This window comes from Gordonibacter sp. An230, assembly GCF_002159915.1.
Classification (GTDB): Bacteria; Actinomycetota; Coriobacteriia; order Coriobacteriales; family Eggerthellaceae; genus Rubneribacter.
Genome location: NZ_NFJP01000019.1, coordinates 1 through 57,671, shown reverse-complemented (window position 1 = coordinate 57,671; position 57,671 = coordinate 1). Strand labels below are relative to the sequence as shown.

Genomic DNA, 57,671 nt, shown 5'->3' with positions numbered 1-57,671 from the left:
ATCGAAGAGCTCGCACAGGCGATGGAGCTCCCCGAAGACGTGGTGAAAGCCGAGATCGAACGTTACAACGAACAATGTCACAACGGTTTGGACGAGGACTACGGCAAGATTCCCACTCGGCTGTTCCCCGTGGAGAACCCTCCGTATTACGCCATCCGGTTCGACCTCGCCGGGATGCTCGTCGTCATGGGAGGCTTGGAGTGCAATTCGCGGCTTCAACCCCTCAACGACGAGGGTAACCCCATAGAGGGGCTGTTCGTGGCAGGCAACTGCATGGGCGGCAGATTCCTCGTGGAATATCCGGTAACCGTGGCGGGCATCAGCTTGGCGATGGCGCTCTCGTTCGGCAGAATGGCCGGCACCAATGCGGCAGGGCGCGAAATGATCGACGCAAAGAGCCGAGCCTGATCGTCGGACGTCTTCCCTTGCGGCGGCGAGGTCACCCTCCCCTTCCCGGGCGACCTCGCCGTCTCCGCCGCTTGAGCGCCTCTCGCCGTGCGCTTGTCGCAGACGCAAGAAACCTTCCGATCCATAGCCTTGCAACGCGAAGGGCCTCTCCCATCGGCAAGCAAAGGGCCTTCAACCACACGCAAGCCCTATGTCGACGATCTCTACACCGCGGCCAGACCGCCGTCCTCTTCGATGGGCGCGGCAGCAGCGCCCGCACCCGACGTTTCGGCACTGAGCCCATCTGCAGCCAACGAGCTTTCCTCAGCTGATACCTCACTCGCAGCAGCAGCCGCGCTTCCTGCGGCTGCCGTCGCGACAGCACCTGCGCCCAGTGCGGCAGCATCTGCGCCGTCCGTCGTCGACGTCCTGATCTCAGCGACGTCCGCAGCAGCTGACGTCCCGTCAGCAGCAGCGCCCTCATGCTCCGCAGCAGCCACATTCCCGGCACCGGCATCCTTCGGCAGCACGAGGTTCGCCACGATGGCCACGAGAAACACCACGGCCACGCAGTTTTGCGCGAACACGCTTTGCACCAGTTCCGGGAAGATGGCGAACAAATCGCCCACCTGCGTGAACCCGATGCCCACGGCCAAAGACAACGCCGCGATGGTGATGTTGCGCTGCGAGAACCCGGCACGTGCGATCATCTGGAAACCGCTCACGATGATGTTGCCGAACATCATGATGGTGCAGCCGCCCAGCACCGCCTCGGGCAGCGACGAGAACACCACGCTGATCACCGGCAGAAACGCCGCGAGGATCATGACGACGGCACCGGTGGCGATGGCCTTGCGGTTCACCACCTTCGTCATGACCACTAACCCGACGTTCTGCGAGAACGACGTGATGGGCAAGCACCCGAAACACGCCGACAGCGAGCTGACGAAACCGTCGCACGCGATGGAGCCCGACAGCTCCTTCTCGCGCACCTCGCGGTTGAGGCCCACCATGGTCAGCGCCGTCGTGTCGCCGATCGTCTCCGTGGCCGACACCAGGAAGATGAGCGCAACCGACACGATGGCCCCTAGGTTGAACTCCGGCGCGAACGGCATGATCTGCGGCAGGGCGAACAGCCCCACATCGGAGAAGCCGCTGAAATCCACCTTGCCCATGAGCACAGCCAGCACATAGCCGACGATGAGGCCGAACAGCACCGAAAGCTGCTTGGTTTTGCCCTTCGCCAGCACCTGGAACACCAAACACGCCGCCAACGACACGCACCCCAGCACGAGGTTTTGCGGCGATCCGAAGTCAGCCGCGCCCGAGCCGCCGCCGAACGACGTCGCGCCAACGCTGAGCAGCGAGAATCCGATGGACGTGACCACCACAGCCGCCACGATGGGCGAGATGATGCGCCGCCAGTACTTCGCGAACAGACCCAGCACGCCCTCGAAGACGCCTCCCACGATGATGGCCCCGATGGCGGCGTTGTAGCCGTACGTGGCCACCACGCCCGTGAGCACCGTGACGAACGTGAAGCTGATGCCCATGACGATAGGCAGCCCCGATCCTACGCGCCACAGGGGAAACAGCTGGATGAGCGTGCCGATGCCCGCGATGAGCATGGCGCTTTGCACGAGCGCGCCGGTTTGCACGTCGCCCAAGCCCGCCACGCCAGCGATGATGAGAATGGGTGCGAGGTTGGCCACGAACATGGCCAGGATATGCTGGATGCCGTAAGGCACCGCGCGCAGAAGCGGAACGTCGCCATCGAGCTTAAGCAGCTCCTCCTGGACGAGCGGCCTCATGCGCGAACCTCCGAGCCCCCGCTTGACGTTGAGGACGCACCAACGCTCGACGAAGCGACAGCCGGCGGGGAAGAGATAGCGAAATCAGGGAGATCGGTCGGAGAAGCCGAAGCCACGTGGCCGGACTCGGCGTTAGCGGGATCGTCAGACCCAACGGAGCCACCAAGCTCAGCAGAATCACCGAAAGAGCCGTGAACCTTTGGGTCCTCGTCGACGCGCGAATCCGCTGCCCGCGCTGTGGGTTCGCGCCGAAACGCGATCTCGCCCGTGCGGGGATCCATCGATTCCACGATGGCGAGCGATTCCAGCCGATAGCCACGCTTGCGCAGGTCGGCCCCTCCTGGCTGAAAGCCCTTTTCCACCGCGATGCCGATGCCCTCAACAGTGGCACCCGCCTCGCTCACCAGCTCGATGAGACCGTTGAGCGCGCAGCCGTTCGCCAGGAAGTCGTCGATGATAAGCACGTGGTCGTTTGGCCCGAGGAATTTCTTCGCCACGATGACATCGTATACGCGACCATGCGTGAACGACTGAATGCGAGTCGTGTACATCTCGCCGTCGAGGTTGATGGACTGGGCTTTCTTCGCGAACACCACCGGCACGCCGAAGTGCCGCGCCACCACGCACGCAATGCCGATGCCGGACGCTTCAATGGTGAGGATCTTCGTGACGGGCGCGTCCGAGAACAGCCTTTTGAACTCCTCGCCCATAGCGTCGAACAGATCAATGTCCAGCTGGTGGTTCAGAAAACTGTCCACCTTGAGGACGTCCTCCGACTTCACCACCCCATCGCGCCTGATGCGCTCTTCCAAAAGCTCCATGCCCGCCTCCATTGTCAGCCCGTCTCCGCATGCCGACGCGAGCGTGCGCGCCAGCATGATAAACCTCTGACCGACAGTGTAAAGGACGTTCGACCAAAGGAAAACGAGATAATGGCGCACCATCGATTTTCGCACCTATCGACCACGCGCCGCGAATCGCCGAACCGCAGAAGGCAATTGGAGAGCGGAAGTGCCAGGCGGTCATACAGCAGAAAGGGTTGGGCGGCCGGGGGAATCGGGCATCTGCCCGCGCAATGGCGCCAAACGGTTCGGGGCCCTGCGTCCTACCGCACCTTGCCCGCCGCCCGAACCGCATGGCGAACGCGCCTTCCCCATGCGGTCGTAGCATTTTCCATGCTGCACGGACGCGCATGCCGCATTCCGGCTACTGGAACGGAAACTGCCCGCCATTTCGCCTCCGGCCGCATGTCGGACCACGTCAATCGTCGCACATTCGCACGAGTCCTGCATCGCGCGCCCGTGCGCCAAGGCCGCATGGAGCCAAGGCCGAAAGCCGGTGCCGCAAAGCGCACCCCTTCTCGCATCGCGCAGCACGCGCCCCGAACGAGTCCGCTCGTCGCACCACGCACCAATCGCCGCGCTCGGCACGCTTCATGCCCGCATGATCACATTGGGCCCGACTTCCCAAATCCCTTCCGACGAGAGCAAGGACAGACACGCTACAGCAGCACGGCCGCACGACATCGTTCCCGTGCGGAACCATGCCCGAGCTAGAAGGCCACCTGGCCCGTCACGATCAACGCGATGGACACCGCAGCCGCAACCAAGATGATGGCCACCACCACCTTGTCGAGCGCGCTTTTGAGATACGGCTCGTTGCGCTCCTTCTTGCCCTTGACGTACACCAAGATGCCCGGTGCATACAGAAGCGACATGATGGTGAGCCCCACCGCGCCCGACGCCCACGCCAAAAAGAAGCTGTACACCACGCCCAACACGCCGAAAACGCGCCACAGCACCATGCTGCCGCCGATCTTCCCCGCGAACGCATCCGGCTTCGTGAACGCAAGCTTGGCGAAATACGCGGCAGACAGCAGGTACGGTAGCAAGATCATGCCCGCCGACAACGTGTAGAAGAACTGGTAGGTGCTGTCCGAGAACAGCATGATGATGAGGAACGCCTCCACGATGACGTTCGTCACCACCAGCGTGACGATGGGCGCGCCCTTCTCATTCGTCGTGGCGAACGACTTGATGAACACGCCCTGCTCTGCGGCCTCGTAGGGCGATTCGCTCGACAGCACCGTGTAACCCAGCATCGCTCCCACCAGCGACAGCACCACGCCGCCGTTGATGAGGACGGCGCCCCACTGCCCAACCGCATGCTCCATAACGCCGGCAAGCGCCGGGTTGGGCAGCTCGGCCAGATCAGACAACGGCATGACGCCCATGGACAGCACGCTCACCATAAGGTATATGGATAGCACGCACACAAACGCGATGATGGTGGCCTTGCCCACGTCGCGCTCTTTCTTCGCGCGACCCGAGATGGCCACTGCGCCTTCGATGCCCACGAACACCCAGATAGTCACCATCATGGTGCTGCTCACCTGGTCGAAGAACGGCATGCCCGGATCCGCCCCTTGTGCCAAATTGGCCATGAAGATGCTCGGATCGAACTTCTGAAGAAAGACTATGGCCACAATGGCGACAAAGATGGGTGCGAACTTCGAGATGGTGATGACGGCGTTCACGCCCGTGGCCTCTTTGATGCCACGCGACACAAGGAACACGTAAAACCAGATGAGAAGACTGGCCCCTATCACCGATGCCAGATTGGTGCCCTCGCCGAAAACGGGGAAGAAGTACGCAAGCGCACCGAACAGCAGCGCCGAGAAGCTCACCGTGCACAGAAGCGCGCTGATCCAGTAGCCCCATGCGCTGTTGAAACCGAGGAAGTCGCCGAAGCCGGCATTCGCATAACTGTAGATGCCGCCCTTGAGCTCGGGCCTGATGCGCGAGAGCGCGTAGAACGTCATGACAAGGCACAGCACGCCGATGCCGGATATGCTCCACGCCGTGAGGATGGCCGCGCCGCTCGCACCGCCCGCCGCCTGATCGCCCGACAGCGTGAACACGCCACCGCCCATGATGAGCGTGATGACGGTGGTAGCCAGACGGAAAATGCCCAGATTGCCCTTGCCGTGCGCCGCGTCGGATGCACCGCTGTCGAGAGTGGACGACGCGGTCGAACCAGCGGTCGCGGTGGGCGCCGAAGGATGCTGCGATGCGGATGAGCTCATGGGATCACCGTTCCTCGTTTGTCGATGGTGACTATCATACCCCACCGAACCGCGCGTCGTGCGATTGTCATGCACTATTTTTCGCCCCGAGCGCGCGGCGAAAAGAAAAACCGATTCGAGACACCTCCCCACGCCCGAAAAGCCAAACGGAGAAAGGACAGAGCGTTCGCCTTCTTAGCCCTTTCGCACGAGGCAAGGCACCAGAAACGCGATACGCGCCAGATTGCTACCGCCTGCGCCCTTCGACATGCCACCCTGATTCTACTGGCCACATATTTCTTTAAGAAGAGAGCCCGAGACTGCGAGATTGAGCCCAACGCTCGCCCGAAAAAGCGTGAATTCGGTGGCAATCTAGTGCATCTTGCGTTCCGAGGCATCATTGCACCGCCAAAACCAAGCTCGACAGGAGCCATGCGGGCCCGCCGAGCAAATCCCGCCGACATTTGGGCGAGCCCTTCGATCGTCGAACGAGAAGGCCCTCCGACTCGCTTGGTTGCAAGGGCCTCGATCCACAATCTGACGAATTCTCGCCCATCACGATCTTGGCTTGACGGCAAAACGAGCCTTCTTCCTCGCCCTCGCGCCCGCATCGCACCCACAGCGGCATCTCGCCCTCCAGCACCGTCAACGCCTCTACGACAGCAAGCGGAACGAATGCCCGGAAACCACGGCACGAAGGGGCGTCTGACCCGCCCACGCGCTTGATCACGGCGCAGTCGACCAAGATCCCGACACCGCATCACAAGGCGCGAGTACAGTCGGCCTATCGCTCGATCACGATGCGGTCGACCAGCACGCGCGCAAGCACCGCCCTGTTGAGATCGCATCCCAGCCCGTGCTCGTGCCCCATTCGGTTGAGCGTGACGAAGCCGCGTTCCGCAGTGTAGGGAGGATCAGTGACGTCTTGCGAGAAGTAGCGCGCGGTCGAGCCGATATCGCCAGGCGCCTTCACCTGGGGCAAAGTTCCCAATGCGGCATGCAGCCGCTTCGATACACCCGTGTCATACATGCCCCCCATCCACACGTCGATACCGCGCTCACGTGCCACGGCGAGGAAATCGAGAGTGGGCTGAACGCCGCCGAACTTAGCCGCCTTCACGGCATAGCAGCGCAGTTCGGGATGTGCGAGCGCGCGAGCGAGATCGCGCGCTCGCACAATGGACTCGTCCAGACACACTGGAGTGCGCAGCGCGCCCTGGAGCTTCGCCAAGCGCGAGAACAGGTCGCCCGAAACGCCTTGCGGCGCATGCCGAGGATCGAGGGGCTCCTCGATCCAAGCCGCACCGCACGCGTCGAGGGCGCGCAGTTCGTCCATATCGCGCTCGGTGAAGCTTTGGTTGGCATCAAGCGTAACGACCAGCTGAGGAAACGCCGCGCGCACAGCGCGCACGCACGCGACGGACGAACCCGGAACAACTTTAAGCTTCACACGGCGATATCCCGCCTCAACGCAGCGGCGCACCGCAGCCAACGTCTCGCTCGGAGATCCCAAGCCCACCACCGCGCCTGCCGGAACCGACACGCCCCCTTCCGCGATGCCGCCTTGGGCCTCGCCGCCCACCAACTGCCACAACGGCTTTCCCACGATCTTGCCGTACAGATCCCACAACGCCGGCTCGAGCGCGCCGCACGCCATAGGGAACGCAGCGACGCGAGGGTCGGAGGCGAACGCGGCGCTCGCCTCGCGGGGATGGAGAAACGTCTCAGCCAGCACCATCGGAGCCAAGACATCGCGCAGCACCCGGACATCCTGCTCGATGGTCTCGGGCAGATACCAATCGGTGGAAAAGGCCACGCATTCGCCCAATCCTGTGCGGCCAGCATGGTCGACCACCTCCACGATGACCGACTCGCGCTGCGTGAGCGTGCCCTTCGGCGTATGAAACGGCATCGAGAACGGCAGTCTCAAGCGATGCAGCACAACGCGTTCGACCTCTATGCGCTGGTCGTAGAGACGTTCGAGCGCGGCGCGATCAACCTTGCCGATGCCGGTGCGTGGAAACTCGTCGAGCACGCAGAGGTGCTTGGGACGATAGAGCTTCGAGAGCCGAGGGCCCAGATAGTCCCGAACGGCAATGGTTAGCTGCCGGTCCGCCATCCGCGCTGAGACAGCGGAATCGGCTGCGGATGGAGCGGGAGCTTGCGCGGACGCACGATTCGCGGTCACCGCTGAGCGCGACGAAGAAGCAAGCGGCGCAGGAGCAGACAAAGCGTATGCCGGATCGCGCTCCACGAGCGCCACGGGACGACGACCCCATACGCTATCGGGAACTCCGAACACGTGGGCGTCAGCCACGCCCGGCACGCGTAGGATCTGGCCTTTGATCTCGGCAGGATAGACGTTTTCGCCACCCGAGACGAACATGTCGTCAGTGCGCTCCTTCACATACAGCAGGCCATCGCGAATCATGGCCGTATCGCCCGTGAGAAAGAACCCGTCCACCGTGTAAGCCGCCCGGGCGTTCAAGTAGCCCTCGAACAAACCGGGGCCTTTGACAGCAAGGCGCCCGAAGCCGTCCTCGCCCGGGTCGACGATATGCGCGCGATAGGACGGCATGAGCCGCAACCCCCCGCGAAATGCATTAGTCACCAGGCAATTCGCTATTTGGCTTGACGTCTCGGTCATACCGTAGCTCGCATACACCCGCGCGCCCACCGCCAAGGCGCGTTCGAGCGTGCGCGGATTCACGGCCCCGCCACCCAGCAGGATGCACGAATAGCGGCGCATGACGTCCATCGACAGCTCTGCGCATGCCGCGAGCATGTCCTGAAGCATCTTGTCGACCACCGAGATGTGGGTTGCGCCGCGCCGAGAAGCGTCGGAGAGCACGCGGGCCGCATCGAAACGACGGTATAGGATGAAAGGTGTTCCGTTCAGCAGGCTGCGCACCACCACTTGGAATCCGCCTATGTGGCAAAGCGGCAGCGCCGCCTGCCACAGCCCCTCGCCGCGACGGTTGAGCGCCGCGTTGGAAGCTTCGGCAGCAGAGCAAACGTTCTCCCAAGTAAGCGATACCGCCTTCGAACGGCCCGTCGTTCCCGACGTGAACATGACGAGCGCACGAACCCCGCGATCAAAGACATGCGCCGCATGTTCGGCGAAGTGGATGACGCCTTCCACCGCATCCTGGCGGGTCATCTCGTCGCGGCGTCGCAGCGAGGCTCTGCCCGTCGATGCGCGACCGAGCCCACGCGCCGAACGCGGCTCGGCCACGAGCGCGCTCTCGCGCGCGGTGAAGCTGATGCGGCGGGGACGGGTTGGCGCGGAACGCGACCCAGCGCGAAGGCCGCGGGAGGATCCCTCCGTTCCGACCTCGCCCGTCAAAAGGGAAACGGCCTCGTCCATCAGCCGCTCAGCGGAGTCCTCGTCGATGCGGAGCGCCACGTTCACTCCCGGCTTGCGCTCGATCTCCATGAGGCGCCCGAGCTTCTCCCCCGCAGTCAGGCGATTGTTCAGCACCACAAGCGAGAAGCCCCCGTACGCAGCAGCGAGCACAAGGAACACGTAGGCGGCGCAATTCGGCAAATCCACCGACACGCTGTCGCCGGGGCTCACGCCACGATGCTGCAAACGCCGGGCAAGCGCCGCCGACAGCATGCGCGTCTCGCGATACGAGTACGCTCGCGCTTCGCCCGCTTCGTCCACGCACGTGAAGCACGTGCGTTGCGGATGCCGTCGCACCATGCTCTCAAACGCGCTGATCATCGTTGCTGGAGCCCGCTCCTCTCATGTCGTTCGCCGGATGCCAATCCTTCGGTTCCGCCGTTTTGCCGCACTCGGACATCGCAGTCCTCCCCGTCCATCGCGCGACGGACGTCGCGGCGAGGCCGAAAGGATCCGCCCGGCCCCTCTGCGGCCTTACGGAAACTTCGGGAACTGCGTGAAGTCGGGCGCGCGCTTCTCCTTGAACGCGTCGCGGCCCTCCTTCGCCTCGTCGGTGGTGTAGTACAGAAGCGTCGCGTCGCCGGCAAGCTGCTGGATGCCCGCGAGGCCGTCCGTGGCCGCGTTGAACGACGCCTTCATGAAGCGCAGCGCCGTGGGGCTGAACTGCAGCATCTCCTGCGCCCAGGCGACGCATTCCGCCTCCAGCTCGTCGAACGGCACCACCTTGTTCACGAGACCCATCTCAAGCGCCTCGGCCGCCGTGTACTGACGGCACAGGTACCAAATCTCGCGCGCCTTCTTCTGGCCCACGATGTTCGCCAGATAGCCCGCGCCGTACCCTGCGTCGAAGCTGCCCACCTTGGGGCCGGTCTGGCCGAACTTGGCCGTCTCGGCCGCAATGGACAAATCGCACAGGACGTGCAGCACGTGGCCGCCGCCGATGGCGTAGCCGTTCACCATCGCGATCACGGGCTTGGGCACCACGCGGATGAGCCGCTGCAGGTCGAGCACGTTGAGGCGCGGAATGCTGTCCTCGCCCACGTAGCCGCCGTTGCCGCGGATCTTCTGGTCGCCGCCGGAGCAGAACGCCTCGTCTTCGTGGCGGCCGCCGTGGTTGGCGCCCGTGAGGATGATAACGCCGATGGCCGCGTCGTCGCGCGCGGCGGTGAACGCGTCGTAGAGCTCGTTCACGGTGAGCGGCGTGAAGGCGTTGCGGCGCTCGGGCCGGTTGATGGTGATCTTGGCAATGCCGTCGCAGGTTTCGTAGATGATCTCGCGGTATGCCTTGCCCGCCTGCCACGCAATGTCGCCCATGGCCGTCCTTTCGTTGCGCGCATCGGCCATCCGAGCACGCAGGTAGGGAGGAATGTCCAATAGAAAAATGGAGTGAGCATATACTAGCGCGCCACGCAACCTTGAGCGGCCGAACGCAAAATAATTCCGAAAAAGAACGGCGGCCGTCGGAGAACGCGCGCTCTCCCACCTGCGGGATCCCGCCGCCATCGTCGCCGCCATCCCGCGTCTGCGCCATCCCGCGCTTGCGGGACGCTCATTGCGCCTCGAAAGCGGAACGGCGCGGCGCACGGAAATGCGCTGCGGCATCACGCTTCCATCGCCGCTCGCGCCTGCGCTCCTCCGCTGCGCGCGCGAACGTCGCCGAACCTCCATCGGGCGTTTTTCGATGCAGCTGCCGCCACCGGCCTCTTCGCCCTGCGCGCAGGCCAGCCCATAGCGGCGCGATGCTATCCGGGAAAGCCCTCGAGGGTGCGCAGGTAGGCCGCAGGCTCCTCGAGATGGACGTTGTGGCCCGCTCCGGCCACGACGCGCACCTCGCACAAGCCCTCGTCCTCCAAGCCCTCGGCAAGCGCGCGGTACTTCACGTCGCGCGCACCGGCGATATACCGCACCGGCACGCCGCTGTCGCGCAGCGAGGCGAGCGCGGCAAGGACGTCCCCACGGGAGGGCATGGCATGCTGGCCGGCGTGCTCGAACGTGCGGGCAAGGGCTTCGGCGTCGTTCGCCAGGCGGCCCGCGCGCACGCGCTCGCAGGTCGAGGCGGGCAGGTCTCGCTGGGTGGCGAACAGGGGCAGGCGCTCCCAGGCATCCATGAACGCGGAGAGCCCGTCGCGGCGCAGGGCGGCGGCGTTGCGCGCATCGCGCTCGGCAGCGTCCTTGCGCTCGCGCTCGTCAACCGGGCCCAACCCGGCGCTTTCCAGCACGAGGCCCCCCGCGCAACGGGCGAACGCCCCCGGTTGCCGGCAGACGGCAGCAAGCGCGACGCGCCCTCCCATCGAGTAGCCCACAACCACGGGTTTCCGAGAACCCTGCACCGGCGCGGCGAAGCGCTCGTCCGGGCCTCCTGGCGCGGCGGGGCCAGCTTCGCCAAGCGCGGATGCGAGGAACGCCAGCAGCATCTCGCCCTGCGCCTCGAGCGCGTAGGCGGCAGCGCCCTTTGGCCGGTCGCTGCCGCCGTGGCCAACGAGATCGAGCGCCACGACAGGGCGCGTGCAGCTCAAGGGCTCGGCCACGCCATCCCAGCTTGCGGCGCTCTGGGCAAAGCCGTGCAGCAGCACGACGGGCGCGGCCCCGGCAGCTCCGGCAGCCTCGCATCCCCAGACGGCGAAGCGGTAGCGCACGCCGTCGTGCTGGAAGCATTCCTCCCGTTTCGCCATGGTGCGGCCTTCCTCTCTGCAGTGTCGATGCGAACAGAAGATGGTGGACAGGATACGAGGCTACGGTCGAAAATCGAACGGCGCGGGCGGCGCTTTCGAAGCCGGAGTCTTTGTGGGCAAGCAACACGTCTGCTCAGCAGCCTGCTTGCTTCGGTCTCGTTTTCACCGGCCGAATGCTCCTTTTCATAGCCTCGGATTATGTCCATGACTGTTCTGACTATATATACGTCTGCCAAACAGGAGCCTGAACCCCTACCAGTACGGCGCGTAACGCTCCTTGAGGCCGACGAGCGGCACGCGCACCTCGATGAGCGAGATGCCAGGCGTTCCCAGCAGCTCGCGGTACGCCTCGTCGAAGGCCTCCACGGTGCCCGCTGCACGGTACGGCACGCCGAACGCCTGCGCGGCCGCCTGGAAATCCACGTCCTGCGGGGTGAGGAACAGCCGCTCGAAATACGGGTCCTCCGATTTCTGGGGCAGCATGTCGAAGATGCCGCCGCCGTTGTTGTTCAGCAGCACGATGACGATGCTCGGGCCCGTGCCGGGCGCAGCGTTGCCCGGCGCCGTATCGGTCGCAGCACCGGGCATGGCGGCGCCGGCCGCCTCACGGGATGCCGTATCGGACGAGGCGAAGGCGCATGCCGCCTCCCGCTGCACGCGCAGCTCGCGCTGGAGAGCGAGCGCGTTCAAGTCGTGCAGCAGCGTGAGGTCGCCCGTGACGAGCGTGGTCTGGGAGAAGTGCTGCGCCGCGCCGAGCGCCGTGGACACCGTGCCGTCGATGCCGTTGAGGCCGCGGTTGCAGAGCACGGCCAGGCGCTTCCCTCCTTTGACGTAAAACGTGTCGAGCGCCCGCACGCTCATGGAGTTGGCCGCGAACAGGCATGATCCCTCCGGCGCAAGCTCCACGACCCGCCGGACGAACGCGCCCTCGAAGCCGGCCTCCACGTCGTCCACCGCCACGATGCGCTCGCGCGCGGCATCGTTCGCGTCGATCCACGCCCGCGCGAAGGCTCGCTGCACGTCGTCAGGCTCATAGTCGATCGTCTGCACGTCGTACGCGAACCCGAGCGACCCCGCCAGCTCTGACGGCCTGCAGCGCACGAACACGTCGGTGGCCGCGTTGCAGTCCCGCGTCTCCAGCGGATCGACCACAATCTGCACCGGACGCGCGGCGGCAACCAGCTGCGTCGCCTTCTTCGACACCGGATAGCGCCCGAACCGCACGACCACCTCGGGCGCAAGGCCGTCGGGGGCCGCACCGCCCGGACCGAGCACAGAGTCGTAGTTGTCGATGACCAGGGGATCGTCCGAAGACCGCAGGCCGGACAACGGGTCCGCGAGCAATGGCAGGCGGAAAGCTCGCGCCCAATTGAGCACCTTGCCGGCTTCGAGCTCGCCTGTGCAGGTCCCCTCGCCCGCGTACACGAGCGCGCGCCGGTCCGCGAGCAGCGCGACCAGACGCCCGGCGTCGCTCGGCGCAAGCTGCTGCGAAATGGGAACGGATGTTTCACGTGAAACATCCAGGCGCCGCGCCGACTCGAACAGCCCTTCCGCGCTGAAGTCGGGCTTGAGCGGCTCGTCGAACGGGAAGTTGAGGTGCACGGGACCGCCGAAGCACTCCTCGCCCGCCGCGATGACCGCCTCGCGCGCAACCTGGCGTGCGAACGCGAGCGCGGCGCCGTCGCCCGAGGGCAGCGGCATCTGGCGGAACGCGCGCACATGGTTGCCGTAGGCGTTCAGCTGGTCGCACGTCTGCGGAGCGCCGAGTCCCTGCAGCCGCGGAGGTCGGTCGCCCGTGAGCACCACGAGCGGCACGCGCGACGACTCCGCCTCCATGACCGCCGGATAGTAGTTCGCCACCGCCGTGCCCGACGTGCAGACGACGGCGGCCGGACGGCCGCTCGCCTTCGCCAGCCCGAGCGCGAAGAAGGCCGCGCCGCGCTCGTCCACGTCCACGAACACGCGTAGCCGCTCCGGCTCGCGCCGTGACAGCTCGAACGCCGTCATCGTCAGCGGCGTGGAGCGCGAGCCGGGGCTCACCACCACGTCGTGCACGCCCCACCTCGCCAGCTCGTCGAAGAACGCGCCCAGGAACAGCGCCGTCGCGCGCGGATCGGCCGCTCCGCCCGCAGGCGCGCCCGCGCTTTTGCCCGCGCCTCCGCTCGCACCGCTCGCGAGCACACCCTCGCTCCCAGCCCTCGCGTTCATCGCACACCCCCTTCCGCGCTCGCGCCCGCACGGTCGCCCGCGCCGCCCGCAGCCGCGCCAGCGCGTTCGCCCATCGCACTCATCGCACGTTCCTTCCCAATTGCTCTCCCTATAAAAGCAGGCGCTTCACGTGAAGCACCTGCCGACGCGCCGGCATCCGCCATATCGTCGCACGCCAGCACCGTTAGCACTTCCGCCGCACGCCAGCGCTCCTGTTCGCACTGCCGCACATCGGCGCATCGTCGCCACTGCCCGTCGCGTCGCTCACAGACCGCATCGCGCCCGCAGCCATTCGCAGACCGGCTGCGAACGACAACGCGCTCGTCGGGCGCTCCTTTTCATAGATGCGCCCAATTCGCAGGGAAACGCCGGACGCATTGCACCTCCCTGCGAATCCTGAAAGGGCCTTTGCGCGCCCGCTGAGGAAACCATATCGCTTACCGCGCATTCTCCCTGTTTGCAAGCGCATGCTTCACGCAAAACATCACGTCGCAGCCCTTTGGGCCAATGTGCACGCCCTCATGCGCCTCGCCGCTTCCGCATGGCTTGCCGCGACCCTCGCCTGCAGCAGCGCGCTCGCCACACGCTCATCGCCTCCGCGCGGCTCGCATGCCGCCGCTCGCCTCACGCGCCGCCGCTCGCCGCCGCGTCATCGCCGCGCGTCTCGCCGTCGAACGCGCTCAGGATCGTCCGCAGCTTCAAATCGATCTCGTCGTACTCGTCGTCTGCCACGCTGCCGTCCACGATTCCGCAGCCGGCGTACACCCAGCCCACCTCGCCGTCGAACACCCCGGTGCGCAGCGCCACGGAGAACTCTCCGTCGCCAGCGCCGTCCACGTAGCCGCACGCGCCTGCGAAGAACCCGCGGTTGTACGCCTCGATGCGCCGCAGCAACATGCGCGCCTCGCCCACCGGCGCTCCGGCCACGGCGGGCGTGGGATGCAGGTCGCCCATCATCTCCCACAGGCCCATGCCCTCGAGCATGCGCGCGCGGGCGGGCGTGTGCAGGTGCTGCACGTGAGCAAGCGACAAGATGTCCGGACGAGCGGGCACGTCCACGTCGTAGCACGTGCGGTTGAACACCTCGCGCACGAAACGCGCCACGTAGTCGTGCTCGGCACGGTTCTTCGTGTCGGTCATGAGCGCGGCGGCCAGCCGCTCGCGTTCAGCCTCGGAACCGCCCGCCGGACACGTGCCCGCCAAGCACATGCTCTCCACCTCGCAGCCGCGCTTGCGCACGAGCAGCTCGGGCGTGCATCCGCAGAAGAACACGTCGGCGTAACGGTACAAGAGCACCGTTCCGCGCGCCGAGCCGTCGATGAGGTTCACCAGCACGTCCTTCGACGAGAACGGACGCGCCGCAACCAGCCGCTTCCGCCTCGAGAGCACCACCTTCTCCACGCGCCCCTCGCCGATGGCGTTCAGCGCCGCCGCCACGGACTCGCGCCACGCTTCGCGCGAGTCCGGCTCCAACCGATAGGAAACGGTCTCGCGCCGACGCGGCGGGGCGTCGGTCGCTTGGCGCACGAATCGCCCAATGCGTCCCGGATACACCGGCCCGAGCGAGTTCACCTGCAAAAACGCACCTTCTTGCGTCTCCATCAGCACGATTTCGGGGAGCATGAACTTGAGGCGCGGGAACGCCTCGAACAACTCGTCAGCAGGGGCAGGGTTGCCCGCATCGAAGCGGTTGAACGAGAAGAACACCGGCTGCTGCGCCTCGGGACCCTCCAATTCGCACTCCACGTCGTCAAGCGTCGGCAGCGCGACGCAACGGCCGAGCCCCATGAAGCGCACGGGGCGGTCCTTGCGGTAGTAGACGAACTGATCGGTGAAGCCCTTCTGCAGCGCGCAAAACGCATCGACGATGTCGGCGTCAATGGAGCAGGTGCAGGAATGGATTTTCGTCATGGATCCTCCGATGAGCCGGCTCGGCTTTCTTCTTGTTTGGCCCATGGCATTCTAGCACTATCGCGCTTTACGCCAGCAGCGCACGCCGCGCACGCGCGCGATCAGACGACAACCGGACAGACCGAGCCGCATAAGCTGCACGGGGAGAATCGCGAGGAAGCTTTAGAGAAGTCGACCGAGACAACGTGATGAACGTAGCCGGCGGGCATCGCCACTGGAACCATCCTCACGGACGCTGCAGCCAAACCGGCCAGGCGCTCCTTCGTCCCCTCTCCCGATCAAGACGACATTTGAAGGAGCAATCGGAAAGACATCGAATCGGCCATTTCGGAGCCGGAATCGACTTCGATGGATTCCTCGGCCCCGTAGCCGGGTTCTCCATCGTGGCGCCCAACGCGTTTCTGCCAACGAAAAGCATGGCGGCCTTCGGAGCGCAGGCCCAAAGCCGCTCCTTCGCACCAACGGGCGGACCATCGCGGAAGAACCGCGCATCCGCCCGTTGCGCATGAAGGCGGCTGGACTGGAACGACCATCCGCCCGCACCGATCATCTCATCGTCAAATTCTAAAAACCACCCGGCGCAAGCTTGAGACGCACCTGCAAGACAAGCCTTCGCTCGAAGCTTCCTCAAAACTGCATCGCGACGCGTTTTTCTATCGAAAAAGGAAGATCGATGCAAGTAAGCGCGCCGATCTCTGAAAGAGCGCGCAAAAACACGCGGATCGCTTGCAGAAGTCCATGCGACAACAGCGAAAGCCCCCTCGCTTCCGACTATGCAAAGCTTTGCGCATCTGCGACGATTCGATTCAGCCCATCGGCGGGAGATGCAAACGCGCCGCTCGCCGGACGCAGCATCGACTTGAGCGCCGCTGGCGATTTGGGCATCACCGCTTCGGGCCGCAGTTTAACGACCGCAGCCCAAAAGCAACTGAAAGCTTCAGAACGGTGGAGAGGAACGATCAGATATCCCCGGCAAGCCGACGCGCCACATGACGGCCAAACGTTACCGTTCGACCAACGGCCACGCCAGCGTAGTATTCAGGATAGTTGCCGCTGAACATGCCGCCCGAGCAATCTCCGGCCGCATACAAGCCGTCAATGACCCGGTTCTCCGTGTCAAGCACCTGCATATCCGCATTGATACGCAGACCATCGAGCGTGCACAGCAGATTTCCGCCAAACCAACCGCCGTAGAATGGGGGCGTGCGAATAGCCGAGAGACGATACGACTCTTTGCCGTAGTCTTCGTCATACTGGGCATCGTACAGCTCGTTGTAGCGATCAACCGTTTGTTTCAACTGGTCAGCAGGCAGCTTGAGCTTTTCAGCAAGCTCATCGAGGGTGTCAGCCTTCCAATACACGCCCGCAGCTTCCCAATCGGAGATGTAGTCGTCGATGGTCAGGTCGGTGTTCACGAAAGTGTTTTTGATGTTCGAGCAACCAAGCGTGCTGAAACGTCCGATGTCCTCCTTGGCGTTCGCGTCAAATATCTGGCACCACACGCCATCGGTTTGCTCGCTCGCTGCGTGGTCCAAGAAATCGTAGGGGCACGATTCGTTCACGAAACGGCGTCCCTCCCTATTTACCTTGAGAAACGGCTGGCTACCTAATTTCACTTGGGAGAACTGTCCGGGAAACACCTCTTTGCCGTCTTTGTCCAAAACGTACCCTGCAGAAACCTCAGGCTGAACCCCGCCTCGATTGAATATCATCGCTGTGCCTTCGGCTTGCTTGTCCGCCCCTATCCACATGGCCGCCTTGATGCCAGCGCCATCGTTTTCGGACATGTAGCCGTTCGTGGTGACGATCTTGGGAACGAGCGGCTGCAACGCCTTGATCATGTCGGGATTGGCCTGGTAGCCTCCAGTTGCAAGCAAGATACCCTTCGACGCATCGATCCGAACGTATCCATCGGGCGTTTGGAAGACGGCACCGACCACACGCCCTTCGCGCTCGCCTTCCCTGACCAGTTTCACCAGTTCGTGCTTGAACAGCGTAGGATGGCCCTCGCTTTCAAGGTACTGTTCCAAAAGCTCGTTGCGCTGCGGATCGGAATAGGCGTTGAACGTCTCGTCCACGTACTGATGCTGGATAGGTGGAATGTAATAACGCCCGCCGCCTTCGCCGGAGTCATACGGATCTTCGAAAACAGGGCCTTGGAACATGGGTTTTTTGCCACCTTTGGCCATGAAAGGCTCGAGCCAATCGAACGTCTCGCCGCTTTCGTTTATCCACACCTTGATAAGGTCCATGTTGCACTTGAAGGAAGCGTAGCGCGCCAGCTCGTTGAGAATGAGATTGCGGTCGTATTCGATACCGGCCGCCTTCGACCATTTCGTGTCGATAGCGCCGAAGAAGTTGCGCGGCGTCATGACAAAATCGTTTTTCTCACACAACAAAAAATCGAGGCCCAGCTCGCAAGCTGTAGCAGCAGCGGCAAGCCCGGCATTGCCAGCACCCACCACCAGAAACGCCGTCTCTTTGGTTTCGACGATGTCGCTGTCGGCGATCTGTGGAGCCTCTCCTAGCCACTCGCCCGCACCTGCCGAAGCCACCGTCCCCTCAGCCTGCGCTTGGGCTGACGCCTTCTCGGCGGCCTCCTCCTTACTCATCGGCGCACATCCTGCAAGTCCGAACGCAGCGAGCGCACCCGCCCCAGCGGCACCAACCAGAAAATCGCGACGCGTGCAATCGGTCATGGCAATCCCTCCTTGTCGATCAGCTTCTTCTACCGTGCTTTGCTCCGCCTTTCGGCGATGTCCATGAGCAGAACATGCTCGGCATGGTAAGCCGCGACCCGAGCAACCGCTTCACTCGCAGAAGGGGAACCGAAGGAATTCACCCCGGCGAGGTGAAATTCGACAGCGCGGCGGAACGCCAGTGCGATGCCTCCAAAAAATGGCTTGCCGTTTGGTAGAATCTGCCTCACGAGAGGGGGCTCGATGGACAAAAAGCGGAACAAGATGCTCGCCAGCGGAGCGGCTTGCTTGAGCTTAACGCTGCTGTTCTCGCTCGACACGCTCGTGAACACCCATGTGTTCCCGCTGTTTTATTCTTTCGCGCCGCAGGCGAAGGATGCGGCAACCATCGTCGGCGCGCTCACCTTGTTCGCGATTGCAGGCATCGCCATGAGGCGACCGTTCCCGTTCATCTCCCTCAAAATGGCGCTCAGCTTCGCTTGCGCAGCAGCTGCAGGCCTCGGGTGCATCATCCTAGGCGCATTGTGGGAATCCGCATTGATCACGTTTGCAGGTGCCGTGCTTTTGTCCGTAGGAGGACGGACAGTCGTCCCTTTGTTCGCCTGCTTCACTTTGGTGAGGCTCGACTATCTCCGAGCGTACACCGTGCTTCTGGCGGCGTTGGTAGCGCAATATCCGCTCGCGTTCGCAGTGGGCCTGCTGCCAGAGCATATCGTGTTCGCGTACGTATTGGCTGCACCGTTCGCATCGTTGTTGCTCGCCCATGCAGGTGGCGCGTCGACAATGCTCAGAACGCGCGGCAGACAGCGGCTCGGAGATCTTTCCATTGCCAACCCGCGCTCCTTCATCCCCCTTTCGCATATCGTGTTCCTCACGTTCGCCTTCTTCAACCTCGCCACCGGCTGCGCGCTCACCTATCTGGCAGACGGCGGGATTCCCCAAAACGCAGAGTTCTCGATCTTGCCGCTCGCCGCACTGCTCGTCGCCGCAACCGCAGGACGCCGACTTGATGGAGACGCCCTTGTGAAGCTGTCCTGCCTGCTTATCTTGTGCGGATTTCTCGTGGTTCCTCTGGCAGGGCTTCCGAACAACGCAGCCAGAGGGCTTTCGTTGTCAAGTCCTTGGCTGTTCGCAGCAGGATCGACATGCTTCACGTTCGTTTTCTATCTTGTCTTGTCGGAAATTGGACGGCGCAACCGTTTTGGCTCGGTGCCGCTGTTCGCAATTGGGTACGGCGTGTCTCGCATAGGGTTCGAAGTTGGCGCGCTTGTCGGACATCTCATGAATTCCAGCGCCGACGCAGCGGTGATCGCCTCGGTGGCGCTTTCGTTTCTGTTCGCCTCCTACGGCATCCTCCTGCTAGGCAAAGTGAGCTTCCGCACGCTCATCGAAGACGTACGGCCCGTCTCCGAAACAGACACCGATGACAGAGTCGCCATCGAACGGGAGCTGTCCGAGCAGTGCGAACGCGCGATCGAGCGATATGGGCTCACCCCACGCGAATCGGAGATCGTCAAGCTGCTTGCGCAAGGACGAAGCATCGCCATTATTCAGGAGAAACTTTTCGTGTCGAAGAACACCGTGAAAACCCACGTCAAAAACATCTACATGAAGCTTGACGTTCATTCCCAACAAGAGCTCATTGATCGCATACGCACCTTGCCCTGATCGGCTTTCTGCAACAGAGAACACAGCACGTTCGCGGGAATATGGGAAGTGACAGCGCCTAGGGCATGCGCGAAACGGGCCGCGGCAATTCGCCACGGCCCGCAACTTGAAAAGAGCGCTTTTCGGCCGCTAGCAGCCGTTGGCGCACGCGAACGCCCGATCCTCCCGCGCGACGCTGTGCTTAACGCGATCGGACTCCTCGGCGGTCTTCGCATCGTTCCAGCGGTCCATCGTGCCCACCAGGTAGCCGGTGATGCGGCGGATGCGGTCGAAGGGCGTCGGCGCCAGCTCGTAGCGGATGCCGACGTCGTCGCCGTCAACTTCCAACGCAAGTCCCGTCACAGCAGTGTCGGGATGCTGCGCGCTGCCACGATGAATGTAGGCGCGGACCTCCTGCTCGCTCACGCGCGCATCGTCTTCATGCGCATAGGTCACGCTCACCGCGACACCGTCAACCGTCATCCTATCGATCACCTGTTCATCCGACATCGCATTCATGCTGCACTCCTTTTCGATCAGATCGGCCCGCCTCCAACGCCCGACCCATATTTGACACTAAAATTGTATCGTTTATGAGACGCCAGCGCCAGGGGATGGCCAAAACGATCAGGAAGCCTCCACCGGGCCTCTTTTCCCTGATCGACATTTCCACATGGGCCGATCTTTGCACCGTTCGACATCCCGCGCGCCGCCCTCTCTGCCGTGGCTCCTCTGCTTCGCAGCCCTTCTGCTTCCGGATCCATGCCCCTCGGCACCCCATCGGGGAGGATCGGAAACACCCACCTTTTGCCCGTCTTTCGCCCGGGATGCGCGGAGGGCGCCACCGGTGCCCTCCGTCAGGCCAAGCCCTTTGCCTGGGGCGCTCACCGCATCGCGTCCTCGCAGCGCCGCACAGCTTCCGAATGGCGTTTCGACGGCCATTCGGGCACGTCGCATAGGAGCGCGAAAGCGCAAAGCGCCGCTCGATCGCTTCCAGAGCAAAAGGATCGCAATCCCAACGCCAGAGCGCCGCCGTTTCGCTACAATAGAGGACGAAAATTTCATCCGCACACGAGAGCGCCTATGAGCAAAAAGAACAAGAGAGCATCGCGCGGGCGGCATGCAGCCCGCGCCGCGCGACCCCCTTCAACGAAGCCCGCAGCCGCCGACTCCGCCGCAAAAAGAGCGAAAGGCGCGCACACCGCGCGATCCACCCAAGGCGCCTTGCCCGCAGCCACGCCAGCCGCCCGAGACCCGCACGGCTCGTCCGCGACAGACGCTCGGCAACCGCGCGCCGCATCCGCGAAAGGCGCCCGACGCCCGCACGGCTCTCCCGCACGCGACACGCAGGCTTCGCAGCATCCTTTGCGCGCCACCGCGGCCCGAACGCCCCGCACCGCGCCCCCAAGCGCGGCGCCGAAGCCCAATCCCGGCCCGCAGAGCAAGCCGCGCGCCCGCCGCCGTCTCGCCAAAGCGGCAGGCGTCGCGCTCGGCATGGTGGCCGTGGTCTACGTAGCCGGAGCCGTCTTCTTCATGAACCGCTTCCTGCCGAACACCGTCATGGGCGAGCATGACATCTCCCTTATGGAAGCCGCCGATGCGGAGCGGGTGCTCGTCGACAGCCTGGGAGATTACGAGGTCGACGTGTCGGGCCAAGGATTCGCGCTCAACCTCACGGCCGAGGAAGCGGGCATGGATATGGACGCGCCCCGCGTGGTGAAGAGCATGCTATCCGATACGAATCCGTGGCTGTGGCCCCTCGAAGTCACACGAAGCCACAACATGCAAGACAGGCTGGCCGCCTCCTATAGCGAGGGCAGCCTGGGCAGGACCGTGCGCGCCGCAGTGGAGAAGTTCAACAAAACGGCAAAACCGCCTGTTGATGCCACGGTGGCGTTCGACAAGGCGAAAGGCACGTTCACCGCGCAGAAAGAGTCTGCGGGAACTGCGCTGGACGCCGAAGCGGTGATGACGGCGGTGGGCGAGGCCCTCGCGACGATGGAACCCAAGGTAAGGCTGACGGCCTCCCATCTTCAGCAGCCGACGCTGCGCTCCACCGACGGCTATCTGGACGCTGCCGTCGACGCCGCGAACCAGCTGATCGAAGCCGATGTGAAGTTGACAATGGGCGGAGCCGTGGCGGCCGAGGTCGATCCGGAGCTGCTCTCCACCTTTGTGAGCTTCGACGAAAACCTCGTCCCCTCGTTTGACGATGCGGCGCTCACGGCCTGGGTGGACGAAGCGGCCGCCTCTTGCACCACGGCGGGATCGGAGCGCTCCTTCACGCGTCCCGACGGAAAAGCCGTCACGGTGGCAGGCGGCACGTACGGTTGGACGGTCGACCGCGACGCGCTGCTCGATGTGGTGAGGAGAAGCGTGGACGAAGGCGTCGTGGGCGAGGTGGAAATGCCGTGCACAACTACGGGCGCGGCGTTCAACGGAACAGGAGCGCAAGACTGGGGCGCACGCTATTGCGACATCGATTTGACCGAGCAGCACGTCCGCTTCTATGATGAATCAGGCGCGCTCGCATGGGAGGCGCCGTGCGTGACAGGCACCCCCAACGGCTCGCACGATACGCCCACGGGCGTGTACTGGCTCAACCGCAAGCAAAGCCCCTCAAAGCTCGAAGGCACGAACCTCGACGGCTCGAAGTACGTGAGCACCGTGCGGTACTGGATGCCGTTCGTGGGCAACGTGATCGGCCTGCACGATGCCTATTGGCAACCGGCTTTCGGCGGCTCGCTCTACCGCAACGGCGCGGGCAGCCACGGATGCGTGAACCTGCCGGTGGCATCGGCGGAGTCGCTGTACGGCATCATCCAAGAGGGCGACGTGGTGGTGTGCCACTGGTAGAGCGCGGCAAAGGACGTGGCAATGTCGTGCGTGCGCCGTCTCGCGGCCTCCCCGCTCCGCAAGACGGCAGCAGGATCGCAAGATAGACGCGAACGGCATGCCGGCGGAAGCGCAGATTCGCAAGGGCGGGCGCAGGCGGAACGGCAGCGAAGCCAACGGCGAACGGCAGAAGAGAAGACGGATCCGACAGACGCGCCCGGAACGCACAGACGAACCCGGACAAAGCGAATGAGGCGGGGCAACGCGCGGCGCGTCAGGCACGGCAGGAAGGAGCAGCAATAAGCACGGCAACGCCCGCGAAGCGCGCCGTCTCGCAGCGAGGAAGCGCTTCGAGCGAGGAGCCTGCTTTCCCGTTGATCGTTTCTCGACATTCTCGTGGTACACTTCCCGCTCGCACCGAACGGTCCGCATCGCGCAACCACGCCGCAGACCCGCACCGCGCAAGCGACCTGCACAGCAGAACAGCGAGGGAGGGCAATGGAGCAGAGCACACGCCCGTCGCAGGGCACCATCCTCGTCGTTGACGACGAGCCCGACATCGTCTCGCTGCTGGACGAGTATTTCTCCAGCCAGGGTTTTCGCGTGCTCACCGCGCACGATGGCGCAACGGCCCTCAAGCGTGCCGAGCGCAGCCCCGACCTCATCGTGCTGGACGTGGGCCTGCCCCTTATCGACGGCTACACCGTCTGCCGACGACTGCGCGAGCACCTTTCCTGCCCTATCGTGTTCCTCACCGCGCGCGTGGAGGACGTCGACGCGCTCGAAGGTTTCGAGGCTGGCGCGGACGATTATGTGCTCAAACCGTTCTCGCTTGCCGTGCTGGGCGCACGCGTGCGGGCGCACCTTGCGCGCGAAGGCCGCCAACACGCGAGAGCCGAAGTGCGCTTCGACGGCGACCTCGTCATCGACTACCGCGCGCGCACGGCGCAGGTGGCAGGAACCCCCATCGAGCTGACGCGTCGCGAGTTCGACATCGTGGCGTTCCTTTCGAAACATGCAGGGCAGGTGTTCGAACGCGAGCGCATCCACGAGCGGGTAGGCGGATGGGAGAACGAGAGCGACCCGCAAGTGGTGACCGAGCACATCAGGCGCATCCGCAAGAAGCTGACCGCAGCGGGCCTTGCGCACGACCCTATCGAGACCGTCTGGGGCATGGGGTACAAGTGGCGCGCTTAGCGAAACCGCCGAAAAATCCCGCGCATCCCACCGAGGGCGCCCACACGCATGCGCGATCAGGATCGCAACGGCGTTTCGCCCGCCTGAAAGAGCGCTGGCGCAACGCGTCGCTCAAGACATCGTTCATGGTGTACATGCTGGGGTTTCTGATGATGGCGCTCGTGCTGTCCTCCACCACGGCATCGCTGTTCAGCGGCCTGCAAAGCCGCGTGTCCGATGACGGAGTCGAGGTTTCGGGACTGTTCGTGTACGACGCCGCTGACGGGATGCTGCATCCAGCACGCAGCATAAGCCTTGACGACAGGGGCACGGAGCTGTTCGTGCGGGTCTCTTACGACGACCGCGAGCCGTTGGATGCAAATCTTTTGGGATCGAGCATGCGCATCTTCGATGCAAGCTCCTATCCCTACGAGTACCGATATTCCGGTTCAGGCAGCGAGAACGATTCAGATGGCACCGGCAACACGAGCGAGGATGCGAGCGAAAGCGGGAATGAAGACGAAACCGCAGATGAACGTGAAGGCAACGGCGAAGATGCGAGCAAAAACGGCAATGAGAACGAGCTCAAGAACGCAGGCGAGCCGAGCGGCGAAATCTCCGCAGACGACGAGATGACCTTAGATGGCGAGGGTCTTGCGAACGGGGCAGACGGCGAAGACCCCGCACGTGGCGGCGCATTCGAGGTGTACCTGAAAGGGCATGACGAGCTGGAGGCGCTTCTGAGCGATGACGGCACACTGCCCGTCGACCATCTTGCCGTCTACGATGCCCAAGCCCGATCCCTGTTCGCCGCGTGGGTGGCCGAGCACCCCGAAAGCCCCTTGGCCGCGTTCGTATCCGGAGGCGCGCAAAACGAGGAAGGTCGCACTGCCGAGCCGGGCGTCCAAGACGAAGCGGATTCGTCGAGCGAGTCGGGAGCGGTCGCTGAAACGGGCATGCCGAACGACCGCATGCCTGTTTCCCCAGTCGGTTATTACCTCTCCACCGCGCCCAGCCCGAGCGCGACGGCCCTTTCTGCACTGTTCGGGCTCCTCTCGATTGCCATGTTCCCACTATGGTTCGGAGCATGCATTTTCGCGGCGGCCAGGAGGTTCTTCCGCACGCGGCTCGAACCGGGGATATCCGCGCTCGATGCGGCGGCGTCGAAGATAGCCGACCGCGACCTTGACTTCCACGTGGAGCACAACCGCGACGACGAGCTGGGCCACCTGGCCGCCTCGTTCGAGACGATGCGCTCATCTTTGGTGGCGTCGCAGCGTGCATTGTGGCGCACGGCCGAAGAGCGCCGGCGACTCAACGCCGCGTTCGCGCACGACCTGCGCACGCCGCTCACCGTCCTGAAGGGGAAGGTGGAGCTTTTGGATGCGCGCCTTCGCGCCGGCGACGCGTCGGCGAAACAGCTGGAGACGTCGACGGCGGCGCTATCGCGGCAGGTGGAACGCCTCGAGCGCTACGTGGAGGCCATGAGCGGGCTGCAGAAGCTGGAAGACCGCGTCGCCGCGCCCGAGCAATGGGCGTTCGACGCAGTGGCGACGGGCATCGACGATGTCGGACGCGAGCTGGCCGCCGCCGCGGGCAAGCGATTCGGACTGTCCGTCAGCTCCACATGCGACGCCCTGCGCCCAACGCTGCGCGTCGATCGCGCCATCGTAGACGAGGTTGCGGAGAACCTCGTCAGCAACGCGCTTCGCTTCGCCCGCACGCGTGCGGACGCACGGCTCGACGTGCGAGAAGGAATGCTCGCTCTGACGGTGGACGACGACGGTCCCGGCTTCTCGGCCGAGGCCCTCGAGCGTGGCTGCGCTCCGTTCTTCAGCGAGACGCCCTCGGAAAGCCATTTCGGCTTGGGCCTCAACATCGCTTCGCTTTTGTGCGAACGGCACGGAGGCTCTCTATCGCTTGCGAACCGTCCCGAGGGCGGCGCGCGCGTCGTCGCCCGATTCGCCATGGACACGCCGTATAGCGATGGATGCGCTGGGAGTTGATCGCACGTAGATATCTGCCCCGTACTATCGATTCGCACGCACCCCGCATCGAGAAACGGAGCATCCGTCATGAACACCGTATCTGCCGAGGCCCCGGCCGTCCTCACCCGCGAACGCCATTCCGCTCGGCAAAGCGAAGCCCCCTCTCGCTGCGGCATGGTGCGCGAGCAGAAAGCCATACCCGCAGGCGCCGAGGCCCCGGAGCGAAAGAGCGCCCCGAACCCCTCCGAACAGTCGGAGAGCAAGACCGTTCCGACGAACGACGGGCCAGCAGGATGCTGCACTTCGCCGGAAGGGCGCGCTGCCAGCAGCGCCTCGCCCCGTCGGAAGGACTCCGCACCAGCAGCGCCCCTCTCCAAACAGAAGAGCACCTTGTCGGCAGCGCTCCATTCTGGCCATTCGGAGCAACTCGAAACCGGCAGCGCCTCGCCCCGGACGGTGCGCCAAATGCGCCCGGCGGCGGATACAACACATGTTTCACGTGAAACGCCAGCTTCCCATCAGGCGGAACGCCGCATTCTCATGCGAAAGAGGGCGGCGGCGATAGCAGGGCTCGCCCTTTTGTGCGCAGGCATCGGTGTGCTGTGGGCGCTGCACGGACCCGAGCTGCTTGCATTCGTGGCCGACGCGCCGCGCTTTCGAGCTTGGGTGGACGAGGCCGGAGCGTTCAGCCGCGTCGCGTTCGTTCTTGCAAACATGGCCCAGATCGTGATCACGTTCCTCCCGGGCGAGCCGCTTGAACTGGCCGCCGGATACGCGTTCGGCGCCCTCGAGGGCACGCTATGGTGCCTCACGGCTAGCGCGCTCGGAACAGCGGCGGTCATGCTGCTCGTACGCGCATTCGGCCTGAAGATCGTGGGGCTGTTCTTCCCTCCCGAGAAGATAGCCTCGATGCGCTGGCTGCGCGACGCACGGCGCTTCGAATTGATGCTCTTCCTGTGCTTCCTTGTTCCAGGCACGCCGAAAGACCTGCTCACCTACGTGGCAGGCCTCGGGAAAAGCCCCCTCATGCGCATCGTGGCCCTCACCACCGTGGGCCGCATCCCCTCCATCGTGTCCTCCACGCTCGCAGCCGGAGCGTTCGGGGACGGCAACTACCTCGGCGCAGCGGCGGTGGCCGCGCTCACCGTGGTGCTGGCAGGCGCCGGCGCAATGGCGTATCGGACGCTTCTCCGCAAAGACGCGCCCACCGAACACGGCCCCCGATAAGCGGCCCGCACGACCAAGACGTGCGAGCCGCGTTCCGTTCGGCGAACTTTTCCCTCGGCAAACGGCGCGCACGGTCAGGTGCAGGAGGCGGGAGAGGGACGTCACCCGAATCGCGGCGTCCGAAGACGGAGAGAGAGGGGGTCCTCGCGCCGGTTTCGCCGAGCCCCTTTCGGGAACCGCCGAAGGCGCAACGACCGACGCCGAGCCCTTGCAAACCCCGCTCCGGCTCGTCGACGCGTCGGGGGCGCACCCAGAGGCCTTCCACTCGGATGGGCATCCCCGCCGTATCTTCCAACGCCCAGCGCCCCCGCTTCGCCGTCAACCGCGAAGGGCGCCATGGCCGCCTTCCCGCCATACCGCCGCACGGTCCCAACCTCATCGCCGCGCGAACGACCCCCGCGCCCCCAACCAGGTGACGGAGCCGCCCGCATTCGAGCGAAAAGGGCCAGATCCCATGCTCGGCCATAGAAGACGCCTTGCGACGCCCTCAACGAAGCGCGTCGGCGAGGTTTCGTCCTCAAGGCGATGCTGAAGAAGCGACCGGGAGAGCTCCGACAACGCACGCCAACGCATGGTTTCAGCCCTCGTCGACGCGAACGCGCGCGACTCGCCCAGACGGAGCGCGCGAACGCGCCCCGTCGATGCGTCGGACGGCTCGCACCCCGCGCTCCTCGAGCGGCAACGTCCCAGAAAGCGGCCCCATACGTCATCGAGCGCTCGACGGCCCCCGCACGCATCGCTCTTTCGAGAAGCGACGCGCCCAACTCCCCATGCGCACGAAGGACGAAAGCCCGGCAAAGGACAACCGATCAGCGAGGCGCTCCGGCAGAGATTGCCTATAATAGGTTGACGCGCGTATCGCCGCAGCGGCAACACGACGGAGGGAAGGGGCATGGCAGCGGAAAGCCAACGACTCGACGCAACCTTTGACAAAGAGGGGCGCCGTCGTCTCGTCGCCATCGCGGGGTTCTCCCTCGCATACACGGTGTGCGTGTCGTTCTTCTACTCAAGCTGGCTTGCCGGACGACCCGATTTCCCCATCTCGGCGTTCGACAACGTGCTCAACCCCTCCATATTCCTTGGCTCCATAGCGTTTTCGCTCATCGCGTTCTTCGCATCGCCATCGAGGCGCGCGATGCTGGCTGTGATCGGGTTCGCCGCGTTCGCCGCAGCCATCGTGGGAATGGCCATCGCCTCTTCGCTTGGAGCTGCTGACGCAGCGTTCGTCGCATCGGTCATCGCCGCGGGCGTCGGCATGAGCTTCGTGATGCCAAGCTACTTCTGGCTCTTCGCACCCTGCCCGCCACGCATGATCGCGATAGCCTGCGGCACCATGTCGCTCGGCGGCATGATCGCAGGCATGGTGATCGACCTTCTACCTTTCTCGGCTAGGCTCGTCATGTACGCCGCATGCCTGGCGGGCTCGATCGGTTGCTTCGTCCTCGCCCTGCAAGGTCGCAGCAAGCGCTCCGTTGCGGAATCCGCCTCGTCGATCGACACGCCGCGTGCAACCCCGAAACTCTCCCGCCTCGACTTCCTCGACGCGTTCCTCGTGCCGGGCGTGTGCACGTTCGCGCTGTCTGTCGTGTACGGCATCGTGGACACCGCCGCCACAAACGGAAGCTTCTCGTTCGACGCATCGCTGCGCATCTCCCAATTCGGCGGCATTGCGGCAGCCGTTGCGTTTCTGCTGTATTTCGGAAGGCCTTCGACCCCCTCCCCCTCGATGCTGTTCAACGTCGTGTTCGGCGTCCTCGCAACCGGCATCCTGTTTCTTCCGTTTCTCCCTGAAGAGTATGCGGTGTCGTTGAACATCCTCGCCGCTGCGGGATGGAAGCTCGTCATGCTCTCGCTGCTCTTCTTAGTGGCGACGACGTACCTTCGCGACGGGAAACGGTTGCTTGCAGGCGTATCGCTGGCGTACGCCCTGCCGCGCCTTGGGCTGTTCATCGGACAGAATATCGCATGGCACCTGGGCATAGGGAGCACCGCCGACTTCGTGCGCATGGTGGCGGTCGCCTTCTTCCTGCTGTACCTCGTGCTCATGGTCATCTGGATGGCGAACTCCCACGAGCGCAAGAAGGCCGAAAAACAAGCTCGTGCGGCCGACGAACTGCTAGACAGGATCTCGCGCAAACAGCACGACGCGCAAGAGGCGCGCTGCTATGCGCTCGCCAGCGAGCACGGTCTCACGAACCGCGAAAGGGACATCCTGATCCTGCTCGCTCAAGGACGCGACCTCGCATTCATCTGCGAAAAACTGTTCCTCTCGAAAAACACCGTGAAAAGCTACCAGAAGACCATCTATGCGAAACTCGACGTCCACAGCAAACAGGAGATCATCGACCTTGCGCAAGGATGATTCGGCCGATTCCCGGATCGCCCTGCCGCAAACCTGCCGCGCGCTCCAGCACCCGACACGGTAACGACCGCCCTTCGGCTTCTTCGGCAGCCTCTCTGCCACCTCCCTTGAGGGGACCGGCCGCGCAGGGCGCCCAAACGACGCAAGCGGGCGCATCAGCGCGCACTCCGCGCGATGCCGACACAGCGCCACCGCGTTGGCCTGCACAGGGCCGATCCACAGCGCATCGGCGCGTCCCGCGAGGCGCCTCGCATCGGTGCCGTGGCCCGCGCGATGCCGTTGACCGCCCGCACGTCGGCGTGCGACCCGCACGCCATGCCCGGCATCGCACATCAGCATGACGACCCGCATGACGCGCCACCCCTCCGCGCATGGATTCCCCTCGCCTACGCCATACCCGGCATCGCGCTTCACCCCTTTTTTCGATTCCGTCGACGCACTCGACCGTACGAACGGCAAGACACACCCCGCGTCGCGCTTTGTTTGCCTTTCGCGCCCTTTCGTGCAGAAAAACACGCTGATTTTGGCCGGAAAACCTCCGTTCTGGCACGCCTCGAAGCGCCCTCGGCCAACTTCGTCTTCATCGACCTGGCCTTTCGCCAGCTACAAACATCCTCCAAATCGCAAAGCGGAAGATTCTATGCCCGAACGGGGTTTCCTGACCAAAAAAACGTCCACTTTCCACCTGACGAGCATCCTTTCGCGCATCGAGCGTTCTTGACCTCAAAGGAGGGGGGCTTCGGACATCCGAGCGCGCCCAGCCTATCGAGCATGCAGCGCCTTCTCCCGGCTTCACGCGTCGAAGAACACTCTTCTCGGAACGGAGTGCGCCCGGCGTGTCCCGCATCGAGCCTCCGCGCGCCGGATCCCACCCCACCTCCAGGGGGGTTTCGCAGTTTCCCGCACTAGGTGGGGTGCGCGCGGCCGATGATCGCCTCTACGCTGAACCGGTGGAACGCGCAATGACGACGAAGCGTTCTCGACATCGATCAAGGAGGATGCAACTTATGAGAAACGCCACGGAAGTTTCCCGCCGATCGTTCATCGCGGGCGCCGCGATGGCCGGCGTCGCCGCAACCCTCGGGCTCGCAGGATGTGCACCGCAAGGCGAACGGAACGAGGCGACGGCGCAAGGCTCGAACACGAAATGGAGCGAGGAGTGCGATGTCCTCGTCGTAGGAAGCGGATACACCGGCCTCGCCGCCGCAATCGAAGCGAAGAGCGCCGGCGCCGACGTCAAAGTCATCGAGAAGGCAAACCGCGCGGGCGGCAACTCTTCGCTTGCTGCGGGCGACTTCGCCGTGTGCAACTCGAGCGTGCAAGAGCGCGAAGGCGTGCAAGACTCCATCGATCAATACGTGGACGACATGATGGTGGCGGGCCTGTACCTCAACGACAGGGACAAGTGCCGCATGATCGCCGAGAAGTCAAACGAAACGTGGGAATGGACCATCGAGATGGGCGCCACATGGGCGAAAAACGACGACGGCGAGTACTTCCTCTACCCCTACGGTGGCCACACCGTCATGCGTTCCATCGCGCAAGGCGAGGGAGGCGGGGCAAACGTCACCGGTCCTTTCGTTGCGAAGCTCGAAGAGATGGGCGTCGAAATCGAGACGAAGCGCATGCTCACCGAATTGGTGAAGGACGACAGCGGGCGTGTGATCGGGGCCATCGTGCACGACAAGCCCAACGGCAACGACGCGGAGAGCGGCACGCCGGTCGCCATCAAGGCGAACAAGGCCGTGGTGCTGGCTTCCGGAGGGTTCGGCCGCGACTTGGAGTTCCGCATGGCGCAAGATCCGCGACTCGACGATTCCGTGGACTGCACGAATCAAGAAGGAGCCACAGCCGAAAGCCTGCGCGCCGCAGTTGCCGCCGGCGCAATGGCGGTTCACACCGATTGGATCCAGCTCTTGCCCTTCATGAGCCCCGACGAGCAAGGCTACGGTGTGGCAGCCTTCTACACCGACGGCCAGGCGAGCTACGCGCCCACGCTGAACGCAGCCACGGGCAAGCGCATCGTAAACGAGCTGACCGATCGGAAACGCTATGCCGACGCCATCCTGGAAACCGGGCAGCCTTGTGTCCAAATCACCTGCAAGAAAGCGCTCTACGACAACGGAAGCGGCCTCGAGGACGCGCTCGCAGCCGGCATAGCCACCGAGTTCTCGTCCATTGAAGAGGCGGCCGAGCACTACGGCATGCCCGTCGACGCGGTGAAGGCGGAAATCGACCGGTACAACACGTTCGTCGCCAACAAGACCGACGAGGACTTCGGAAAGCCCATCCCCGAAGACGCGCAGTCCATCGACGAGGCCCCGTTCTACGGCGTTCGCCTCTGGCCGAAGGTGCACCATTGCATGGGCGGGGTCAAAACCGACCTGGAATGCCGCGCCCTCGACATGAACCTGAAAGTCATTCCCGGCTTGTACGTGGCAGGCGAAGCGGCAGGCGGCATCCACGGCGCATGCCGTTTGGGCTCGTGCGCCACGGCGGACTGCCTCGTGAACGGACGCATTGCCGGGCAGAACGCCGCCAAAGAGCAAGCCGTGTAGAACGGATTCGGGGCGCGGGCGATCCTTCCTTGCGCCCCGAGCCGCCCGGACAACACGGCATCCCATCAATGCAAAAGATCGGCCAAGCCAAAAGCGAGCAGAAAAACGTTCTCGATATGGCGAGCCTGACTCCTTGCGGATAAAGCGCACCTCGCGATTGGCGCCAACCTTCCCGCCGGCAGCGCATTCCCCGCCGCCAAGCTGCCGTTGACGCGAATACGCGTCCGCCGGGTCTCGAGCCAGGCTCTTTGCGACTAGCACTGTGCACCCCTGCTGAATGAGGAAACTTTCCGCAGCGCAGTCAAGATTGTGCGAAGCGGCCGATTCGACCCCTGCTGACGGCGGTTTGAGAGAGACTCCCGATTCCGCCGCCAAGCTGCCGTTGGCGCGGATCCGCGTCCGCCGGGCCTCGAGCCGAGCTCCCCCAATGGGGCGTTTTGGAACGCCTCCCCGCCCGACAGGCGGGATCTTCCGAAACGCTGGCAGAACTTTGCGCAGCAACTCGATCCGGCCGACGCCAATGGCGGTTTAGCAGCGGGCTCCCGATCTTTTGGCATAAATTTGGAGCTATGGCAATTTTTAGCAGTCATCAAGATAGACGAACTGGGAAAACGTTTGATTCGCGGGTTGAAATCGCCCCAATTCCTGCCATAGGTCAAAATTTGTGCCAAAACTCCGAAGCGCCTCTGTTAATCCGCCGTTGGCATGAGCCAAGTTAGCGCGCCTCGCTCAGCCCCATCGATGTTGCAAAGGATCCCGACCGTTCGACGACTCGACGACAGCCGCACGCGAGCAAGCCGCCGCGCAGACGTTGGATGAGGCGCTTGACCTGCTTGACGCACAGCAAAACCTGCCGAAGCCTTTAGGATCGGCCATCTTGCAAGACGCAGATGCCAACGAGAGAGCGCTCACCGTCGCCACCGCACGCAAGCGCCCACCCGTCGTCCTATCGCCAACACCGTGCGGCGAGAGCCTGCCCCCGGGCGCTCGCCGCACGGCCAACGCTACCCGATGGCAGCAGCTGCGTACCGACCGGCCAAACGACCGCCGCAGTAGGCGCACATGAGCGAGTAGCCCTCGTAATCGCAGTACGGAGCGCTCATGAGCGTGCCGTTGTCAGCGCCGGCCACATATAGCCCGGCGATGGGCAACCCGTCTCCGTCGATAGCCTGCAAACGGTCGTTCGTGCGGATGCCGCCGATGGTCACCCACGCGCTCGGCTCGTACTGCAACGCGTAGAACGGGCCGGTCACGATGGGCTGCAGGAAGCACGCCGGCTTGTAGAACTGATCGTCCTTGCCCGCGGCGCATGCGGCGTTGTACGTCTCGACCGTCTCGACGAGCGCGGGCGCGTCGATGGCCTCGGCAAGTTCTTCGATGCTATCGGCCTTGAACACCCAGCCCTCGCCTTGGCCCGTCTCGAGGCCCTCTTCCACCTTTTTGAGCGGCTTGTCCTTGAGGGTCATCATGCCGGTGCGCCAGTTTTCGGCATCCGCGCCGCACAGAGTCCACGCGTCCGTCCCCGACGCAAGCCCGTCGATGTAGGCCTGGTCGACCACGGCGTAATACTTCCCGCCCACAAGCGAGATGGCCCCGCCCAACGCCAACGGCAGGTTCGCGAACTTGCCCTCGTTGCTGAAGCGACGACCCTGGTTGTTCACCAACAGCGTGCCGTAAATGCCGATGGTGAACGCGGCGTTGTCGCGCTCGTACAAGCCCGATGCCTGCTGGTTGGAACCTGTGAACTCGTTGCCTGCGATGCCCCACTGCGTGGACAGCTGGCCACCCGCCGCCTGCACCATGTCGATGCCCTCGCCGGTGGACAGCACGCTGCCGAGCGGGTTCACGAACGTTCCGAACTTCTCCTTCATCATCTCGACGTTGCCCAAAAAGCCGCCCGTCGCGACGATGGTCTGCTTCGCCCTCACGTCGATGACCGCGTCGCCTTCGCACTGTACGCCCACGCACGCGCCGTTCTCCATGATGAGTCGCTTGCCGGCGGTGTTGAACAGAAACTCGCCACCTTCGGCCTCGACGAACTCCTGCAGCGGCTTCATGCGCTCCTCGCCCTTCACCTGGGCCTCGGTGTCGCCCTGGAAGTTCGCGCGCACAGACGCGTGGCCGGCGCCGTAGTTGTCGGGGCGCAAGCCGGTGGGCACGCCGAACACGTCGGTGAACTGATCGACCGTCTCGCCGGAGATCTCCACCGCCGCCTTGACGGCCGCCGCGTTCGTGGACCAGTGCGCGTACTCCATGATGTGGGTGAACGCCTCTTCCACAGTGAAGTCGACGCCGGCCTCCTGCTGCAGCCTCGAACCCACCATGAACGGGCCGCCCGCCAGCGCGCCGTTGCCCACGCCAACGTTGCCGCCCTTCTCGATGACGATGACGCTCTTGCCCGCGCGCACGGCCTCGACGGCGGCCCACAGGCCCGCGCCGCCCGCGCCCACGACGACGATGTCGCATTCCTTCGTCTCGTCAGCGGTCTTCATCGTCGTGGCCTCGTTGGCATCGGAATCCGTGGCGGACTTGTCCGCGTTGGAAGCGGACTGGGGCGCGCATCCCGCGAGCGCCGCCGCGCCTCCAAGCGCCGCGACGCCACCGAACGCCAGAAACGCGCGACGGGAAAGGCCCTTCTCGATGTTTTCCATGATGAACTCCCTCCGTAGAACTCCAACATGTCGAGGGCGACGCGCCTGCGCGCGTCGAACGCGTCGTACGCATTGGCTGACCTCGCCCGACACGCTCGCTTTCAAAAGACCTCGCGTTTCGGGCGCGCCGCACGCGCCGTCCATGCCGTGGGCGCACCGACCGCGCCACGCCATGCGCGCGCCATCCATATTGCAAACACGCACTAACCCTCGAACCTCCGGTGTCATCATGCCCTGTTGCGCGCTCCTTGTCGCGGGTGAACGCCCGCGACAAGGGGTGAATTGCCCGCTCACCCCCAGCCTCACCCCTCCCGCCTCGAGTCCAAACGCGCAGCGCCCCATTAGGCGGCGCGGAACGGACGACCGTCCCGCTTTTCCTCCCGCCCCGCGCCCAAGCGCGCAGCGCCCATCGCCAATCGCGCAGGATCCTTCCGGCGCTTCGCATGACCCCTTCGCCCAACGAGGATCCCTTGCGACCAGACGAGACGAAACCCCTCCGTTGGACGAAAGGGTTTTCCAAAACGCATGCGGAGCTTGCGTGGCACGCCGGTCCGCTCTCTGTCGGCCTTACCTTCATGGTAATTAAAACAGTCGTGGACAAAAAACGACGGCCTCCTCTGTTTTTCTGCCCGAAAAAGGCTGCCATTCAAGCACCGCAGCCAATGCTCCGGCAAAACGCCTGGTTGGAAGCAGAGGATGTTTTTCTATTCTCGAACAGAAATAGAGAACCCGTTCGTTTTTGTCCAGAACCGAAAACCCCGCCGCTCAACCGAGGTCGACGCGAACCTGCGTTCGCCGGTCTTGAGCCGAGTCCCGTCCGGCCGAACGCTGCGGAAGCGCCCTTTTGGGCAAAGTGATCCCCTGCGACGCCGACAGGGTTGCATATGGCGAATCGCCCCGGTTTATGCCAACGACGGCCTACCGTTTACCAGAGAGAAAGGGCTCGCCAGCAAACCTGCGTCGATGCGAGCCGATCCACCGCGCAAACCTCGTCGACGCCGCAGGAGGCTTCTGTGAGCAGAAGAGCCCTGAAAAACCAGCGAGGCTGCGTGCAGCGAGCAAGCCCGGCCTTCTGTCAAAGGCGGCTTGACCAAAGGAGAGCGCGCACGAGGGGCGCAAAAAGGCGGCCGCAACGCATGCCTCCTGGTACAATGGCACGGCAAAGGAGGAGTCCGTGAAATCAAGCGACGTGGTGCGCGCGCTCGTGCCCGAAGACCAGCCAACCGAGGACGAACCGCTGTCCCGCCTGTTCTACCCCTTGCGGTTCCTGGGGATGGGCCTGCTCGTCGCATGGCTCTGCTGCACGCACGTGGCGTCCATCTTCCCCGGCCTCGGCTTCGACCAAGGGTTGCGCGACGTCTTCGACAACGGCATGCGCTTGGGAGACGTGGGCACGTTCGTGGTGCTCGCGCTGCTCGCCTCGCGCATAGGCCGCCTGAGCCGCCTTGCGAAGACGAGCGCCTGCTTCGTCGCTCTAACCACCCTCGGAACGGCTACGGTGGGGCTCGGGCTCATCCCCGCCGGAGCTCCGGCGGTTGCGGTTTTCGCCGCCGCCACGGTGACGGCCATCGGCGGAGCGTTCCTCTTCTGCCTCTGGGCAGAAGCGTACAGCCAGATGGGAGCCACGCAGACGCTCATGTACGGCGCGGCGTCCTGCATCGTGGCGGCAGCCGTGTCGTTCGTCGTCAGCACGATGCGCCCGCCGTACGCCATCCTGGCCACCGCGATTCTGCCCCTCATCTCGCTTGCGTGCGCGCTGCTAAGCTTCCGCCTCCTGCCCGCCGAACGGCCCCGGCAGACGGGCGTGCGCCACCCGCTTCCCTGGAAGCTGCTCGGCATCATGGCCGCAGCGGGGCTGCTTTCGGGAATGGCCGGCTCGCTCATACCGGGAGCCGTGTGGATGGGCGCGGTGCATCGCGTTGTGGCAACGGGTCTGGCCGGCGTCGTCGTCATCGCCATGGCGCTCATGCGCAGAAACCGTATCGACGTGCGCTTTCTGGCGAAGGTGGGCCTTCCGCTCTCCATCGTGGCGCTGGCTCTTGTCCCCTTCGCCAGCCCTGAATGGGGCTTCGTCGTGTCGTTTCTGATCAAGCTCGCGTACGTGTGGTTCACCATTTTCGTGCTGCTGGTGCTTGCGAACATCGCCTACCGGTTCGAAGTACCCACGCTCAGGCTGTTCGCCATCGCACGCGCCCTCAGCGAAGCCGCCATCTTCGCAGGCGCCACCGTTCGCCGTACGTTGATCCAAGGCGGGCTTCTGGACGATCCGACGCTGCTCGTGGGCATGGCGCTGGGAGGCATCGCGCTCGTGCTGCTGTGCGCGCTCGTGTGGACGAGCGAGAAAGCCGTGAACGGTGACTGGGGCGCGTCGGGCATCTCCCTCGATGGACGGCTACATGTGCCGGGGCCACGCGAGCGCTTCATGGCGCGTTGCGACGACATAGCCGCCCGTCACGGCCTGACCGCACGCGAAACGGAGATCATGGCGCTCATCGCGCAGCGCAAAAGCCGCGCCGAGATCGAGCAGCAGCTGTTCCTTTCGCAAAACACCGTCAAAACGCACGTGCGCCACCTGTACGCCAAGCTCGGCGCCTCATCGAAAGCAGACGTCATCGCGCTGTTCGAAGAATAACGCGGACGGCGATCGAACGAAGGAGGAGCGTCGCGCTTGCAGACGCGCAAGGAAACATCCTTCCTCCCGCCTATGGAGCACTTGCCCGAGGCGTGCAATTTCGACAGAACCAAAAGAGAGACGCCGCCTTTCCGCACGAACACGACAGCCTCGCCGCACTTGAGAGCTGCCCCATCCCGCCTTCACGAAGCGCATCGTCATCACACTTCGGCAGGGCCTCGCCTCTAGTCAATCACTCCTATGCTGGAAAGCGGCCAATATCGAAAAACCGCATGCCCCTGAACACTTGATACCGGCACCGCGCCAAAATAACGGGAATCCTGAGAATTAGTTCGATTGTCTCCCATGACCCATATACATCCTTCTGGAACCGTATACGGATACGTTATATCGCTTTGCAGTTCTTCGGTGGGCTTTCCATGCGTATAAGGCTCAACGAGCCTCTTTCCATCAACGATCACTTCCCCATTTTGCAACTCTACAGTCTGCCCCTCGACAGCGATGCAACGCTTAAGCAGAGTTCGACCGGGAATCTCAGGATCCTCAAATACCACGATATCGCTTGGCTCTACGTCACGGAAATAATAGCTTACCTTTTCGGCTACAATTCTATCATCCGTCATGACCGTGGTTTCCATCGATCCGCTGGGAATCAAGTACACCCTGAACACAAAAACTTGAAGGAGCGAAAAGCACAAAGCGACCGCAGCAAACAAAAAAATCGATTCGAAAATCATACGTATAGCGCTCTGCGAACCTTTTGAAGCGTGCCTCCCATATCGATAGACGATCATTCCACGCATCCTTCAACTAGCAAACTAGCATCCTCCCTCGTTTAATACTTTGTATGCTAGAAGCGTAATTCTACTTTGTTCTTGCAATTGTGGCGCATCAGGAATTGCTTCGCGGGATTCACAGAATTGGGAAATCGCCCTTTGGTTGTTTATCCCCAAACGGATTCGGTTCGTCGGCCATCTTACGCGAGAATCCGATCACCGTCGGTTACGGGGTCCCTCAAAGCTCTATGCAGTGGCATACGGCTGGTATGCGACAGTCGCACATTGCACACTTTCGAATCGCACGGCACAGACGAAGTCGGCAAGATGCATTCAACAGGGATCCAGGGAGGCCGATCGCACCTGGAGGGGCCGCGCAAAGCACTCATGCTCCGGCGATTCCGAGACGGTTATCGCAAGACGTTCCAACCGCCAACGGCAAAGCCGTGCTATGATGCCGCGCATGACGCGACCCTTCCAACACGCCCCCGCCCCGCTGTGGGCCTACAAAGCGCTGCTGCTTGCGGCGGCGACCATTTGGGGGCTGGGAACCGTCGTCATCAAGACGACCGTTGACACGTTCCCGCCGGCCTGGCTTGTGGGTGTGCGGTTCACGGCAGCGGGCGTCGTCTTGGGAGTCGCCTTGCTGCCGCGCCTCAAGCGCACGCTCGACCTCGACCACCTGCGAAAAGGCGCTGCACTGGGCGCAATGCTGTTCTTGTCGTACTGGTCGAACTCAACCGGACTCACCGACACCACCGCCTCGAACAGCGCGTTTCTCACATCGCTGTACTGCGTCATCATCCCGTTTCTCGGCTGGGCGCTTCGCGGGCCTCGCCCGACCCGCTGCAACATTGCAGCGGCGCTGGCATGCGTGGCGGGCGTGGGCTGCGTGTCGTTCGCGGGGGCGTCGGGATTCTCGCTGGGCTTCGGCGACCTTGTCACGCTGCTGTCGGCCTTGTTTCTGGGCTTCCATGTGCTCTACACCGCAAGGTTCGCGCCCGGATGCGACATGGCGCAGCTCACCGTGGTGCAGTTCCTCGTGGCGGGGGCGCTTGGGCTTGCGGCGGGAGTGGCGTTCGAGCCGATGCCGAACTTCCTCGAGCTCGGCCCAGACACCTGGGCGAGCCTTGCCTACCTGGCCGTTTTCGCCTCGTGTATCGCGCTGCTGCTGCAAAACATCGCAGTGGCGCACGTCGATCCGGCGCCTGCGTCGCTGTTTTTGGCCACCGAGTCGGTGTTCGGCGCAACGTTCTCCGTCGCGTTTTTGAACGAAACCCTCGGCCCCCTCTCGCTCGCCGGATTCGCCCTCATCTTCGCCGGTATCGTCACAAGCGAGTACATCCCGCTGCGCACCGCGAAGCGCGCCGCAGCCCGTAGCGCACCAGATGCGGCAGCGGAGCCAAGCGGCGAGAACCTTTAGGGCCACGTCCAACGAGGCGGCACAATCGGCGTAGCGCGAGCGGCCCCTTGCATGCAAAATTCGCCAGATTGCTGCCGCAGCGCGAGCGACCCTTCGCCGCCAAACCGCCATCGATGAGAATCTGCGCTCGCTGACCATTGGGCCGGGCTCTTTGCGGCCGGACACCGCTGAAAGCTCTTCGCTAGGCGAAGAAACCCTGTGCAGCACCGGCAAGGTTGCGCGCGGCGGGCCGGCCAAGCTCGCAGCATAGCCGTTTAGCAGAAAGAGCCGCCCGAGATGCACAAAAACCCGCGTGTTGGACGTTCCGAAGGCCGAAACGCCATATCTAAACGAACCGCTCCACGTTGAAGCGAACATGCCAACCCTCTGATCAGGCGCTTTTCTGATAACCTGATTCCGCACGATGCGGCAGACCCAGAGGGCAATTACACATCGCTGGTTTTTGTGCAGATTCGTCCCGCCTGCGGTCAAACCAATATCGGCTGCCCTTTCGCCACCCCTCATCGCTCGAATATATCGGTGCCTTTCATGCGCTCGCGCAGGGTGTTGACGATCTGTTGGGCGTTTCCCAGCTCCACTGCACGCGGGCGCATGACGTAGCGATGCGCCGCACCTTCCACGAGGAAGGAGGCGCGCACCTCGTCGCGCAAGACGATGGCGTCTTCCGGACACACGTCGCGACAGCTTCCGCACTTCACGCAGTCGCTTGGACTATGGAGCACGCCGAACGTGCCGTCCTCCTCGTCGAACTTGCGGATGGCTCCCGTCGGACAGAACGTGGCGCACATGCGACACGACGAGCAGCGCGTCCCGTCGATGACCACGCATCCCCATAGGCGGCTCGCCAGCGCGCCCGACGGGGCATCGCCGAGGCGGGCAAGGCTGTCGAGCAGGCGCTCGCGCCGGTCGGGAACGAAATGCGGCAACGTGCCGTCCTCCATGACGCGCAACCTGAAGTCCGGCGTGGGAGCGGACGTTTGCGCAGACACGGAATCGGAATCGGATCCGAGCGCAAGCGCCGATGCGGCATCGAAAGACAATGCTGCGGCAGGCGCGGATGCCGATGCAGGCGCGGAGACAAAGCCGGAACCGAGCTCGGCATCGGGGGCGAAAACCTCCGGCGCGAACGCAGTCGCGAAAGCAGTCCCGGCCTCCGAGGACGTCGAAGAGGCCGTCGGCCCTTCAGCCGACGAGCGCAACGGCTCATTGCCGCAGCGTTGCGCGAAGCGCGCCTCCAGCAACGCGCACGCATCCTCGGCATCGACACCGTCGCGCAGCGCGAAAGCGGGAACCTCCTGCCCAACCAGCACGCGAGCATCGCTCCCCCATGCGCTCATGAGGTCGTTCGCGCTTTCGGCCACCATGCGCGCAACGTCCAGCCCGTGCTGCTGGTCGCATCGGTCGCAACGTCCGCACACCATGCGCACACGCCGCACGCCCTCGGCGGCCAGCGCGCACGCAAGCGTCTCGTCGATGCGGCCCGCGCACACCACCGTTGCCGCGCGACCTTCGTCAAGCAGCCCGCCCAACGCTTGGCGCACCTGCTCGCACACGACGGCCACCTCGTCGCCGCACCGCACGGACGCGCACGCCTGCAGAAGCTGCGCGTCGCTGGGATTGCGCGCCTCGAGGGCGCACGTTGGGCACACCGTGGCGCATGTGCCGCACCCCACGCATTTCGACGCGTCCACCGCCAGCTGCCCGTCGACGAGGGATATGCATCCCGACGTGCACGCCTCGGCGCATTTCAGGCACGCCACGTTGCGGTTGCGCACCTTGGCGCAGCGCTCCTGGCGCACGCGGATCGCGACGCTGTCAACGCCCGTCAGCATGCCCACGATGCTACGGCAGCCGATACGCCGCGCGCCTTCGCGGGACGTGCGCGGCGCCGTATCAGAGAAAGCCTGCGAAACGGGAAGCCCCGCATGCTTCGCAGCGTCTACGAGCGGAATCGGAGATCCGCCAGGCACTGAATCGACTGCGGCAACCCCGTCCGAAAAGCCCGCATCAGAAGCCGCGCGCACCCCGGCCGTCATCGTGCCGCTCCCTCCCCGCCGCCATCCAGCCGAGCGTCGTCCGCCGAAGCCGCCGGCGCCCCATCGCCGCCATCAGCGAACAAAGGCGCGCTCTGCACGTCGCCCCCACCTGCTCCCGCCGGCGATATCACGCCAACCCCGGCCGCCGGCCCCTCCTCGCCGCCCACCGTCCGGGCACCACCGGCCGTCGTGGCCGTCGCGACCTCATCAGCGCCAAGCACGCCGCCACCAGCCACCCCAGCGGAAACAGCCGCAATCCCGTCTGCAACCCCCACGGCCGTCGAGGCAGAACCCATGCCCTTGCGCGCAATGAACGGCATGCTGATGGCATTGGCGGGGCACGCATCCACGCAGGCGCGGCAGCGCGTGCAGTCGGCGAGGGTTCGCTCGCCGAAACCGGGATGACGCAGGTTGATATCGGCGTCGCACACCTCGGCGCAGCGCGAGCACGGCGAGCCCGTGGCTGTCTCAAGGCATGCAGCATCGTCGATGACGGGCCGCCACATGCGTCCAAACCTCGACACGAGGTTCATGAGGCCCGCCAGCGGGCAGAACCGCGTGCACCATTTGCGCAAGAAGACGAGCTCGACCACGAGCACGGCCGGAGCCAGCACCACCGACCACGTCATATCGCCGGCCGAGAACAACCGCCACACCAACAGCACCGTGGCGAACGAGAGCCCAATGGGGCACACCAGGCAGAACACCGGGAAGCCGAACACGGCTGTGGACAGCAGCGCGCCGCCGAGGACGTAGTGGCGCGAGTCGAGTTTCGCACGCATCTCCTCGCAGCCTCCGCACGAACCGCAACCGCGCGCGCACGCCTTCTCGCCTGCCGCCGCATCGCCTGCCGCCGCATCCGAAGACAGAGCCTCCAACCCCATCTCCTCGCGCGCGATAGCAAGCACTTCGTCACGACGCGCCCTTTCGTGCTCCCGGCGCTTTTTTGGCGACCGGAAGAAGCCTCGCACCCGCTCGAGCAGTGGCACCGGGCAGATCCACCCGCAGAACGCGCGACCCACGAAGAACACGAGCACAGCCATGACGATCAACGAGATGATCGCCCTTGGCACGAACGTTTGCGAGGCGATCATCGTGGTGATAGCCCCGAGCGGGCACAGAGCGGCGACGGCATCCCACCCGAAGCCCGACAGCGTCCCCAGCTGCATGCCGGCGATCAGCCCGGCGCACAGCACGACGAACACGATGGCGGCCACAACTACGCGAACCTTGCTTGCCTTCATGACCAGGCCTCCTCTCGCAGCGTTTCCAACGGACGGACGACAACGGCGCGCTCCGTCGCCCCGGAGGCGATAGAGCCTGTCGTCAGCGACACGCACACGCTCTCGCACGCACCGCAGCCGACGCACTTGTCAGCTATAACGCGAGGGTGCGGATTCGCGCCCTCGTCAGACAGCTCGATGGCGTTGTAGCCGGCGTCCACGCATGCGTCGTAGCAGTAGCGACAACCGGTGTCGCGATATGCCAGGCATTGCGCCTCGTCGATCACGGCCAGCCCCAGGACAGTGCTCTCGGCCGCAGCCCCTTCAGGCAGCATGAGCGCCTCAGTCGGGCACACCTCAACGCACAAAGGCACGCCGCCGTTGCCCTTCGCGCAGAAGTCGCACCAAGCAGCGTCGAAGCCCAAAGCCGGAGTGCGCATGCCCAGAAGGCCGTCTTCGATATGGGCCGGCACGATGACATGCTGGGGACACGCCTCGTAGCATCGCTCGCAGCGAATGCAGGCGCTTACCAACCTCTCCTCGTCCTGCCCTCCCGGCGGGCGCACGAGCGGGTTGTGCCCCGCGTAGCGCAGCGCCCCCAAGCACAAAAGCGCTGCCGTACCGCCCGCGCCGACGAGCAGCGACCGCCGCGACACGTCCATCGGCTGTTTGACGCGCCTGGAGTTGGCGTTTGCCTCGGCCCCCGCAGGCTCCTCAGCCCTCTCATAATCCGCAGACGCGCTTTCGTTGGCGCCGTCGCCTGCATCGCCCGCATTGCCGGCGGCCCCTGCGTTAAGCTCCCCGCCGTCGTGCGCCCGCATCGACGCGTACCTCTTTCCAGAGGCGGATCGCACATTCGCACCTTTCTCATCTTCACTCATAGCACGCCTCCTCTTCGCTGGTCAAAAACCCACTTGCCCGCTCTGAGCCGCAGGCAAGCGAAGACTCGCCAAAACGCATAAGCGAGGGGGCTTGAGGCTGCATCGCGAAAAGCGAGGCCGCGCATCGAAGCCCAAGCCCCCTCCGTCATGCGTTTTCAAACTCGCGCAAGCGCGGCCGCCGAGTGACGCATCGGGAAAGACCGCCGCATCGCCGCGCGGCGCGCTCGACAAGCGCACCGACAGCCGCATCGCCCTCGTTTTTCGTGGTCGCGTTGCGCAGGCACGGCAAAAGAGGGAGAAGCGAGCTTGCGGCACCGCTCCAGCACCCGTTGGCACCGCGGCGCTCTTTGCGCCAGCCAAAGCCGCGCTCCGGCGCCCGTCTGCGAACGGATGCCGGAAAAGAGAGGCGCGCCCGCCCGCCGCTTTCGAAGGTCGTAGAGCGTTTCAGGCGAAGCACCCCGCCTCTTTGCCGAGCGAGCCCAGCACCGCAAGCCGCTTTGCCCCCGCCTCTCCGCCCCTTCCACGCGCCCATCGAAAGACCGGTGCCGCGCTTGTTGCTTCTCAGGCAGGGCAAGCGTCCGAACATGCTTAAAGCCCTCGTGCCCCAAGAGGCCCGCAAACGCAACGAGAGGCTGCATCTGCGGAAAAGCTGCGGCAAGAGGGCCGAGAAAACCCGGGGAATCCCCGACAGCGCCCTCCGTCCGCATGTCAAACCGCCTCGCTCAACTGTCGAATGCGCCGACCAGAACACTTCCGACCGCCAAACGCACAACCTCGAAAACCGCTCGCACGAGCAAAAGGGACGAACGATCGGGCAGAACCGGCACGCAACCCCGCGTCCGCCACCTGCCGCTGGGCGCGCCTCCCGACGCGCCCAGCCAACGCACCTAGTACAGCGCGAACACGCTGATCGCCACCACGTAGAGGATGACGCGCCACACGATGCCGCCCACAGCGCAGCATGCAAGGGCCACGCCCGCATATCCCGCGAGCTTCGTCCCCGTCGCCTTTTGGCGCTGCGCAAGCCACGCCAACGCCGCCGGTACGACCACGCCCACCGCGATGACGCCCAGCCAGAACGGCACGGCCTGCTCGCCTGCGATGATGCCGCCCACGATGCCGGCACGATCGACCATGGCCACATCGGGCAGCGTCGGATCGAAGTAGTACTGGATCTCGGCCGAGTACAAGCCTGCCGACCCGTTGATGACCAGCGCGTACGCCAGCACGACCACCAGCTGCAAGACGCCGCCCGCAAGCGCCGCGCGCGCCGCCAGATCACTCGCATCATCAGCCTTGGTCAGCGCCGCGATGACGGTTGCTGCCAACCCGCCCATGAACACGGCGTTCACCAGGTAGTACACGATGAGCAGCGGCGTGTTCCATGAGGGCAGCGCGTGCATGAGGTAGCTGTCACCCGTGAGGGCCGGCAGCCCCAACCCCGCGATGATGGCCAGCACGCCGCACCACTTCGGAGCCATGCCGTCCTCGGATCGACGCATCATGAGGAAGTACAGCACCAGCACCACGAAAAACACGATGCAGCCGATGAACTCGAGCGTGATGCCGGACGTGATGTGCCCGAACCCGTTGAAGATGCGCTCCCAATGCTGCAGGTGCATGAACACGGAGATGCCGCCCACCGCCAGCGCCGCAAGCGACACGACAAGCGACGCCGCTTGCATCTTCTTGCCCTTGCCCAGCACGCACAGCAAGCCCTGCATGCCCAGCGTGCCGCCAGATACGCACAGGAAGAACGTGAAGAGGATCAGAGGCCATTCAGGATTCATAGCTTACTCCCTCCACTTCCGACCCTCGCGCATGAGGTACATGAGCTTGGGCTTGTTGCCTGCGTCCACGAGATGGTGGATGTCGTTGTCGGTGTACGCCTCCACGTAGTCCTTCAGCTTCACGCGCGTCTGCGTCATCTCGTCGTACTGGCAGCCCGGACTGTCGGGGTGCGCGGGAGCCTCGAAGGCGTCCACACCCTGATCGAGGTCGCCGAAAAAGCGGGCGCGGGCGCCGCATTGCGACACGCATTGAGGCAGCTCACCTTGGGAGATGCGCTGTTCGCACAGCGTGCACTTCTCCACTACGCGTTCCTCCTCGTTGAGGTAGCGCACGCCATAGGGACACGCCATAGCGCAGAACCGGCAGCCGATGCACTTGCTCTTGTCAACCTGGATGGTGCCATCCTCGCGAATGTGCGATGCCTCTGTGGGGCACACCTTCACGCATTCGGGATTCTCGCAATGCTGGCACTGAACGGGAAGGAAGTACATCTCGACGTCGGGGAACTGGGCGCCGTCCGTCTTGGGATGCGGCCCCACGCGCAACGTCTTGATCCAAAAGTCGCCCACCGGCACGCCGTTGACGGCTTTGCACGCCACGGTGCATGCCAAGCATCCGGTGCAGCGGTTCAGATCCGTAATGATCGCATAGTTTGCCATTGACCAACCTCCTTCCTACTGATGGTTCTTGGAATACTGGCCCAATTCGCCGACCTCGACCGAGCCGCTGTTCAGCTTGCCGTTCGCAAAAAGCTCGGGGCTTTGGATGGACGGCTGCAAGCCGGTGGCCTGCGGGTTATGGAACGTGATCTCAGCCGTCACGTCGGTCAAGCGAGGATCGTTGGAGAGCCACTCCTTCAAACGCTCGTCGTTAGCGTTCGTGATGACGGGGTTGCCTTGCGGATCGCACGGCACCGGATTGTTGAACGGGCTGTTGTCCTCGGTGGCCTTGTAGATGACCACCGGAAGGCCGCGCAGCTGGGAGGCGCCGCACACCCAGCACTGAGCGTACTTGTCCATACAGCAGTTGATGTTGACCAGCTCGAACCCGTGGGAAGCGGTGTCGATCTCAGGATACCACCAGGCATGGTTCGCATTGACCGTGCCCTCTTTGATGCCGTAGTACAGATCCACAACCTCGCGAATGGCGCCCCACGGACTGCGAATCCACACCCAGTCGCCCTGCTCGAGGCCCATGCGCGCCGCGTCGTTGGGGTTGATCTCCAAGCGCGGCGACGGCCACAACTCGCGACACCACGGAAGCTGACGGTGCTCGGAATGGAAGTACACCGGTTGGCGCGCGCCTGTCGTCATGATGAACGCATGATCGTCGCCATGCTCGACAAGGGCCGCCCTGTAATCTTCCAGCAGATGGTCGCCGCGATAGTTCTCGTTGATGTAGGCGTCTGTCGTGGTGATCTGGTCCGCCTGATCGGCATGGTAGTACTGCGGCGCCTGCACCTTGGAGTTCTTCGGCTCGAACCAATGCGGGAACTTGTCGATGTCGGGAACAGTTCCGTCGTAGGCGGCGCGATCGGGACTGCACGTCGCGGCGAACGTCTCGGTGTCGTCGCCGATATACGACTCAGCGATGGTCGACCACACCTCCACCTTGGCGGTGGGGGTCATGAATCCGCACTTCTCGTCAACGGCCGCGTACAGATTGTAACCGCCCTGCTGACGGCGATAGCCCATCTCCCATCGACGGTACGTGCCCCAACGCTCGGGATGCCACGCGCGACAGTCGAACCAGCCCTCCTCCTGGAACTTCGCGGCGAATTCGGGGAAGTCCGGACCGGCCACGTCGTTGATGGGCTCGGCCGGCTTCTCGGCTGCCGCATAGTCGGGGAACGCGGGAATGACCTGCTCCGGCTTGCTTTCCTTGTCCTTGAACTCCTCGATGCGCCACCAGTCGGTGGCATCCTTCAACACGCGGTATTCCTGCTGCTCGTAGGTGACGTCGCCGCCCATCTGCACGAAGTTGTTGTAGTCGAGATTGTTCCAGCCGTCGTAGTTCAAGTCGCGGTCGTTCCACAAAACCGCACGGCGCTCGGCAGGTATGTCGGCGCGCGTGGGATGCTCCTTGCCGGTAAGCGCCTTGGCCATTGCAAGGTGCAGGCAGATGACGGCAACCGGATCGTAGATGCAATCGCCCATCGGCTCGGCCGCACGCTGGCCGGCGCCGAATATGCCGCCCGCCCCCTGCGACACGCGGCCCGTGTTCACCTCGAGCCAGTGCAAGCACGGGATGATGATGTCGGCGCACCCGTTGTTCGGGCAGGACCAGAGGTTGAAGTCGAGCCAGAAGTCTAGACGGGTGAGGGCCTCCCATGCCTCGAGCAGATTGGACTCGTTCATGAAATCGCCCGACATGCACACACCGCCGTGGATCTGGTACGGGGTGTCGATCTCGTTGATGGAGTCCCAAATGGCAGTCGAGTCGGCCCAACGGTTCCAGTAGCGCAGAAGCGGGAAGCGCTCGGCGGATATCTGCTTTGCATTGGAATCGAACGGCGTCGTCAACCCCGGCCATGCACGACTGCCCTTGTAGTCGCCGCCTTTGCGTTCGGCGATCCAGCGAGCCTCCTCGTCGGTGGGCACGTGGTTGCCGTAGCGTTCCGCCAAAGGCGAATTCTCGTCGATGAGGTACTGCACGAAGTTTTGGATGAGCGGGATCTGGTCCTCCACGGATAGGTCGCGCGGAGTGTCGCCCAGCTCCATGGTGCCCACACCCTCGCGAATGCCCCAGTCCTTAGGCTCGTGGTCGGTTGTGAGCATGTTCGCGCGACCGCAGCAGCCGTCCACCTCGGCTTTGGAGGAACCGCGGTTGCCGGCAGGCTCGTCGGAGTTGCCGGTGATGCAGGCGATCAGCTGCAACGCGCGGCTGTTCTGCACCGCGTGGCCCGTCTGGTCGGGAGCCAACTGGTAGTGGATGCCGCCGTTGCCGTGCAAGGGGTTCAAGCGCGTGGTGTAGATGCGCACAGCCTCCTCGATCTTGTCGGCCGGAACCTCGGTTACTTCTTCGCAGTACTCAAGCGTGTACTCGGACAGACTGTCGCTGAACGCCTCCCACACCGTGCCCGCCATGATGGTGCGCCCGTCGGCGAGCTTAACCTCGACGCCTCCGGGGAACAGCGCAGGGCTTTTGGGCAATCCGAGCGGGTTGGACTTCCTGCCGCCCTCGTTGCCTTCGTTCCAATACGCGTCGTAGGTCGGATCGGCCGGGTCGGCGAAGTGGGACGGATCGGGCAGCCACGCATCGGCCATGATGGGCTTGTACGGATGCTCGATCCATGTGCCCGTGGTGGGAATCTTGTGCTTCTCGCCTTCCCACTGGCAGGCCTCGGCGTCCCAGTACGTTGGCTTGCTGTTGTTCTCGTCCCAGCAGATGAAGCGACGGTAACTGTAGCGCGGATCGGCCGGCTCCCACCACTGGCTCACCCATTCGCGGTCGAGGTCGGCCTCGGTGAGGATACGGCTCTCCATGTCGATGCCGCCGTTCATCTCCATGAACCACCCTTTGACCGTGCGACCCCCCTCTTCGGGATTCCATAGGAAGGGGGCGTTCGTCCAGCGGCGCACGAACAGGTCGTCGTAGGCTTCGTTGTCGATGATCCACTTGAGCCAGGTGAGCGACAGGCACAGGTCGGTACCTACGCGCAAGGGCAGCCACAGATCGGCCTCCTTGCCAAGCGGCGTCATACGCGGATCGACGAGGATGTGCTTGTACGCGCGTTGGCTGCAGTCCACCACCGTGCGGTTCGTGGAGTCGTAGTTGGAGTACTCGGCTGCGGTGCCCCACTGCACGTACACGAGCGGACCCTGCTCGACCTCCATCCACGGAGAGCCGATCTCGTCGGTGAGGATGCCGGCGAAGTGGCGCGGACCCTTGCAGATCTCGTAGGCGAGGTGCGCGTTCGGCGTGGGGAAGATGGACTTCAACGTGCCGTATGGCGGCTGCGCCCACACGCGCGACGTGCCGCCCATGGCGAAGTTGGCCTCGCCGCCGTATTTCTCAACGATCTCATTGAACTTCGCGCCCGCCTCGTCGAACGCCTCGGCCAAGGTGATGCGCACCCAACCGGGATCGTCCTCTCCTTTGGGGTTCGTGCGCTTCATGCAGTAGCGCAGACGGTCGGGATGGTACAGGGCCAGCATGGACGATTGCGACTTCGCGCAGCAGTGGCCGCGGCTGTGGGCGTTTGACTCGTCGCCTTCCACCTTGATGACCTTGCCATCCTGCACGGTCACCCAAACGCCGCATTCCACCTTGCCGCACGCGCGGCAGCAGGAACGGATGCGCTTGATCTCTCCCGCAGATTCGTCCTGACCCTCGGCCAATGCGGTGGACGGCGTCGCAGCAAACCCCACCGTGCTCGCGGCGCCGGCGATGGCAGCGGCTTTCAAGAAGCTGCGGCGCGTGAGCGTGAGCTTCGCCATATGCCCCTCCTCTCTTTCTTCCTCTCGATTCCTTCGGCTTGCCTGAGGGCCGCCTCGCCGTTGCGCGCCGCGCAGCTGACGGCGAACGTCATTTGGACAAAACGGGAGGCGACCCACCTGTTCCCGTATTGTAGAGAGGGCGAAAAACCCCAAATCATAAGGGGTGGATGCTTCGGCTAGCGCATATCATCCCCAGCGGATTATTTCGCAAGGGAAGGCGCGCCTATACTGAGGATGACGAAGCCGGGCGCGGAGCTTGCAGCCTTGCCTGAGGCGGGCGCGAGAGGGCCGCGGCGCGGGCTCGCGGGCGCGAGAGGCGTGACGGCCGCAGCGAGGCGCGCGGCGCGAACACGAGAGGGTCGCGACGCGGGCGCACTCTATTGGTTCGGACACGCGTCGCGGAGAACGCGGGTCGCGGGTCAGCGGGGTCGAGCCAGCGGGGTCGGGCCAGCGGGCGTGGGCACGGGCCAGCGGGCGCGCGGACCACGGGTCGCGGGCCAGCGGGCGAGCGGGCGCGCGAGCCGCGGGTCGCGGGCCAACGAGGGCGCGAACCGCGGGTCGTGGATCAGCGCGGGCGAGAACCGCGGCCCGCGAGTCGGCGGACCCGCGGGTCGCAGATCAGCGGGCGCGCGGATCGCGAGCCGGCAGGTGCGCGAGCCGCGGGCCAGCATGATCGGATCGGCGGGCGCGCAGGCGCGAGGCTGATGGACGCGCGCCGCGCGGTCGCCGAGCGGCGCGCCCCACCCGCTCGTCGCCGTTTGGCACCCCAACGTTCGAAATGTTTCACATGAAACATTTCATGATCGGATAGATCATATAAAGGAGGAGGCACCATGGCACTACCACATCCATCCCTCACACTCGTGCTCGACATCGACGAGCGCCTTGACTCCGAAGCGTTGCGTCTCGAGGTCGGCCGCTGCTACGCCCACGTTTGTCAAACGTTCGTGCGCACGCATCCCGCCAAGATCCAAACAGCCGCGCATGCGAACGCCGATACGGCAACGGATGTCGTCGCACATGACGGCGACGCGACCGCCGACGAAAGCGCCAGCGCGGCGCTCGAAACCGCCAGCGCCATCCAGGCGACAGAAAGCGCCAGCGCGCAAACGAGCGCAAACACCGCCATCGGCGAAGCGGAGCCAACAACCGGCGCCGTCGGCGAAAACGCAGCAGCGGGCACAGGCGAGTTCGGCAGCATCGGCAACATCGCGCGCTTCCTCGTTAAGATGGGAACGCGTCGCTACCTCAACCCGAACGACAAGGAAGAAAACGCGCTGTGGAACGACGTCGTCGAACGCTGGATAGGCAACGAGTTGCACAAGGTGGGCAACAACATGCGCATCTTCAACCGCCGCCAGCGTGAAGGAGGCCGCGACCCGCTAAAGTTCGATTGGTACGAACTCAACCTTCAGAACGGCCAACTCGTCGCGATGCTGCGCTGCGACAGCGCAAGCGCCGTCGACCCCGCAACCAGCGAGACGATCACCAGACTGCGCGAAGCGTTCGGCAACGGAGCGCTCGGAAGCGAAGTGAAGCGTGTGCTCATGCCCGCTCCCGGAGAGTACGAACGGCAGCGTGAGACCGGGCTGGCAGCCAAAGCGCAACGCGAGGTCGAGGAGAAGGCGCGCGCGCAGGCCGAAGCCGCACGCGCGGCAGCCGAGGCCGAAGCCGCCGAACGCGCGGCCGAGAACGCGTTCTTGGAATCGCCGGAACTGACGGCGCGCGCAGCCTCCTTGGACGGCGAACAGCCCGGCGCCCCCGCGAACGAAGCTGAACGCACCTTGCAGACGCATGACGATCACAGCAAGCAGGCAACGGAGCGCGACGAGGCCAAGATGAGCAGCGACAAGGACACGGGCGACCCTTACGCTTTGGAAGAGGCCGATTTCGCCCTGGACTACCGCTTGTGGCAGATCGAATATGCCGACGGAAGCGCACGCCTGTTCGATTCGGCAACCGCGACGTTCGTCGAGCCCGCCGAAACCGCCAAATGCGGCACGCACGCCGAAAGGGAGGCCCACGCATGAGCAGCACGTGCAGCATGAGCAGCCTGGACGACATCGCATCCTTCGACGGGCGCATCGCAAAGGTGCAAGGGCCGGCCCGCAGCGGCAAGACCGAGGCGCTGGCGCGGCGCGCGGCCCACCTGATAAGCGATGGGGCAGATCCGGCTTCAATCCTGGTTGAGACGACAAGCGGCTTCGCAGCGCAGGCGTTTCGCCGCCGCCTAACGGCGCTTGCGGGAGAACGACACGCGCAAAAGGCAGCCTGCGTGGCCGTGCGCACGCCGCTCGGCATATGCGCGCACGTACTTGACACCCCCGCGGCACGCGCGGCAACCGACCGCGTACCGCGCGTGCTGACCGCTGCCGAATACGGCTTCCTCGTGGAGGACATGAAGACGCTCGGGATGCCCCTGCGCAAGCTGCGCCGCATGTTGGAACACCTTTACCAGCAGATGGAAGACCTCCAACCCCGAAGCGAATGGTGCGTAACCGGCGAAGAGCAGGCCGTTCTCGACCACCTCGTCCGCACGCTCGTCTCGCGCGGCGCCATGGTGCGCCACGAAGCTCCCGCGCTCGCGGCGGATTTCCTGAAAAGCGAGGTCGGCGCAACAGCGCGGGCATCGTACGATTATGTGCTGTGCGACGACTTCCAAAACCTCAGCCGCGCCCAGCAAACCTGCTTGTGCCTGCTAGCGGGCGCGCAGCTCATCGTGGCGGGCAACCCCAACCAGACGATCACCGCAGCCTCCGATCACCCCAACCCCCGCGGGTTCTCCCAGTTCGACACCGTGCGTCGAAACGTGCGCACCTTCATCTTGGAAGGGGCGTTCGCGCGTCCCGCCATCACGGCGTTCATCGACGCGCTATGCGACCAAGGCGACATGGACCCGATGTTCAAGGCCAATCACGCGCACATGCCCACTCGGGAAAACGAGCTTGAGGCAGTGAAATGGAACTCGCCTGAAGACGAATTGAACGGCCTGACCGCGTACCTCCGCTCGCTCTCGAGCACTGATGGCAACCCGAAAGAAAGCCGCACCTGCGTACTCGTGCCCGACAAGCGCTGGGCGGCGCTGGTCGCCCGCTTGCTGCGCACGCGCGGCTTCGAAGTGTCGACCGCCGGAGCGCTCACCGCCATCGGCGGCGATCCGCGCGACAGCGCGCGGGCGCGGGCGCTTGTGGCGTACACGAAGCTTTCCCTGCTGGCCAACCCGCACGACCTGACCGCTTGGCGCAGCTGGTGCGGCTTCGACAACCACCTCACCAATAGCGACGCCTGGGCGAACCTTGCGGCCTTAGCGGACGCCCAGGGCGTCTCGCTCTACGAGGCGCTTGCCCAAATGGCGGCTGCGGCAGAAGGCGACGCTGCGAACGGGCATGCGGATGACACCGCAAGCCGCACCGTATCCGCAGGCAATGCGAGCGGTGCAGGCGCGTCCACGTACGCCACCTGCGCCGCGCCCGCAAGCGACGGCGCACGCAACGAGCCGTTTCCTCGCGCGAGCATTCTGACGCAGCGCTGGCGCGAAGGGCAGGACTTCATCGCGAAGAACGCCGCGCGGCGCGGATTCGCGCTCATGCGGGCAATCGGCGCGACCGACCTACCCGAATTCGAGGACGTATCCGCCGCGCTCGTCGGCGACGAGGATGCGGCCGCCCTTCACCGCCTAGCACGCGCAAGCGTGACCGAACCCACTTGGCCCGAAAGCGAGCGCGTCCTCCACGTGGCCACATACGACGCCCTGTGCGGCACCGAATACGACCGCGTGTTCGCCCTGGCGACGGTGGACGGCCTCATCCCCTGCCGCGACGCCTTCGAAGTGGTCAGCACAAAGGACGCGCGCGAGCGCACGATGAACCGCGAGCGCAAACGCTTCGCCAACGCCGTTTCGAAAGCGCGTGACCACCTTGCGATCTCGTTTTTCAGCAAAGCCTCACTCGAACTTGCAGAACGATCGAAGATGCAGGTGACCCGCGTGCGGTCCGAGAACGGCGAGCGCATCGCGGTCGTGCGCCCCTCGAGCTTGCTGGCCGAGGCAGGCAACGCCGCGCCCGCCACCACCGGCGGCCAGAGCCTGCTGTCCGAACGCGGTCTGAACTGATGCCCCGCAGCACGGCTCCGCGCGTTGCGCGGGGCCGTGCGCTCCTCTGCGAAAGCCCCGATGCACGAGCTTGCGTCTCTATCGAGCAGCTTCACGAACTCGCTTCGAGCCATCCAAGCCCCGAAAGGCAGCAGCGAACGCGCAAAAGCAAACCGCAATCGGCCCCCCCCCCGTCCACGCGGCAGCCAATCATGGACAACCTTTCCAACGAAGCAGCGAACGCTCTCTCGAACACCTTCGTCCTCGACGTCCCGAGAGTTTTTGCCCGAGCCGGACGTATGCCGATCATAGAATCGAACTCTGCGACCCTCTTCCCCATAGCTGCCGGAATAAAGATCGACACCCCGCAGATACGACTGCGCAGAACCCGTTTCGAACAAGTGCGTTTCCTGGCCATGATGAAGCTCGGCATCGACCCAACCCGCCCCGACGCCCCTCCCATTCGCCTGCCTTCAAACGCAAATGCTTTGCCCTGCATGTGTCGACCGATAATGTACCGCCATTTAAACTCATACGCGTTATGCGCGCGCCATCACCCGACATGCAGAGAGAATGGCGCACCCGCAAATCTGCCGATCGGCCTGCTAGATTTTGCCCCTTTGCCCATCGCGGCAGCGTCACGCGCTTTCTCCCGCATAAGTCTGGAGAATTGCCCACCCCTCTTCTGCTGAAGCGACTACGAATTCGCGTCGCCAGTCCCGGGCCAACCGCGGCTTGACACCGGAAGCCACCCAAAGTGGCACAGATTGCATCTTGTGCATGGGTCGGAAGGGTTTCGGAACCGCTCCGAAAATCGCGATCAGGCGCTTTGCTGGAAACAGAGCGAAGAAGGGGCGCTTTCGACCGCGAAAACGGACGAGAATCTATGCACAAAACGCGATCTGTGCCACTTCTTTTTCTTTTTCATGCCAAACCGCCATTGGCAGCTCTTGACGGCAGCACGCCGTGGCGGTTCCCGCCCCATTCACTCTGCCGAACCGCCAGCGACAACCCCGGCCGTTCGGGCGCGCCCGTGCAACTCGCCGCGCACATGCGGCAGACGCGCGCGAAGCGAGCCCTATCCGTCCAGCAACTCGGACAGAACCGCCTCGTCCTCCTCTACATACCCCATCGTCAGCTGCGCGAGCCCCTGATAGAACGTCGTGCGCGAGAACATGCGCATGTCGCCGGTCAGCATGGGCAGCCAATTCAGCAGATGGTCCCGCACGAACGCGAGCTGGGTGAGCACGTGCGCGGCCGCCCCCTCCTCGTCGCCATCGCGCAGAGCCGCAGCGGTGCGCATGGACATGCGCTGCATGAACTCAAGCTCCAACGCGACATGATCTTCGCCCTCGCTCCAGCTTCCGCGTTTGAGGTTGTTCTCCCGCAGCGTCTTGAGCACTTCGGCGCGCGCTTCCTGCATCATCAGACGCCGTTCGGAGGTGTACACGCTTTCGTACGGATACGCCGCCGAGTATCCGTTCACGCCGTGGCCGATGAACGTGCGCACGTAGTCGACAGCCAATTCGGTGATGCTGTCGTCCCAAGCGGATCGCAGATAGTCGTACAGCAGATGGTAGCCTTCGTCCACCTTGGCATTGCCCGTCGCAGTGGGAAACCGCATAGATTGAAGCTCGCCGAGCACCTCATTGTCCACCTCCTTGCGGTAGAGCCGCGCGAGCATCCCATAGGTGTGCGCGCGCAAGTCCATCAGCTCAGCCAGGTCCACTGCAGCCTCTTCACCCGGGCCGTCGCTCACGCCGCGCGCTTCCCGCACGCTCTGCGTCCGCGCTTCCTGCGCCATCTGCGCTTCCCGCAGCTCCGTCTGCGCCTTCTCGGCCATGGTCAGTCCTCCTTCCCCATCGCCTGGATGACGGGCAGCATCGAACGGCCCAGATCGGTCAACCGCCAGGCGCGATCCTTCCATGCGATCGCATCGGTGCGTTCCAGCAAGTCGATGAAGTGCCCGCCGAACCGTCGCGGGCTCTTCACGATGGGAAACGTGTCCACCAATGCGTCAATGTAGGCTTTCGAACGCGGCTCCGCGCCAACAGCCTCCATCACCGCGCGGTACACCTCCGCGTACTTCGCATCGCGCCCCAGCACCAGCTCGCGAAACGCCGCGCCCTGCGTCAGCGATTCGCGCACGGCCAGCCCCGCAGCGCTCGCGCGCCACACCGGATCGACGCGCTCTTTGATCTCGAGGTACTCAACGCCTTCGGCCGCATCTTCGCACGCGTCGGCCACCTCGGGCATCTCAAGCTCAAGGGCCCCGGCGCGCTCGAGCATGCGGCACAGCGTGGTGGGCGCGTACACCGAGCGGTTGTCGCGTTGCGCTTCATCTACACGACGCGTCAGCTCGCTGGTGGGGCACCCGTCAGCGCACCATCCGACAATCGACAGCAGCACCGTACGCCGCCCCGGATTGCGATCGAGAAGCGAGCGGATCGCTTGCTCGGCCCCGCCCATGCGCTCGGGAGTGTAGACGCTTTCGCGACGCATCTCGCTAGGCATGTTGCGCATGGTGGGGTAGTCCACCGTGTCAAGCGGGTTGTCGTCGTCCATAGCTTCCTGGTCGATGACCTCGTCATCCACGGCCAAGGGGTCGAACTCCTCGTCGAAACCGCCCCAAAGCCCATTCGCATCGCTCGTCATCCTGCCTCCTCACCGCACGTCGACGTTGCGTCGCGCCTCGCGCCCCGATCACACGCCGTTGACGTCGAGTCGCACGCGCGCCCCTCTCCTCTCGACCTTCTCCCAAACATTCGGATTCGCTCGCGCGGCGGGCAGGGAGGGGAGGGTAGCCCCGCCGCGCGAACCTGCCGTCGATTATAGGAACCGCACGTTCGCAGGCATCATCCTGCAAGGCTGAAAATGAAGTAGATATCATACGCACCCCGCTTTGACATGCGAAAACGCCGAATCACCCTCAACTGGGCGCGCTTGACCGACGCAAAAGCGACACCCTATAATCCAAAGCGCGTTGCGAAAAGCGGGGCTTCCTACAGAAAGGAGCTCTTATGGCCAACGCAAATCGCGGCAAGAGGATCCTTGCCGCAGCGGCCCTCGTGGGCGCATGCTCGCTGGTTTCGGCTCCCGCCTACGGCTTCTACTACGTCCACAATGACGAGCTTGTGGCGACAGAGGGCAAAGGCGTGATCGAGATCGTGTGCACGCTGGACGAGACCGCATCGAACGGAGGCGTGAAGACCGGGGTCATCATGGTTCCGGAGGGCAGCACCGTCAGCGATTGCCTGAAGGAGGCCGTGGTTTCCAGCGAGAGCAAAAACGGGCTGGAGGCCATCCGCGATCACAGCGCCACCAGCTTGGCGGACGACCTGTCCGACAAGCAGTACACGTGCACGGTGTACAAAGCAGCAAGCCAAGCACCGGGCACACAGACCACGTACGACGGCGCGGGCACAGAAGGCGAAGATACCGCCCTCGAGCGCTGGGACAACGTGGTTATCACGGTGGCGTAGCCCACCGCAGGAGGGGGAGGGGCCGGACGACCAGCCGGATCCTCCCCCTTCCTTCGCACTCCGCACCGTCCCTTGCGCGGGTATCGCACCCTGTGCACCGTCCCGCACCTCCCACTCCCAGCTCCCGTTTCGCGGAGAAGCGCAACCCATCATACTCTGCGTATGATTTTTCGGCATCGTCCCTCGTCGCGTTAGAAAAACAGGATGTCATCGCTCGACAAAGGTGAGAGCGGATATTATCATTTCCGTCGCACGGGCAACCTTCGCACGGGGAATAGCATAGCAAAAAAAAGGGG

General features: G+C 64.2%; 33 protein-coding genes (1 of these 33 running past the window's edge). 13 read left to right on the top strand and 20 right to left on the bottom strand.

The features are described 5' to 3' along the window. A protein-coding gene (locus B5F40_RS10555) for an FAD-dependent oxidoreductase (RefSeq protein WP_087194294.1) crosses the window boundary here: on the top strand, positions 1-408 show its 3' portion. It extends 1,344 nt beyond the left edge of the window; only the last 408 of its 1,752 coding nucleotides appear in the window; the start codon falls outside the window, past its left edge; it ends in the stop codon at positions 406-408. 203 nt (positions 409-611) lie between these two features. Here B5F40_RS10555 and B5F40_RS10550 read toward each other — a convergent pair whose 3' ends face one another. From B5F40_RS10550 to B5F40_RS10505, 9 genes are all read right to left on the bottom strand, one after another. After that, positions 612-2,198: a uracil-xanthine permease family protein gene (locus B5F40_RS10550; protein WP_239443016.1), complete on the bottom strand. Its 1,587-nt coding sequence runs from the start codon at positions 2,196-2,198 to the stop codon at positions 612-614. Next, a complete protein-coding gene (locus B5F40_RS16690; protein WP_239443015.1) occupies positions 2,195-3,076 on the bottom strand; it encodes a xanthine phosphoribosyltransferase in 882 nt (293 codons plus the stop codon). Before B5F40_RS16690 ends, B5F40_RS10550 begins: the two co-directional genes overlap by 4 nt. A gap of 674 nt (positions 3,077-3,750) precedes the next feature. Then, a complete protein-coding gene (locus B5F40_RS10540; RefSeq protein ID WP_087194293.1) occupies positions 3,751-5,283 on the bottom strand; it encodes a basic amino acid/polyamine antiporter in 1,533 nt (510 codons plus the stop codon). Positions 5,284-6,046: 763 nt separating this feature from the next. Next, positions 6,047-8,989 carry an o-succinylbenzoate synthase gene (gene menC / locus B5F40_RS10530; RefSeq protein ID WP_087194291.1) on the bottom strand — a complete coding sequence of 981 codons (2,943 nt, stop codon included), beginning with the start codon at positions 8,987-8,989 and terminating at the stop codon, positions 6,047-6,049. A gap of 153 nt (positions 8,990-9,142) precedes the next feature. Next, the gene (menB, locus tag B5F40_RS10525; protein ID WP_087194290.1) at positions 9,143-9,982 is read right to left on the bottom strand and encodes a 1,4-dihydroxy-2-naphthoyl-CoA synthase; all 840 of its coding nucleotides are present in this window, start codon (positions 9,980-9,982) and stop codon (positions 9,143-9,145) included. A gap of 428 nt (positions 9,983-10,410) precedes the next feature. Continuing rightward, on the bottom strand, positions 10,411-11,340 hold the full coding sequence (locus B5F40_RS10520) for an alpha/beta fold hydrolase (RefSeq protein WP_087194289.1): 930 nt from the start codon (positions 11,338-11,340) through the stop codon (positions 10,411-10,413). A gap of 252 nt (positions 11,341-11,592) precedes the next feature. Continuing rightward, positions 11,593-13,548 (bottom strand): 2-succinyl-5-enolpyruvyl-6-hydroxy-3-cyclohexene-1-carboxylic-acid synthase, encoded by a 1,956-nt coding sequence (menD, locus tag B5F40_RS10515; protein ID WP_087194288.1) that lies wholly within the window; start codon positions 13,546-13,548, stop codon positions 11,593-11,595. Between the two features lie 624 nt (positions 13,549-14,172). Next, complete coding sequence (locus tag B5F40_RS10510) at positions 14,173-15,459, bottom strand: isochorismate synthase (RefSeq protein ID WP_087194287.1); 1,287 nt, start codon at positions 15,457-15,459, stop codon at positions 14,173-14,175. A 959-nt stretch (positions 15,460-16,418) separates the two neighbouring features. Next, a complete protein-coding gene (locus B5F40_RS10505) occupies positions 16,419-18,158 on the bottom strand; it encodes an FAD-dependent oxidoreductase (RefSeq protein WP_087194286.1) in 1,740 nt (579 codons plus the stop codon). 243 nt (positions 18,159-18,401) lie between these two features. Here B5F40_RS10505 and B5F40_RS10500 point away from each other — a divergent pair, with 243 nt between their 5' ends. Beyond that, a complete protein-coding gene (locus B5F40_RS10500) occupies positions 18,402-19,826 on the top strand; it encodes a helix-turn-helix transcriptional regulator (RefSeq protein ID WP_162610959.1) in 1,425 nt (474 codons plus the stop codon). A 129-nt stretch (positions 19,827-19,955) separates the two neighbouring features. Here the strand turns inward: B5F40_RS10500 and nrdD are convergent, their stop codons facing one another. Next, complete coding sequence (gene nrdD / locus B5F40_RS10495; RefSeq protein ID WP_087194284.1) at positions 19,956-20,324, bottom strand: anaerobic ribonucleoside-triphosphate reductase; 369 nt, start codon at positions 20,322-20,324, stop codon at positions 19,956-19,958. Between the two features lie 975 nt (positions 20,325-21,299). On the opposite strand from nrdD, the gene B5F40_RS10485 reads away from it, so the two are divergent. The 6 genes from B5F40_RS10485 (at position 21,300) to B5F40_RS10460 (ending at position 31,951) form a co-directional block, all read left to right on the top strand. Then, entirely contained in the window at positions 21,300-22,661 is a 1,362-nt protein-coding gene (locus tag B5F40_RS10485; protein ID WP_087194282.1) for a L,D-transpeptidase family protein, read from the top strand. Between the two features lie 477 nt (positions 22,662-23,138). Beyond that, positions 23,139-23,837, top strand: a complete 699-nt coding sequence (locus B5F40_RS10480; protein ID WP_087194281.1) for a response regulator transcription factor — start codon at positions 23,139-23,141, stop codon at positions 23,835-23,837. Continuing rightward, positions 23,825-25,822 (top strand): ATP-binding protein, encoded by a 1,998-nt coding sequence (locus B5F40_RS10475; RefSeq protein ID WP_239443014.1) that lies wholly within the window; start codon positions 23,825-23,827, stop codon positions 25,820-25,822. The genes B5F40_RS10480 and B5F40_RS10475 overlap by 13 nt, the downstream gene beginning before the upstream one ends. Before the next feature lie 522 nt (positions 25,823-26,344). After that, the gene (locus tag B5F40_RS10470; RefSeq protein WP_239443013.1) at positions 26,345-27,031 is read left to right on the top strand and encodes a TVP38/TMEM64 family protein; all 687 of its coding nucleotides are present in this window, start codon (positions 26,345-26,347) and stop codon (positions 27,029-27,031) included. An 892-nt stretch (positions 27,032-27,923) separates the two neighbouring features. Beyond that, positions 27,924-29,393, top strand: a complete 1,470-nt coding sequence (locus B5F40_RS10465) for a helix-turn-helix transcriptional regulator (RefSeq protein ID WP_087194280.1) — start codon at positions 27,924-27,926, stop codon at positions 29,391-29,393. A gap of 1,007 nt (positions 29,394-30,400) precedes the next feature. After that, positions 30,401-31,951 carry a flavocytochrome c gene (locus B5F40_RS10460; RefSeq protein WP_239443012.1) on the top strand — a complete coding sequence of 517 codons (1,551 nt, stop codon included), beginning with the start codon at positions 30,401-30,403 and terminating at the stop codon, positions 31,949-31,951. 1,004 nt (positions 31,952-32,955) lie between these two features. Here the strand turns inward: B5F40_RS10460 and B5F40_RS10455 are convergent. Next, positions 32,956-34,602 (bottom strand): FAD-dependent oxidoreductase, encoded by a 1,647-nt coding sequence (locus B5F40_RS10455; RefSeq protein ID WP_087194278.1) that lies wholly within the window; start codon positions 34,600-34,602, stop codon positions 32,956-32,958. Positions 34,603-35,776: 1,174 nt separating this feature from the next. On the opposite strand from B5F40_RS10455, the gene B5F40_RS10450 reads away from it, so the two are divergent. After that, complete coding sequence (locus B5F40_RS10450; protein ID WP_087194277.1) at positions 35,777-37,234, top strand: helix-turn-helix transcriptional regulator; 1,458 nt, start codon at positions 35,777-35,779, stop codon at positions 37,232-37,234. A gap of 224 nt (positions 37,235-37,458) precedes the next feature. On the opposite strand, the gene lepB is transcribed toward B5F40_RS10450, so the two are convergent. Further along, on the bottom strand, positions 37,459-38,028 hold the full coding sequence (gene lepB / locus B5F40_RS10445; protein ID WP_342395019.1) for a signal peptidase I: 570 nt from the start codon (positions 38,026-38,028) through the stop codon (positions 37,459-37,461). Positions 38,029-38,473: 445 nt separating this feature from the next. Between lepB and B5F40_RS10440 the strand changes: the two genes are divergently transcribed. Then, the gene (locus B5F40_RS10440) at positions 38,474-39,433 is read left to right on the top strand and encodes a DMT family transporter (RefSeq protein WP_087194313.1); all 960 of its coding nucleotides are present in this window, start codon (positions 38,474-38,476) and stop codon (positions 39,431-39,433) included. Positions 39,434-39,933: 500 nt separating this feature from the next. Here B5F40_RS10440 and B5F40_RS16685 read toward each other — a convergent pair whose 3' ends face one another. From B5F40_RS16685 to B5F40_RS10400, 6 genes are all read right to left on the bottom strand, one after another. After that, positions 39,934-41,469 carry a 4Fe-4S binding protein gene (locus B5F40_RS16685; RefSeq protein ID WP_239443011.1) on the bottom strand — a complete coding sequence of 512 codons (1,536 nt, stop codon included), beginning with the start codon at positions 41,467-41,469 and terminating at the stop codon, positions 39,934-39,936. Next, the gene (locus B5F40_RS10425; RefSeq protein ID WP_087194276.1) at positions 41,466-42,713 is read right to left on the bottom strand and encodes a 4Fe-4S binding protein; all 1,248 of its coding nucleotides are present in this window, start codon (positions 42,711-42,713) and stop codon (positions 41,466-41,468) included. Before B5F40_RS10425 ends, B5F40_RS16685 begins: the two co-directional genes overlap by 4 nt. After that, a complete protein-coding gene (locus B5F40_RS10420) occupies positions 42,710-43,573 on the bottom strand; it encodes a 4Fe-4S dicluster domain-containing protein (protein WP_239443010.1) in 864 nt (287 codons plus the stop codon). The genes B5F40_RS10425 and B5F40_RS10420 overlap by 4 nt, the downstream gene beginning before the upstream one ends. 887 nt (positions 43,574-44,460) lie before the next feature. After that, positions 44,461-45,363 (bottom strand): dimethyl sulfoxide reductase anchor subunit family protein, encoded by a 903-nt coding sequence (locus tag B5F40_RS10410; protein WP_087194274.1) that lies wholly within the window; start codon positions 45,361-45,363, stop codon positions 44,461-44,463. 3 nt (positions 45,364-45,366) lie between these two features. Next, on the bottom strand, positions 45,367-46,023 hold the full coding sequence (locus B5F40_RS10405) for a 4Fe-4S dicluster domain-containing protein (RefSeq protein WP_087194273.1): 657 nt from the start codon (positions 46,021-46,023) through the stop codon (positions 45,367-45,369). A gap of 15 nt (positions 46,024-46,038) precedes the next feature. Further along, the gene (locus tag B5F40_RS10400) at positions 46,039-49,803 is read right to left on the bottom strand and encodes a molybdopterin dinucleotide binding domain-containing protein (protein ID WP_140396482.1); all 3,765 of its coding nucleotides are present in this window, start codon (positions 49,801-49,803) and stop codon (positions 46,039-46,041) included. A gap of 833 nt (positions 49,804-50,636) precedes the next feature. On the opposite strand from B5F40_RS10400, the gene B5F40_RS10395 reads away from it, so the two are divergent. Next, complete coding sequence (locus B5F40_RS10395; RefSeq protein WP_087194272.1) at positions 50,637-51,833, top strand: hypothetical protein; 1,197 nt, start codon at positions 50,637-50,639, stop codon at positions 51,831-51,833. Continuing rightward, complete coding sequence (locus B5F40_RS10390; RefSeq protein ID WP_239443009.1) at positions 51,830-53,914, top strand: UvrD-helicase domain-containing protein; 2,085 nt, start codon at positions 51,830-51,832, stop codon at positions 53,912-53,914. The genes B5F40_RS10395 and B5F40_RS10390 overlap by 4 nt, the downstream gene beginning before the upstream one ends. A gap of 1,057 nt (positions 53,915-54,971) precedes the next feature. Here the strand turns inward: B5F40_RS10390 and B5F40_RS10380 are convergent. Both B5F40_RS10380 and B5F40_RS10375 read right to left on the bottom strand, forming a co-directional pair. Next, positions 54,972-55,736, bottom strand: coding sequence for a TorD/DmsD family molecular chaperone (locus B5F40_RS10380; protein WP_239443008.1), 765 nt, complete (start codon positions 55,734-55,736; stop codon positions 54,972-54,974). 2 nt (positions 55,737-55,738) lie between these two features. Continuing rightward, the gene (locus B5F40_RS10375; protein ID WP_087194270.1) at positions 55,739-56,548 is read right to left on the bottom strand and encodes a hypothetical protein; all 810 of its coding nucleotides are present in this window, start codon (positions 56,546-56,548) and stop codon (positions 55,739-55,741) included. 365 nt (positions 56,549-56,913) lie between these two features. Between B5F40_RS10375 and B5F40_RS10370 the strand changes: the two genes are divergently transcribed. Continuing rightward, on the top strand, positions 56,914-57,375 hold the full coding sequence (locus B5F40_RS10370) for a hypothetical protein (RefSeq protein WP_087194269.1): 462 nt from the start codon (positions 56,914-56,916) through the stop codon (positions 57,373-57,375). The last annotated feature ends 296 nt before the right edge of the window (positions 57,376-57,671 follow it).

What these genes read in the sequence shown, in the direction of transcription:
- B5F40_RS10550 (WP_239443016.1), bottom strand. Translation starts at nt 2,198, where the DNA reads ATGAGGCCGCTCGTCCAGGAGGAGCTGCTTAAGCTCGATGGCGACGTT.
- B5F40_RS10485 (WP_087194282.1), top strand. Translation starts at nt 21,300, where the DNA reads ATGGTGGCCGTGGTCTACGTAGCCGGAGCCGTCTTCTTCATGAACCGC.
- B5F40_RS10480 (WP_087194281.1), top strand. Translation starts at nt 23,139, where the DNA reads ATGGAGCAGAGCACACGCCCGTCGCAGGGCACCATCCTCGTCGTTGAC.
- B5F40_RS10425 (WP_087194276.1), bottom strand. Translation starts at nt 42,713, where the DNA reads ATGAAGGCAAGCAAGGTTCGCGTAGTTGTGGCCGCCATCGTGTTCGTC.
- B5F40_RS10460 (WP_239443012.1), top strand. Translation starts at nt 30,401, where the DNA reads ATGAGAAACGCCACGGAAGTTTCCCGCCGATCGTTCATCGCGGGCGCC.
- B5F40_RS10410 (WP_087194274.1), bottom strand. Translation starts at nt 45,363, where the DNA reads ATGAATCCTGAATGGCCTCTGATCCTCTTCACGTTCTTCCTGTGCGTA.
- lepB (WP_342395019.1), bottom strand. Translation starts at nt 38,028, where the DNA reads ATGATCGTCTATCGATATGGGAGGCACGCTTCAAAAGGTTCGCAGAGC.
- B5F40_RS10380 (WP_239443008.1), bottom strand. Translation starts at nt 55,736, where the DNA reads ATGGCCGAGAAGGCGCAGACGGAGCTGCGGGAAGCGCAGATGGCGCAG.
- nrdD (WP_087194284.1), bottom strand. Translation starts at nt 20,324, where the DNA reads ATGAATGCGATGTCGGATGAACAGGTGATCGATAGGATGACGGTTGAC.
- B5F40_RS10500 (WP_162610959.1), top strand. Translation starts at nt 18,402, where the DNA reads ATGGACAAAAAGCGGAACAAGATGCTCGCCAGCGGAGCGGCTTGCTTG.
- B5F40_RS16690 (WP_239443015.1), bottom strand. Translation starts at nt 3,076, where the DNA reads ATGCTGGCGCGCACGCTCGCGTCGGCATGCGGAGACGGGCTGACAATG.
- B5F40_RS10465 (WP_087194280.1), top strand. Translation starts at nt 27,924, where the DNA reads ATGGCAGCGGAAAGCCAACGACTCGACGCAACCTTTGACAAAGAGGGG.
- B5F40_RS10505 (WP_087194286.1), bottom strand. Translation starts at nt 18,158, where the DNA reads ATGACCGATTGCACGCGTCGCGATTTTCTGGTTGGTGCCGCTGGGGCG.
- B5F40_RS10520 (WP_087194289.1), bottom strand. Translation starts at nt 11,340, where the DNA reads ATGGCGAAACGGGAGGAATGCTTCCAGCACGACGGCGTGCGCTACCGC.
- B5F40_RS10390 (WP_239443009.1), top strand. Translation starts at nt 51,830, where the DNA reads ATGAGCAGCACGTGCAGCATGAGCAGCCTGGACGACATCGCATCCTTC.
- menB (WP_087194290.1), bottom strand. Translation starts at nt 9,982, where the DNA reads ATGGGCGACATTGCGTGGCAGGCGGGCAAGGCATACCGCGAGATCATC.
- B5F40_RS10370 (WP_087194269.1), top strand. Translation starts at nt 56,914, where the DNA reads ATGGCCAACGCAAATCGCGGCAAGAGGATCCTTGCCGCAGCGGCCCTC.
- B5F40_RS10440 (WP_087194313.1), top strand. Translation starts at nt 38,474, where the DNA reads ATGACGCGACCCTTCCAACACGCCCCCGCCCCGCTGTGGGCCTACAAA.
- B5F40_RS10470 (WP_239443013.1), top strand. Translation starts at nt 26,345, where the DNA reads ATGCGAAAGAGGGCGGCGGCGATAGCAGGGCTCGCCCTTTTGTGCGCA.
- B5F40_RS10405 (WP_087194273.1), bottom strand. Translation starts at nt 46,023, where the DNA reads ATGGCAAACTATGCGATCATTACGGATCTGAACCGCTGCACCGGATGC.
- B5F40_RS10540 (WP_087194293.1), bottom strand. Translation starts at nt 5,283, where the DNA reads ATGAGCTCATCCGCATCGCAGCATCCTTCGGCGCCCACCGCGACCGCT.
- B5F40_RS16685 (WP_239443011.1), bottom strand. Translation starts at nt 41,469, where the DNA reads ATGACGGCCGGGGTGCGCGCGGCTTCTGATGCGGGCTTTTCGGACGGG.
- B5F40_RS10420 (WP_239443010.1), bottom strand. Translation starts at nt 43,573, where the DNA reads ATGAGTGAAGATGAGAAAGGTGCGAATGTGCGATCCGCCTCTGGAAAG.
- B5F40_RS10510 (WP_087194287.1), bottom strand. Translation starts at nt 15,459, where the DNA reads ATGACGAAAATCCATTCCTGCACCTGCTCCATTGACGCCGACATCGTC.
- menC (WP_087194291.1), bottom strand. Translation starts at nt 8,989, where the DNA reads ATGATCAGCGCGTTTGAGAGCATGGTGCGACGGCATCCGCAACGCACG.
- B5F40_RS10455 (WP_087194278.1), bottom strand. Translation starts at nt 34,602, where the DNA reads ATGGAAAACATCGAGAAGGGCCTTTCCCGTCGCGCGTTTCTGGCGTTC.
- B5F40_RS10395 (WP_087194272.1), top strand. Translation starts at nt 50,637, where the DNA reads ATGGCACTACCACATCCATCCCTCACACTCGTGCTCGACATCGACGAG.
- menD (WP_087194288.1), bottom strand. Translation starts at nt 13,548, where the DNA reads ATGAACGCGAGGGCTGGGAGCGAGGGTGTGCTCGCGAGCGGTGCGAGC.
- B5F40_RS10375 (WP_087194270.1), bottom strand. Translation starts at nt 56,548, where the DNA reads ATGACGAGCGATGCGAATGGGCTTTGGGGCGGTTTCGACGAGGAGTTC.
- B5F40_RS10400 (WP_140396482.1), bottom strand. Translation starts at nt 49,803, where the DNA reads ATGGCGAAGCTCACGCTCACGCGCCGCAGCTTCTTGAAAGCCGCTGCC.